This is a genomic window from Reyranella sp., assembly GCF_004297265.1.
GTDB lineage: Bacteria > Pseudomonadota > Alphaproteobacteria > Reyranellales > Reyranellaceae > Reyranella.
The window spans coordinates 1-56,524 of the sequence record NZ_SCUT01000048.1 but is presented as its reverse complement, the minus strand read 5'-3'; the positions used below and the strand labels follow the sequence as shown (position 1 = coordinate 56,524).

At 66.6% G+C, this 56,524-nt stretch carries 52 protein-coding genes, 1 tRNA gene and 1 pseudogene (1 of these 54 cut by a window edge); 36 read left to right on the top strand and 18 right to left on the bottom strand.

The window, feature by feature from the left end; translation table 11 throughout:
- The 7 genes from EPO41_RS20825 to EPO41_RS20795 form a co-directional block, all read left to right on the top strand.
- Positions 1-438: the 3' portion of a VWA domain-containing protein gene (locus EPO41_RS20825; protein ID WP_296329094.1), read on the top strand. The gene continues 825 nt to the left of window position 1, outside the view; the window shows 438 of its 1,263 coding nt (coding positions 826-1,263); its start codon lies off the left edge, out of view; the stop codon is at positions 436-438.
- 3 nt (positions 439-441) lie between these two features.
- Positions 442-762: an XdhC family protein gene (locus EPO41_RS20820; RefSeq protein ID WP_230548836.1), complete on the top strand. Its 321-nt coding sequence runs from the start codon at positions 442-444 to the stop codon at positions 760-762.
- 4 nt (positions 763-766) lie between these two features.
- Positions 767-1,495, top strand: coding sequence for an XdhC family protein (locus tag EPO41_RS20815; protein WP_296329087.1), 729 nt, complete (start codon positions 767-769; stop codon positions 1,493-1,495).
- The gene (locus EPO41_RS20810; protein ID WP_296329084.1) at positions 1,492-3,144 is read left to right on the top strand and encodes a molybdopterin-binding/glycosyltransferase family 2 protein; all 1,653 of its coding nucleotides are present in this window, start codon (positions 1,492-1,494) and stop codon (positions 3,142-3,144) included. The genes EPO41_RS20815 and EPO41_RS20810 overlap by 4 nt, the downstream gene beginning before the upstream one ends.
- A gap of 10 nt (positions 3,145-3,154) precedes the next feature.
- A complete protein-coding gene (locus EPO41_RS20805) occupies positions 3,155-4,375 on the top strand; it encodes a SufS family cysteine desulfurase (protein WP_296329081.1) in 1,221 nt (406 codons plus the stop codon).
- The gene (locus tag EPO41_RS20800; protein ID WP_296329078.1) at positions 4,372-4,779 is read left to right on the top strand and encodes an iron-sulfur cluster assembly scaffold protein; all 408 of its coding nucleotides are present in this window, start codon (positions 4,372-4,374) and stop codon (positions 4,777-4,779) included. The genes EPO41_RS20805 and EPO41_RS20800 overlap by 4 nt, the downstream gene beginning before the upstream one ends.
- 91 nt (positions 4,780-4,870) lie before the next feature.
- Positions 4,871-6,907 carry a DUF4139 domain-containing protein gene (locus EPO41_RS20795; protein ID WP_296329075.1) on the top strand — a complete coding sequence of 679 codons (2,037 nt, stop codon included), beginning with the start codon at positions 4,871-4,873 and terminating at the stop codon, positions 6,905-6,907.
- Here the strand turns inward: EPO41_RS20795 and recG are convergent, their stop codons facing one another.
- A complete protein-coding gene (recG, locus tag EPO41_RS20790) occupies positions 6,908-8,989 on the bottom strand; it encodes an ATP-dependent DNA helicase RecG (protein WP_296329073.1) in 2,082 nt (693 codons plus the stop codon).
- Here recG and EPO41_RS20785 point away from each other — a divergent pair.
- Together EPO41_RS20785 and mfd are read left to right on the top strand one after the other, a co-directional pair.
- Complete coding sequence (locus tag EPO41_RS20785) at positions 8,978-9,358, top strand: succinate dehydrogenase assembly factor 2 (protein WP_296329070.1); 381 nt, start codon at positions 8,978-8,980, stop codon at positions 9,356-9,358. The two genes, recG and EPO41_RS20785, sit on opposite strands and share 12 nt — an antisense overlap.
- Positions 9,358-12,855 (top strand): transcription-repair coupling factor, encoded by a 3,498-nt coding sequence (mfd, locus tag EPO41_RS20780; protein ID WP_296329067.1) that lies wholly within the window; start codon positions 9,358-9,360, stop codon positions 12,853-12,855. The genes EPO41_RS20785 and mfd overlap by 1 nt, the downstream gene beginning before the upstream one ends.
- 91 nt (positions 12,856-12,946) lie before the next feature.
- Here mfd and EPO41_RS20775 read toward each other — a convergent pair whose 3' ends face one another.
- From EPO41_RS20775 to EPO41_RS20765, 3 genes are read right to left on the bottom strand one after another with little or no spacing between them, the layout of a single operon-like run.
- On the bottom strand, positions 12,947-13,606 hold the full coding sequence (locus EPO41_RS20775; protein WP_296329064.1) for a DsbA family oxidoreductase: 660 nt from the start codon (positions 13,604-13,606) through the stop codon (positions 12,947-12,949).
- On the bottom strand, positions 13,603-14,748 hold the full coding sequence (locus EPO41_RS20770) for an MFS transporter (protein ID WP_296329062.1): 1,146 nt from the start codon (positions 14,746-14,748) through the stop codon (positions 13,603-13,605). Before EPO41_RS20770 ends, EPO41_RS20775 begins: the two co-directional genes overlap by 4 nt.
- Positions 14,749-14,798: 50 nt before the next feature.
- Positions 14,799-15,560, bottom strand: coding sequence for an SDR family oxidoreductase (locus tag EPO41_RS20765; protein WP_296329059.1), 762 nt, complete (start codon positions 15,558-15,560; stop codon positions 14,799-14,801).
- Between the two features lie 59 nt (positions 15,561-15,619).
- On the opposite strand from EPO41_RS20765, the gene EPO41_RS20760 reads away from it, so the two are divergent.
- Positions 15,620-16,387 carry a glucose 1-dehydrogenase gene (locus EPO41_RS20760; protein WP_296329058.1) on the top strand — a complete coding sequence of 256 codons (768 nt, stop codon included), beginning with the start codon at positions 15,620-15,622 and terminating at the stop codon, positions 16,385-16,387.
- 4 nt (positions 16,388-16,391) lie between these two features.
- Here the strand turns inward: EPO41_RS20760 and EPO41_RS20755 are convergent, their stop codons facing one another.
- On the bottom strand, positions 16,392-17,531 hold the full coding sequence (locus EPO41_RS20755) for an alanine racemase (RefSeq protein WP_296329057.1): 1,140 nt from the start codon (positions 17,529-17,531) through the stop codon (positions 16,392-16,394).
- Positions 17,532-17,546: 15 nt separating this feature from the next.
- Between EPO41_RS20755 and EPO41_RS20750 the strand changes: the two genes are divergently transcribed.
- Positions 17,547-18,089, top strand: coding sequence for a hypothetical protein (locus EPO41_RS20750; protein WP_296329054.1), 543 nt, complete (start codon positions 17,547-17,549; stop codon positions 18,087-18,089).
- A 76-nt stretch (positions 18,090-18,165) separates the two neighbouring features.
- Here the strand turns inward: EPO41_RS20750 and EPO41_RS20745 are convergent, their stop codons facing one another.
- Together EPO41_RS20745 and EPO41_RS20740 are read right to left on the bottom strand one after the other, a co-directional pair.
- Positions 18,166-19,803 carry a thiamine pyrophosphate-dependent enzyme gene (locus EPO41_RS20745; RefSeq protein WP_296329051.1) on the bottom strand — a complete coding sequence of 546 codons (1,638 nt, stop codon included), beginning with the start codon at positions 19,801-19,803 and terminating at the stop codon, positions 18,166-18,168.
- A 21-nt stretch (positions 19,804-19,824) separates the two neighbouring features.
- Positions 19,825-20,817, bottom strand: a complete 993-nt coding sequence (locus EPO41_RS20740) for a tripartite tricarboxylate transporter substrate binding protein (protein WP_296329048.1) — start codon at positions 20,815-20,817, stop codon at positions 19,825-19,827.
- 214 nt (positions 20,818-21,031) lie between these two features.
- Between EPO41_RS20740 and EPO41_RS20735 the strand changes: the two genes are divergently transcribed.
- The 4 genes from EPO41_RS20735 (at position 21,032) to EPO41_RS20720 (ending at position 25,693) form a co-directional block, all read left to right on the top strand.
- Entirely contained in the window at positions 21,032-23,596 is a 2,565-nt protein-coding gene (locus tag EPO41_RS20735) for a tetratricopeptide repeat protein (RefSeq protein ID WP_296329044.1), read from the top strand.
- 530 nt (positions 23,597-24,126) lie between these two features.
- Positions 24,127-24,669: a DUF2975 domain-containing protein gene (locus tag EPO41_RS20730; RefSeq protein ID WP_296329041.1), complete on the top strand. Its 543-nt coding sequence runs from the start codon at positions 24,127-24,129 to the stop codon at positions 24,667-24,669.
- Positions 24,669-24,887, top strand: coding sequence for a helix-turn-helix transcriptional regulator (locus EPO41_RS20725; protein ID WP_296329039.1), 219 nt, complete (start codon positions 24,669-24,671; stop codon positions 24,885-24,887). Before EPO41_RS20730 ends, EPO41_RS20725 begins: the two co-directional genes overlap by 1 nt.
- Positions 24,888-24,904: 17 nt before the next feature.
- Positions 24,905-25,693, top strand: a complete 789-nt coding sequence (locus tag EPO41_RS20720) for an alpha/beta fold hydrolase (RefSeq protein ID WP_296329036.1) — start codon at positions 24,905-24,907, stop codon at positions 25,691-25,693.
- Between the two features lie 92 nt (positions 25,694-25,785).
- Here EPO41_RS20720 and EPO41_RS20715 read toward each other — a convergent pair whose 3' ends face one another.
- Positions 25,786-26,718, bottom strand: coding sequence for a LysR family transcriptional regulator (locus EPO41_RS20715; RefSeq protein WP_296329033.1), 933 nt, complete (start codon positions 26,716-26,718; stop codon positions 25,786-25,788).
- Positions 26,719-26,849: 131 nt separating this feature from the next.
- Between EPO41_RS20715 and EPO41_RS20710 the strand changes: the two genes are divergently transcribed.
- Positions 26,850-27,389: a hypothetical protein gene (locus EPO41_RS20710; RefSeq protein WP_296329030.1), complete on the top strand. Its 540-nt coding sequence runs from the start codon at positions 26,850-26,852 to the stop codon at positions 27,387-27,389.
- Positions 27,390-27,533: 144 nt separating this feature from the next.
- Here EPO41_RS20710 and EPO41_RS20705 read toward each other — a convergent pair.
- Positions 27,534-27,623, bottom strand: a tRNA-Ser gene (locus EPO41_RS20705).
- Positions 27,624-27,846: 223 nt separating this feature from the next.
- Here EPO41_RS20705 and EPO41_RS20700 point away from each other — a divergent pair.
- From EPO41_RS20700 to EPO41_RS20690, 3 genes are all read left to right on the top strand, one after another.
- The gene (locus EPO41_RS20700; protein ID WP_296329357.1) at positions 27,847-27,984 is read left to right on the top strand and encodes a primase-helicase zinc-binding domain-containing protein; all 138 of its coding nucleotides are present in this window, start codon (positions 27,847-27,849) and stop codon (positions 27,982-27,984) included.
- Positions 27,985-28,313: 329 nt separating this feature from the next.
- Positions 28,314-29,342, top strand: coding sequence for a hypothetical protein (locus EPO41_RS20695; RefSeq protein WP_296329027.1), 1,029 nt, complete (start codon positions 28,314-28,316; stop codon positions 29,340-29,342).
- A gap of 356 nt (positions 29,343-29,698) precedes the next feature.
- Positions 29,699-30,514 (top strand): GDSL-type esterase/lipase family protein, encoded by an 816-nt coding sequence (locus EPO41_RS20690; protein ID WP_296329022.1) that lies wholly within the window; start codon positions 29,699-29,701, stop codon positions 30,512-30,514.
- A 15-nt stretch (positions 30,515-30,529) separates the two neighbouring features.
- Here the strand turns inward: EPO41_RS20690 and EPO41_RS20685 are convergent, their stop codons facing one another.
- Positions 30,530-31,066, bottom strand: coding sequence for a thermonuclease family protein (locus EPO41_RS20685; RefSeq protein WP_296329019.1), 537 nt, complete (start codon positions 31,064-31,066; stop codon positions 30,530-30,532).
- 38 nt (positions 31,067-31,104) lie between these two features.
- On the bottom strand, positions 31,105-33,444 hold the full coding sequence (locus EPO41_RS20680; RefSeq protein ID WP_296329354.1) for a Tex family protein: 2,340 nt from the start codon (positions 33,442-33,444) through the stop codon (positions 31,105-31,107).
- Between the two features lie 198 nt (positions 33,445-33,642).
- Between EPO41_RS20680 and EPO41_RS20675 the strand changes: the two genes are divergently transcribed.
- From EPO41_RS20675 to EPO41_RS20655, 5 genes are all read left to right on the top strand, one after another.
- The gene (locus tag EPO41_RS20675; protein ID WP_296329016.1) at positions 33,643-34,785 is read left to right on the top strand and encodes an acyl-CoA dehydrogenase family protein; all 1,143 of its coding nucleotides are present in this window, start codon (positions 33,643-33,645) and stop codon (positions 34,783-34,785) included.
- A 93-nt stretch (positions 34,786-34,878) separates the two neighbouring features.
- Positions 34,879-35,853, top strand: a complete 975-nt coding sequence (locus EPO41_RS20670; RefSeq protein ID WP_296329013.1) for a tripartite tricarboxylate transporter substrate binding protein — start codon at positions 34,879-34,881, stop codon at positions 35,851-35,853.
- A gap of 81 nt (positions 35,854-35,934) precedes the next feature.
- On the top strand, positions 35,935-37,377 hold the full coding sequence (locus tag EPO41_RS20665; protein WP_296329010.1) for an ATP-binding protein: 1,443 nt from the start codon (positions 35,935-35,937) through the stop codon (positions 37,375-37,377).
- Positions 37,374-38,027, top strand: a complete 654-nt coding sequence (locus EPO41_RS20660; protein WP_296329007.1) for a response regulator transcription factor — start codon at positions 37,374-37,376, stop codon at positions 38,025-38,027. The genes EPO41_RS20665 and EPO41_RS20660 overlap by 4 nt, the downstream gene beginning before the upstream one ends.
- A 73-nt stretch (positions 38,028-38,100) precedes the next feature.
- Entirely contained in the window at positions 38,101-38,502 is a 402-nt protein-coding gene (locus EPO41_RS20655) for a response regulator (protein WP_296329005.1), read from the top strand.
- 60 nt (positions 38,503-38,562) lie between these two features.
- On the opposite strand, the gene EPO41_RS20650 is transcribed toward EPO41_RS20655, so the two are convergent.
- Genes EPO41_RS20650 through EPO41_RS20635 form a run of 4 tightly spaced genes read right to left on the bottom strand, consistent with a single transcriptional unit; the run spans position 38,563 to position 42,038 of the window.
- A complete protein-coding gene (locus EPO41_RS20650; protein ID WP_296329002.1) occupies positions 38,563-39,078 on the bottom strand; it encodes a DNA starvation/stationary phase protection protein in 516 nt (171 codons plus the stop codon).
- Positions 39,075-39,230 carry a hypothetical protein gene (locus tag EPO41_RS20645; RefSeq protein ID WP_296328999.1) on the bottom strand — a complete coding sequence of 52 codons (156 nt, stop codon included), beginning with the start codon at positions 39,228-39,230 and terminating at the stop codon, positions 39,075-39,077. The genes EPO41_RS20650 and EPO41_RS20645 overlap by 4 nt, the downstream gene beginning before the upstream one ends.
- 7 nt (positions 39,231-39,237) lie before the next feature.
- Positions 39,238-40,824 (bottom strand): DHA2 family efflux MFS transporter permease subunit, encoded by a 1,587-nt coding sequence (locus tag EPO41_RS20640; RefSeq protein ID WP_296329351.1) that lies wholly within the window; start codon positions 40,822-40,824, stop codon positions 39,238-39,240.
- Positions 40,815-42,038 (bottom strand): HlyD family secretion protein, encoded by a 1,224-nt coding sequence (locus EPO41_RS20635; RefSeq protein ID WP_363247246.1) that lies wholly within the window; start codon positions 42,036-42,038, stop codon positions 40,815-40,817. Before EPO41_RS20635 ends, EPO41_RS20640 begins: the two co-directional genes overlap by 10 nt.
- A gap of 176 nt (positions 42,039-42,214) precedes the next feature.
- Here EPO41_RS20635 and EPO41_RS20630 point away from each other — a divergent pair, with 176 nt between their 5' ends.
- The 8 genes from EPO41_RS20630 (at position 42,215) to EPO41_RS20600 (ending at position 52,623) form a co-directional block, all read left to right on the top strand.
- On the top strand, positions 42,215-44,509 hold the full coding sequence (locus EPO41_RS20630; RefSeq protein WP_296328997.1) for an FdhF/YdeP family oxidoreductase: 2,295 nt from the start codon (positions 42,215-42,217) through the stop codon (positions 44,507-44,509).
- A gap of 13 nt (positions 44,510-44,522) precedes the next feature.
- Positions 44,523-46,136 carry a Na+/H+ antiporter gene (locus tag EPO41_RS20625; RefSeq protein ID WP_296328994.1) on the top strand — a complete coding sequence of 538 codons (1,614 nt, stop codon included), beginning with the start codon at positions 44,523-44,525 and terminating at the stop codon, positions 46,134-46,136.
- A gap of 74 nt (positions 46,137-46,210) precedes the next feature.
- Positions 46,211-47,263, top strand: a complete 1,053-nt coding sequence (locus tag EPO41_RS20620) for a catalase family peroxidase (RefSeq protein WP_296328989.1) — start codon at positions 46,211-46,213, stop codon at positions 47,261-47,263.
- Positions 47,260-47,823, top strand: coding sequence for a cytochrome b/b6 domain-containing protein (locus EPO41_RS20615; protein ID WP_296328988.1), 564 nt, complete (start codon positions 47,260-47,262; stop codon positions 47,821-47,823). Before EPO41_RS20620 ends, EPO41_RS20615 begins: the two co-directional genes overlap by 4 nt.
- A 280-nt stretch (positions 47,824-48,103) precedes the next feature.
- Positions 48,104-48,283, top strand: coding sequence for an ATP-binding protein (locus EPO41_RS29775; protein WP_363247242.1), 180 nt, complete (start codon positions 48,104-48,106; stop codon positions 48,281-48,283).
- Positions 48,284-48,437: 154 nt separating this feature from the next.
- Positions 48,438-48,950 carry an RNA polymerase sigma factor gene (locus EPO41_RS20610; RefSeq protein WP_296328985.1) on the top strand — a complete coding sequence of 171 codons (513 nt, stop codon included), beginning with the start codon at positions 48,438-48,440 and terminating at the stop codon, positions 48,948-48,950.
- A 41-nt stretch (positions 48,951-48,991) separates the two neighbouring features.
- Positions 48,992-49,990, top strand: a complete 999-nt coding sequence (locus tag EPO41_RS20605; protein ID WP_296328982.1) for a FecR domain-containing protein — start codon at positions 48,992-48,994, stop codon at positions 49,988-49,990.
- Positions 49,991-50,202: 212 nt separating this feature from the next.
- Positions 50,203-52,623 carry a TonB-dependent receptor gene (locus EPO41_RS20600; protein WP_296328980.1) on the top strand — a complete coding sequence of 807 codons (2,421 nt, stop codon included), beginning with the start codon at positions 50,203-50,205 and terminating at the stop codon, positions 52,621-52,623.
- 58 nt (positions 52,624-52,681) lie between these two features.
- Here the strand turns inward: EPO41_RS20600 and msrA are convergent, their stop codons facing one another.
- From msrA to EPO41_RS20585, 3 genes are all read right to left on the bottom strand, one after another.
- Complete coding sequence (gene msrA / locus EPO41_RS20595) at positions 52,682-53,200, bottom strand: peptide-methionine (S)-S-oxide reductase MsrA (protein ID WP_296328977.1); 519 nt, start codon at positions 53,198-53,200, stop codon at positions 52,682-52,684.
- Entirely contained in the window at positions 53,197-53,646 is a 450-nt protein-coding gene (gene msrB, locus EPO41_RS20590; RefSeq protein ID WP_295139376.1) for a peptide-methionine (R)-S-oxide reductase MsrB, read from the bottom strand. Before msrB ends, msrA begins: the two co-directional genes overlap by 4 nt.
- A 73-nt stretch (positions 53,647-53,719) precedes the next feature.
- Entirely contained in the window at positions 53,720-54,610 is an 891-nt protein-coding gene (locus EPO41_RS20585) for a LysR family transcriptional regulator (RefSeq protein WP_296328974.1), read from the bottom strand.
- Positions 54,611-54,719: 109 nt separating this feature from the next.
- Here EPO41_RS20585 and EPO41_RS20580 point away from each other — a divergent pair, with 109 nt between their 5' ends.
- The 4 genes and pseudogenes from EPO41_RS20580 to EPO41_RS20565 form a co-directional block, all read left to right on the top strand.
- The gene (locus EPO41_RS20580; protein WP_296328971.1) at positions 54,720-55,445 is read left to right on the top strand and encodes an SDR family oxidoreductase; all 726 of its coding nucleotides are present in this window, start codon (positions 54,720-54,722) and stop codon (positions 55,443-55,445) included.
- Positions 55,446-55,492: 47 nt separating this feature from the next.
- A complete protein-coding gene (locus tag EPO41_RS20575) occupies positions 55,493-55,921 on the top strand; it encodes a carboxymuconolactone decarboxylase family protein (protein ID WP_296329346.1) in 429 nt (142 codons plus the stop codon).
- A complete protein-coding gene (locus tag EPO41_RS20570) occupies positions 55,918-56,238 on the top strand; it encodes an Atu4866 domain-containing protein (RefSeq protein WP_296328968.1) in 321 nt (106 codons plus the stop codon). The genes EPO41_RS20575 and EPO41_RS20570 overlap by 4 nt, the downstream gene beginning before the upstream one ends.
- 77 nt (positions 56,239-56,315) lie before the next feature.
- Positions 56,316-56,524: pseudogene (locus EPO41_RS20565) on the top strand (lytic murein transglycosylase); the annotation flags it as partial.

The following is a 56,524-nucleotide window of genomic DNA, read 5'->3' as shown; positions in this document are numbered from 1 at the left end:
CGCGCCCTGCGCAACCGTGACGTCGACGTTGCTCTGCAGAAGGCGTCCTCGCAGGTCGAGGACTGGTCGGGCGGCACGCGCATCGGCCAGGCGCTGCACGAGTTCAACAACAAGTGGTCGCGCCGCGTTCTGGGGCAGGGCGCGGTCGTTCTCCTCATCACCGACGGGCTCGATCGTGAGGGCGCGAGCGGTTTGGATGAGGAAATGGAACGCTTGCATAAGTCCTGCTCACGCATGATCTGGCTCAACCCGCTCTTGCGGTACGGTGGCTACGAGCCCAAATCTCAGGGCAACAAGGCTATGCTGCCGCATGTCGACGAATTCAGGCCCGTCCACAATCTGGAGAGCCTGTCCGGCCTGATCGCGGCGCTGGGTTCCCGGACCGTCGGCGCCGACAAGCGCCTGTCCGGGTGGCAGACCGACCTTCGCAAGGAGTAGACCATGAGCGATGCGCTGGAAGTTCTCGATCAGGTCGGCAAGTGGAAGGCCGACGGCAAGGGCGTCGCCGTCGCCACCGTGATCGTCACCTGGGGATCCTCGCCGCGCCCCGTGGGCAGCCAGCTCGGCGTCGACGACGCCGGCAACATGGTGGGCTCGGTCTCCGGTGGCTGCATCGAAGGCGCGGTCGTCAAGGAGGCGCTCGACGCCATCAAGGACGGCAAGCCGCGGCTGCTCGATTTCGGCGTCACCGACGAGCAGGCCTGGGATGTGGGTCTCGCCTGCGGCGGCAAGGTCCAAGTCTTCGTCGAGAAGGTGAACTGATCCGATGAAAGCCGAAACCCTCGCCGCTCTCCAGGACGCACGCACCAAGCGGCGGGCCGTGACGCTCGCCACCCGCCTCAGCGATGCCGCCGAGGCGCTGGTCTATCGCGACGACGCCCGGGGCGAACTGGCCGGAAACGCTGAGATACTGGCGGCGGCCCGCCGCGCCATGGACACCGGCAAGAGCGAGACCGTCGATTTCGCCGGCGCGAAGGTATTCCTGAACGTCTACGTCCCGCCGCCGCGGCTGGTGATCGTCGGCGCCGTCCACATCGCGCAGTCGCTGGCGCCGATGGCCGCCATGCTTGAGTTCGACGTCACGGTCGTCGATCCGCGCGGCGCCTGGGCCACGACGCAGCGCTTCCCCGGCGTGAAGGTCATCCAGGACTGGGCCGACGAGGCCTTCCAGGCGATGGGCCTCGACGTGTCGACCGCGGTCGTCACCCTGACGCACGATCCCAAGCTCGACGATCCGGCGCTCGAGGCGGCGCTAAAGTCCGACGTCTTCTACATCGGCGCGCTGGGCAGCCGGCGCACCCACGCCAAGCGCAAGGAGCGCCTTGCCGAGGTCGGCGTCACCGAGGAGATGTTCGCCCGCGTCCACGGGCCGGTCGGCCTCAACATCGGCGCCAAGTCGCCGGCCGAGATCGCCGTATCGATCCTTGGCCAGATCATCGAGGTGCGCGCGCGCCGCCTCGAAGCGCTCTCGGCGCCGAAGGTCGCGGCAGCGTGAGATTCGGCGAGACACCGGTCGACGAGGCCGCCGGCGCCATCCTGGCGCACAGCCGCCGTGCCGACGGGATCAACTTCGCCAAGGGTCGCATCCTCTCCGACGAGGATATCGCGCGCCTCAAGCAAGCCGGTGTCTCGACGGTTGTGGCCGCGCGTCTCGATGCAGACGACATGCACGAGGACGAGGCGGCTGCGACGGTCGCGCGGGCGCTGGCGGGCGAGGGGATCGACGTCACCGCGGCCTTCACCGGCCGCTGCAACCATTTCGCCCGCGAGGCCGGGCTCGCCGTGCTCGACCAGGAGCGTATCGACGCGCTGAACGAGCTGGACGAATCGGTTACCGTGGCGACGCTGCCGCCGTTTGCGCGGGTCCAGCCGCGCCAGATGGTGGCGACGGTCAAGATCATTCCCTATGGCGCACCTCGCCCCGCCGTGGCGCGCGCCGTAGACGTCGCCAAGACCGCCAACCGCCCGGTGATCTCTGTGGCGCCCTTCCAGGCGATGCGCGCCGGCCTCGTCCAGACACGGTTGCCGGGCACGCGCGACAAGGTCCTCGACAAGGCCGTGAACACGACGACCAAGCGGCTCAGCTCGCTCGGCAGCACCCTAAACGGCGAGCGCCGCGTCGCTCACGATGCAAGAGCCATCGCAGAGGCGCTGGCGGAGCTGAAGTCCGAGGGTTGCGACCTGTTCCTCATTGCCGGCGCCTCGGCGATCGTCGATCGCCACGACGTGGTGCCGGCCGGGATCGAAGCGGCGGGCGGCAAGGTCATCCATTTCGGCATGCCGGTCGACCCCGGCAATCTGCTGCTCACCGCCGAACTGGACGGCAAGCCGGTGCTGGGCCTGCCGGGCTGTGCCAAGTCACCCAAATACAACGGCTTCGACATGGTGCTGGAGCGGCTCGCCGCGCGCCTGCCGGTCGGCCGCGCGGAGATCGTGCGCATGGGATCGGGCGGTTTGCTGGCGGAAATTCCCAGCCGTCCGCAGCCGAGGGACGAGACCGAGACGGAAGAGGCGGGTGCGCAGCAGGCACCTCGCGTCGCCGTGCTGGTGCTGGCCGCCGGTCGCTCGACACGCATGGGTGGCCCGAACAAGCTTCTGGCTGAGGTGGGCGGCGCGCCACTCGTGGTGCATGCGGTGAAGGCCGCACTCGCCTCGCAGGCGGTCGAGGTCGTCGTCGTGCTGGGTCACATGGCCGGCGAGATCCGACCCGCGATCGAGAAGGCGATTCCACCGAAGTCGCGCGTGCGTTTCGTCACCAATCCCGATTTCGCCGAGGGGCTGAGCACGTCGGTGCGCACCGGCATTGCGGCACTCGGATCGAATGTCGATGCCGCCATCGTCCAGCTGGGCGACATGCCCGGAGTGGGCGCGCCGCTGCTCGATCGGCTGATGGCCGCCTTCAGCCCTGTCGAGGGCCGCTCGATCTGCGTGCCGACCGTCGGCGGCAAGCGCGGCAATCCCGTCCTGTGGGCGCGCCGTTTCTTCGCCGAGATGGGCAGCCTCTCGGGAGACAGCGGCGCCAAGCACCTGATCGGCGAGCATGCCGATCTCGTCTGCGAGGTTGAAATGACGGGCGAGGCCGCGATCACCGACATCGACACGCCCGAGGCGCTGGCGGCGTGGCGGGCGAGGGCACCGGCGTGAGTATTCTGGCATGAGCTTCGACGTCGCCGCCGTCCGCGGCCAGTTCCCGATCCTGTCCGAGATTATCGACGGACTGCCGGTCCACTATCTCGACAACGGCGCTTCGGCGCAGACGCCGCTCGCCGTCATGGATGCGGTGCGCCACTACGAGACGACCAGCCGGGCCAACGTGCTGCGCGGTGTCCATCGCCTGGCCGAGCGGGCGACCGAGGCCTATGAGAACGCCCGCGCCCGGGTCGCGTCGTTCCTCGGCGTCCCGACCATGGAAGTGGTCTTCACCGGCGGCTGCACGGCGGCCATCAATCTAGTCGCCTTCTCCTACGGCTCTCTGCTGAAGCCCGGCGACCGCATCCTGCTGTCGGAGATCGAGCACCATTCCAACATCGTGCCCTGGCAATTGCTGCGGTCGCGGTCGGGCATCGAACTCGAGATGCTGCCGGTCACGACGGACGGTCGCATCGATCTCTCGGCCCTGCCGCGTTTTCTGACGCCGAAGACCAAGCTCGTGTCGCTGGCCCACGTCTCGAACGTCACCGGCGCGCTGCTCGACGTGCGGGCCGTCGTCGAGGCGGCCAAATCCGTCGGCGCCAAGGTCATGATCGATGGCGCCCAGCGCGCGCCGCACGGCCCGCTCGACCTGCCGTCGCTGGGCATCGATTTCTATGCCTTCGCCGGCCACAAGGCCTATGGGCCGAACGGCATCGGCGTCCTGTGGGGCCGGCCGGAGCTTATGGAGGCGATGCCACCCTTCATGGGCGGCGGCTCGATGATTGGTCGCGTGACCTTGGCCGAGACAACCTGGGCGCCGTCGCCGCGCCGCTTCGAGGCGGGGACGCCGGCGATCGGTCCGGCGATCGGCCTCGGCGCCGCGTGCGCCTGGATGCAGGCCCTCGACTGGGCGGGCGCGCACGACCACGAGATGGCGCTCGTGCAGCGCCTGATGGACGGCCTGCAGAAGATCGAAGGCACACGGCTCTTCGGCCCGGCCAGTTTGCAGAACCGCTACCCTGTCGTGTCGTTCATGCTGGACGGCGTCCATCCGCACGACGTGGCGCAGACGCTCGATTCGTTCGGCGTCGCCGTGCGCGCCGGCCATCACTGCGCGCAGCCGCTGATGGACCGGTTCGACCTCGACGGCACGACGCGCGTCTCGATGGCGCCGTACAACGACAACAGCGACATCGACGCGCTGCTGGCCGGCGTCGCCCACGCCGCGAAGACGCTGCGATGAGCGACCAGCTCTACCAGGAGCGCATCGTCGCTCTGGCCAAGGCCAAGACCGGTGCCGGCAAGCTCGAGAATCCGACAAGGACCGTGCGCCGCGACAATCCTCTGTGCGGCGATCGCGTGATCCTCGACATACGGCTGGACGGGCAGGGGCGCATTGCGGAGCTCGGCCATCAGGTGCGTGGCTGCCTCCTCTGCCAGGCCTCGGCCTCCGCGCTCTCCGCCGTCGCCGTCGGCCGCGACGCGGCGGGTGTCGCAGAGCTGCGCCATGATGCCGAGCGTGCGCTGGGCCGCGAACCCGGCGACACACACGAGCCGTTCGACGCATTCGCGCCCGTGGCGAGCCACAAGTCGCGGCAGGAGTGCGTGCTTCTGCCGTTGGAGGCTCTCAAGGATGCGCTTTCGTAGCGAGAAGCCGCGCCCGTAGTTTCGTCTCGCCGCTGCCGCGCTTGCGTCACAGTCGCTGTGCACGCTGCGCGGGCAACGGCCGGGAGAGACCATGCGCCTTTTGATGAACGTCGTGGCCCTGCTGGGCCTTGTCGCGTTTCCATCCTTCGCCTTCGCTCAGAACCTCGCGCTGAAGCGCGTGATGCTGTCGTCGGGCGGCCTCGGCTACTTCGAATACGAGGCGAGTGTCGACGGGGACGCGACCTTGACGCTAACCGTGTCGCTCGACCAGGTCGACGACGTGCTGAAGAGCCTCGTCGTCTATGACGACAGGGGCGGGGTGGGTGGCCTCAGCCTGCCGGGGCGTGAGCCGCTTGCCCAGGCGTTCAAGGACCTGCCGTTCGATCAGAATTCGCTGGGCTCACCCGCCGAGCTTCTGCAGACCCTGAAGGGCGCGCAGGTCACCGTGGGCGGCAGCCGCTCGATCTCCGGCCGCATCGTGTCGGTCGAGGAGGACAGCGTTGCGTTGCCCGACAACAAGGGCATGGTGAAGCGCACGCGGGTCACGCTCTATACTGACCGCGGCCTGCAGCAGTTCATCCTGGAAGATGCCGAAAACCTTCAATTTGCCGACGCGGCTCTTCGCGACAAGGTCGGACAGGCACTGATCGCCATCCAGGGTAACCGCGCCCGGGACGCACGCACCATCGATCTGACGATGCGCGGGCAGGGTAAGCGCACCGTGCGCGTGGCCTACATCGTCGAGGCGCCAGTGTGGAAGGCTTCCTACCGCCTAACCCTCGGCGCCGACCCGGCAGCCGCCCGCTCAGGCCTGCAGGGCTGGGCCGTCGTCGAGAATCTGAGCGGCCAGGACTGGAAGGATGTCGAACTGACGCTCGTGTCTGGCCGGCCGGTGGCGTTCCACCAGGCGCTCTACAATGCCTACTACGTGACGCGGCCCGAGGTGCCGGTCGAGATCGCCGGGCGCCTGATGCCGGGCGTCGACCGCGGTGGCGTCACAGCCGATCAGCGCGCCAAGTCCTTGCCGCCGATGCCGGCGCCGGCGCCCAGTCGCGCGCAGCAGGAGCGGTTCGGCGCTTCGCCCCAGATCGCAATGGCGCCGCCACCGCCACCACCCGCGCCGATGGCTGCGGCCGCCGAACAGTTCGAGGCGAGCGATGCCGCCACACAGGTGATCTTCAGGTTCCCGCGCGCCGTCAGCGTCGAGAACGGCCGAACCCTGTCGATTCCGATCGTCGACCGGCAGGTGCCGGCGCAGCGGCTCGCGCTCTATCAGACCGACACCGCCGCGCGCAATCCGCTGGCGGCGATCCGCCTGACTAACGACGGCGACACCGGATTGCCGCCGGGCATCATCACACTCTACGAACGCGACAAGGGCGGCTACGTCTCCTATGTCGGCGATGCACGCCTGTCGGCTTTTCCCGTCGGCGAGACGCGCTTGCTGGCCTATGCGCTGGACGAGAAGATCGTCATCGAACGCGACGTCGCGCAGACCGACCGGGTGACCTCGGGCACCATCGCCAACGGCGCACTGCGGCTTTCGCGGGTCGTGCGGCAGACGATGGTCTATCGCGTGCGCGGCCCGGCTCGGGAGCCGCGCCAGCTCGTCATCGTCCAGCGACGCCTGCCGGGGTGGACCTTGACCAAGCCCGAGTCGAAGGACGTTGAACTGAGCGAGGGCAACTATCGCATTCCGTTCCAGCTCCCCGGAGGCGACCAGACGCAGACCTTCGAGGTCGTTCAGGAGCAGACGCAGCAGCAGGAGATCCGCCTGGTCGAAAGCGCCGCCGAACAGATCCGGGTCTATGCCCAGGCCCGCGAGTTCGACGCGAAGACGCGGGAGGCACTGACCAAAGTGCTGCAGCTCCAGCAGGCGGCCGCAGAGGCCCAACGCAAGGTGGCGCAGGTCGATGCCGAACGCCAGGCGATCGTGCAGGAGCAAGCACGCCTGCGCGAGAACCTGGCGCGCGTGCCAGCCAACAGCGATCTCCAGCGCCGCTACCTTGCGACGCTCGACAAGCAGGAGACCGACCTCGAGGCCCTCGCCAACCGCCGCACGGAGGCCGAAAAGACAGCCGAAGCGGCGCGCGAGGCGCTGCGGACTTATGTGAATCAGCTGGGCTGATCACCCCGCCCTCAGCGTCCTGACCGCGTCGTCGCGGCGGAAGAGGTAAAGGAGAGCGCGTAGCGCTTGGCCGCGCTCGGTCTGCAGGTCGGGGTCGCGATCGATGATGAGCCGTGCATCGTCGCGGGCGGCTTCCAGCAGCTCGTTGTGGACAGCGAGATCGGCCAGCCGCATCTCGGGCAGGCCGCTCTGGCGGGTGCCCAGAAGCTCGCCGGCGCCGCGCAGCTTCAGATCTTCCTCGGCGATGCGGAACCCGTCCTCGGTCTCGCGCATGATCGCCAACCGCGATTTGGCGGTCTCACCGAGCGGCATCGCGTAGAGCAGCAGGCAGGTCGACTTGGCGCTGCCGCGTCCTACGCGACCGCGCAACTGGTGGAGCTGCGCCAGGCCAAAGCGCTCGGCATGCTCGATCACCATGACCGTCGCGGCCGGCACATCGACGCCGACCTCGATCACCGTCGTCGCCACGAGGATCAACAGGCGCCCGTCGGCAAAGGCGGCCATCGTGGCCTCGCGCTCTGCACTCTTGAGGCGGCCGTGCAATAGCCCGACCTTGCCGGGAAAGCGGTCGCTCAGGATCCGGAACCGCTCGGTGACGTTGGCGAGGTCGATCTCCTCGGATTCCTCGATCAGCGGACAGACCCAGTAGACGCGTGCGCCCATCGCGATCTGGCGGCCAATGCCCTGGGCAACCTCGCCGATGCGCTCGAGCGGGATGGTACGCGTGTCTATCGGCTGCCGGCCCTTCGGTTTCTCCGTGAGCTTCGAAACATCGAGGTCGCCATAGGCAGCCAGCATCAAGGTGCGCGGGATCGGCGTTGCCGTCATGACAAGGAGATCGACGGCATGTCCCTTGGACGACAGGGCCATGCGCTGATGCACGCCGAACCTGTGCTGTTCGTCGACCACCGCGAGCGCGAGGTCGGCGAATTCGACATCCTCCTGCACCAGCGCATGGGTGCCGACGACGAGCTGGATCGTGCCGTCAGCCAGGCCCTGCAAAGTCTGCTTCTTTTGGCGCTGACCGTCGCGGCCGGTCAACAGCGCAACCTTCACGCCGGCGGCTTCGGCGAGCGGGGCGATGGTCGCGAAATGCTGGCGGGCCAGCAGCTCGGTCGGCGCCATCATCGCCGCCTGCGCGCCGGCCTCGACGCAGATCAGCATGGCGAGCAGCGCCACCAGCGTCTTGCCGCTGCCGACATCGCCCTGCAGCAGGCGGACCATGCGTTCCTCTTTGCCAAGATCGTCGGCGATCTCGGCGATGGCCTGTGTCTGGCTGGCGGTCAGCTCGAAGCCCAGCGAGGCAAGGGCGGCCTTGCGCAGGCGGCCGTCGCCCTTCGTCGAATGCCCCGCGAGTGTGCGGTTGTGATGGCGCACCAGCGCAATGGCGAGCTGGCTGGCGAGAAGCTCGTCGAAGGCGAGGCGGGCGCGGGCAGAGTGCGCGGGCGACAGATCGCCCAGCTCCTCCGGCGCATGCGCGCGGGCAATGGCGGTCTTCCAGTCGCTCCAGCCCTGTTTCTTGTGGAAGGCCGCGTCCTGCCATTCGGTGAGGTTGGGCGCTCGCTCGACGGCGGCGGTGATGGCCTTCTGCACCGGCTTCTGCGTCAGGCCGGCGGTCAGGCCATAGACCGGCTCGACGCGCAGGATTGAGTCCCGCTCCTCGAGCGGCACGACATGGTCGGGATGCGTCATCTGCACCTCGCCCTGGTAGATCTCGACCTTGCCGCTCACCACGCGCGTCTCGCCGGGCGGCAGCAGCTTCTTGAGATAGTCCTCCCGGCCGTTGAAGTAGGTGAGGCAGAGCCGGCCGGTCTCGTCGCTGCACCAGACCTTGTAGGGCTGGCGCGGACTGTGCGGGACGATGTGCTCGTCGACGATCACGGTCAGCGTCGCGACCTCGCCGCCGCGCGCCTGGGCGACGTCTGGTGCATTCCGACGGTCGATCACGCCCAGAGGCAGGTGCCACAGCAAGTCGACGACCAGCGGGCCTGCAAGTTTCTCCACGAGCGTGCCCAGCCGCGGACCGATTCCGGGCAGGGAGGTGACCTGGGCGAAGAGGGGCGTGAGGGCTTGCGGACGCATGGTTGGCTTGATCAGGGGCTGCGTGACTTCGCCATCGCCGCCGCCTATATGCTACGCCCCTTTTTGTTCCGGTACTGGGGAAAACATGGCCGGGAAAACATGAGCGCCGACACGGATCTGGAAACGCGCCGGAAGCGTTTGCTGTACCGCAGCACCTATCGCGGCAACAAGGAGAACGACATCCTCCTTGGCCAGTTCGCGCGCGCCCATCTCGGTGAATTCGGTGCCGCCGAGCTCGACCAGTATGAGCGCCTGCTCGCCGTCGGCGACAATGACATCTACGACTGGGTCTCCGGCAAGGTCGAAGTCCCGGCCGACCAGGATTCGCCCGTGGTTCGCAAGCTGCTGGCGTTTCGCGTGAGGTTCTAGTGGCTCTGCCGTTCGCCAGCTCTTTGGCCGCGATTCCCCGCAAGGCCGCAAAGTGGACCATTGCCGGCCTTCCCGAGGGCGCCGACGCGCTGATCCTCGCCGAGCTGGCGCGCGCGACGGGTGGTGGGGACATCCTGCACGTGGCGCGCGACGGGCAGCGGCTGGAGCGCCTGCAGGACGGTCTGCGCTTTTTCAGCCCCGACCGCGAGGTGCTGGTCTTCCCGGCCTGGGACTGCCTGCCTTACGACCGCATGTCGCCGCATCCCGACATTGTGGCCGAGCGGCTGGAGACGCTGAGCCGGCTGGCGGCCCCCAAGGCCCCCGGGGCACCGGCGCGGATCATCCTGGCGTCCGTGGGCGCCGCCCTGCAGCGCGTGCCGCCGCGCAAGCTCTATGCCGAGGCGGCGACGATCCTGCGCAAGGGCCAGACGGTCGACGTCGACTGGCTCACGAAATTCCTGGGCGAGAACGGCTATGGCCGCGCCGAGACGGTGATGGAGCCGGGCGAGTTCGCCGTGCGTGGCGGCCTGTTCGATCTATTCCCGCCAGGCACCAAGGAGCCGCTGCGCCTCGACCTGTTCGGCGACACGCTGGAGTCCATCCGCTCCTTCGATCCGATGAGCCAGCGGTCGACCGGCAATCGCGACGAGGTCGTGCTTCTGCCGGTCAGCGAAGTCCTGCTGACGCCCGAGAGCATCGAGCGTTTCCGCGGCGGCTATCGCGAGCTGTTCGGCAATGTCTCGGGCGAGGACCTGCTCTACGAATCCGTCTCGGCAGGGCAGCGCCATGTCGGTGTCGAGCACTGGCTGCCGCTATTCCACGACCACATGGAAACGCTGCTCGACTATTGCCCCGGCGCGATCGTCACGGCCGACCATGAGGCCAGGGAAGCCTTTGCCGCACGCTACGAGCTGATCGCCGATTACTACGACGCGCGCCAGAAGACCGGCGCCAAGGGCGGCATGACCGGCGGCGTAGACTACAAGCCCATTCCGCCGGAGCGGCTCTATATGAAGCCGTCGGAGTGGGAGCGGCTGCTGGACGGCCGCACAGCCGTGCAATTCTCGACCTTCGATTCGGCGCCTGGCGCTGTGAACACGATCGATCTTGGTGGCCGCCGCCACGAGGGCTTCGCGCAGGCGCGCACGGCGCAGGGCGTGAACCTGTTCGACAAGGTGGCCGAGCATGTAAAGGTGGCCAACGCCGCCGGCCGCCGTATCGTCGTCGCGGGCTACACCGACGGCTCGACGACCCGCCTGCAGCATCTCCTGCAGGAGCATGGCGCCACCACACCGGCGCTCGCGGCCGACTATGCGATGGTGCAGGCACTCCCAGCCGGCGTGCTGGCCATCGCGATCTGGCCGCTGGAGCACGGCTTCGTCCTCGACGGACTGGAAGTGATCGGCGAGGAGGACATTCTCGGCGACCGCCTGTCGCGGCCGGCGAAGAAACGGCGCCCGTCGGAGCGCTTCATTGCCGAGGCGTCGGCGCTGAGCGACGGCGATCTCGTGGTGCATCGCGAGCATGGCGTCGGGCGCTACGAGGGGCTCGTGACGCTCGAGATCCATCACGCACGCCACGACTGCCTGCGGCTGACCTATGAAGGCGGCGACAAGCTCTTCGTCCCGGTCGAGAACATCGATGTGTTGAGCCGCTACGGTGCCGGCGAGGAGGGCGCCGTGCTCGACCGCCTGGGCGGCGTCGCCTGGCAGTCGCGCAAGGCCAAGCTCAAGCAGCGTATCGCCGACATGGCCGACCGCCTGATCCAGATCGCCGCCGAGCGCGCGGTCCGGCGCGGCGAGACGCTCAGCCCGCCCGAGGGCCTGTACGAGGAGTTCTGCGCGCGCTTCCCCTATGCCGAGACCGACGACCAGCTGCAGGCGATCTCCGAAGTCATGGACGATCTGTCCTCTGGCAAGCCGATGGACCGGCTGGTCTGCGGCGATGTCGGCTTCGGCAAGACCGAAGTCGCCCTGCGCGCGGCCTTCGTCGCCGCGATGTCGGGCAAGCAGGTGGCGGTGATCGGCCCGACCACCCTGCTGGCCCGCCAGCATCACCGCACCTTCGTCGAACGCTTCCAGGGCATGCCGCTCAACATCGGCCGCCTGTCACGCCTCGTGCCGCCCAAGGAAGCCAAGGCCACCAAGGAAGGGCTGAAGGACGGCACGATCAACATCGTCTGCGGCACGCATGCGCTGCTGGCCAAGGGCATCGAGTTCAAGGATCTGGGCCTGCTGATCGTCGACGAGGAGCAGCATTTCGGGGTCGCCCACAAGGAGCGGCTGAAGGAGCTGCGCGCCGACGTCCACGTGCTGACGCTGACTGCGACGCCGATTCCGCGCACCCTGCAGCTCGCGCTGACCGGGGTGCGGGACATGAGCCTGATCGCCACGCCACCGGTCGATCGGCTGGCCGTGCGCACCTTCATCACGCCGTTCGACGGCGTCACCATCCGCGAGGCGTTGCTGCGCGAGCAGTACCGCGGCGGCCAGACCTTCTATGTCTGCCCCAGGGTCGAGGACCTGGCATCGGTCGCGGCGGAAATCCGCGAGCTGGTACCGGAGATCCGGCTCGGCATGGCGCACGGCAAGCTCGCGCCGACCACGATCGAGAACACGATGCAGGATTTCGTCGAGGGCAAGTTCGACGTGCTGCTCTCGACCAACATCGTGGAAAGCGGCCTCGATATCCGCAACGCCAACACGATGATCATCCATCGCGCCGACATGTTCGGCCTGGCCCAGCTGTACCAGCTGCGTGGCCGGGTCGGTCGCGGCAAGACGCGCGCCTACGCCTATCTCACCGTGCCGCCGGGCCGGGCGCTGAACGAGGCGGCGGCCAAGCGGCTGGAAGTCATGCAGACGCTCGACACGCTGGGCGCGGGCTTCCAACTCGCCAGCCATGACCTCGACATTCGCGGCGCTGGCAACCTGCTGGGCGACGAACAGTCGGGCCACATCCGCGAAGTTGGAATCGAGCTCTACCAGCAGCTCCTCGAGGAAGCCGTGGCGGCGGCGCGCGGCCGCTCGCAGGAGGCAGAAAGGTCGGAATGGTCGCCGCAGATCAATCTCGGTATTCCGGTGCTGATCCCCGAGGAATACGTGCCCGATCTCGCGCTTCGCATGGGCCTCTACCGCCGGCTGGGCGGGCTCACGAGCCAGGCCGAGATCGATTCCTTCGCGGCCGAGCTGGTCGACCGGTTCGGCCGCATGCCTGTCGAGGCCGAGTTCCTGCTGAACACCGTGGCGCTGAAGCTGCTGTGCCGTGCCGCCCAGGTCGAGAAGATCGATGCCGGCGAAAAGGCCGTCGTCTTCAGCTTCCACGACAACAAGTTCGAGCGGCCTGATCGCCTGATAGGCTGGATCCAGAAGAACGCGCCGCTGGTGAAGCTCAGGCCCGACCACCGCGTCATCGTGCAGCGGGTCTGGAAGGACGAGCGCCAGCGACTTTCCGGCGTGACGTCGATCGTTTCTTCCTTGGCGAAGCTCGCCGCTTAGGCGGTGGCGGTCCGTCCTTCTCTGTCTCTATCGAGATATTCATCCAGCACGGGACCGTGCTTCTCGGCCGCGCGCAGGACGGGACGAATGTCTAAGCGGTCGACTGCGCCGCGCTCGTCGCGGCGTCGCGTTCGGCGAGGTTGAAGACCTCGACGAAGGCGGGCGGCGGCTGGGCGCCGGAGACCGCGTATTTGCGGTTCACGATGAAGCACGGCACGCCGTTGATGCCGAGGCGGCGGGCGTAGACGTCGGATGCGACGACCTCCTGGCGGCCTTCGTCGCCCGAGAGGAAGTGGCGCGCACGGTCTTCCTCGATGCCGGCGCGGACCGCGACCTCGATCAGCGTGTCGAGGTCGCCGATGTCGAGGCCTTCCTCGAAATAGGCCTTGAACAGCTCGCCCACGACCTCGTCCTGGCGTTCGCTCCGGGCGCTCCAGTGGACCAGACGGTGCGACAGAACGGTGTTGGGCGTGCGCTTGATGCGCGAGAACTGGAACTCGATGCCGGCCTCGCGGCCGCTCTCGGCGATCGCCTGGTAGATCTGGCGTGGCCGGTCACCGCCGCCGAACTTGGCGCGGACATAGTCGTCGCGCGTCATGCCCTCGACCGGCATGTCCGGGTTGAGCTGGAACGGGCGCCACGCGACGGCGACGTCGGTGCGGCCGCTCTGCTCCAGAGCGCGCTCGAAGCGGCGCTTGCCGATGTAGCACCAGGGGCAGATCGTATCGGAGACGATGTCGACGTAGATCATGGCGTGAGCTTATGCCTTTCGCGCCAGTGCAGGAAGAGGCCCGCCGCAGCGGCGACGACCAGGGCGCCGGTGGTCAGCCATGCGGCGCTCGGCCAGCCGCCCCAGGCCACCAGGGCGCCGGTGATCGGGGGCCCCAGAAGCCCGCCGATGTTGGAACCCTGCATCAGCAGGCCGGTCGACGCGCCGGCCAGCTCCCTTCGCGGGGCGTGAATGGGAATGGCGGTGAACAAGGCGCCCGGCACGACGCCAATGCCGGCCGAGTAGACTCCGGCCAGCATGAGGCGCGCCAGGTCGGGCACGCCGCTCACGAAGATGCCGGCGGCGCACAGGCTCATCGACAGGGTAGCGCCGACGATCACCGTGACCCGCCGCACACGGCGATGCAGCAGCCAGCCTGCGCCGAGATTGCCGGTCACATTCAGGATGGCGACGAACGCCGTGATAACCGCGGCGGTCGAGGTCGAATAGCCCAGCCGCTCGATCAGCATGGTCGGCAGGAAGCCGATGATGGCGAACCAGCAGCAGGCATAGGCACCGAAGCACACGCCGATGGCCAGGGGGCCGCCGCTGGTACCGACCTCCTTCATTTCCGACAGGCCAGAACGGCGCGCCACCGGCAGCGGATCGAGCTCGCGCCGCGGCACGGCGCGCAACAGGAGCGCTATAGCCATCAGCGTGGCAGCGGCGGCGGCGACGAGCCACACCACGCGCCAGGAGGTGGCGGGCAGCACGATGGCCGCGATCACCATCATCGTGCCTGAGCCGGCCGGCATGTAGGTGCTCCAGATCGCCATCGCGAGGCGCTGGTCGCCGGGCCGGGTGAGGCGCAGCAGCAGGCTAGGGATGGCGACGACCACCGTGATGAAGCCCAGCCCCTCGAAGATGCGGCCGACCAGCAGCGACTCGACGTTGGGGGCAAAGGCGCCGGCAAAGCTCGCCGCCGCGGCAAGCAGCGTGCCGAAGATCGCGAGCCGCCGATGGCCGACGCGATCGGCCGTCAATGCGATCGCCATGCCGCCCAAGGCCGTCATCAGGTTGATGACCGACAGCAGCCAGCCCGCCTGTTCGAGGGTCGCGCCGAGATCCTCGCGGATCGACGGAAGGGCGGGTGGCGCCTTGCCGACCTGGAAGGCCGCGACCATACCGGCCGCGACCAGCAGCGCGGCCAGCGGCCACGGGGTGCGGGCTGGCGTCAGTACTGCACCCGCGCGGTGATGGCACCGTCGACCACCATGTTGATGCCGGTGATGAACGAGGCGGGCGCGCCGGCCAGGAACACGACGGCGGCCGCCACTTCCTGCGGCGTGCCCATGCGGCCCATGGGATTGCGCACCAGCGAGCGCTTGTAGCGCTCGGTCGCGGCGTCGCGCTGGCGGCCCCAGGTGTTGCCGTCCTCGATGATCGTGCCGGGCGAGACCATGTTGGCGCGCACGCCCTTGGGCGCCAGCTCGATCGCCATGGACTTGATCATGGGCACCAGCGCTGCCTTCACCGAACGGTAGGGCTGCGTCGGGCCCGCGACCTCGACCAGCGAGGTCGTGCCGATGATGGTGAGCGTGGCGCCCTGGCCGCGTGCCTCGAGGTGCGGGCGGACAGCCAGCACCGCGTTGACCGTGGCGACCAGGTCGATCTCGATCGCCTTGCGCCAGCCCTCGACCGTGTTGTCGGTGCCGAGCGCGCTCACATTGGCGACGAAGTGATCGATGCCGCCGTCGGCTGCGAAGCCGTCGATCCAGGCCTTGAGCGCGGCGTTGTCGGTGACGTCGAATGCCGTGCCGGTGGCGCGGCCCTGGCTGGAGCGCCATTCCGCCTCGCGTTCCTTCACCAGAGCCGCATCGCGGGCGCAAAATCCCACGATCGCGCCCTCGGCCAGGAAGGTGTCGACGATGGCGCGGCCGATGCTCCTGGTGCCGCCGGTCACCATCACGCGCTTGCCTTTGAGACCGAGGTCCATGTTTCCTCCGAACGGGTCGCTCGCCTATAAGGCCGGCATGAAACAGTGGAGCGTCCGGCATGTCCAAGCGATTCGACCTTAGCGGCAAAGTGGCCCTGGTGACCGGCGCTTCGTCGGGTCTCGGCGTGCACTTCGCGCGTACGCTCGCCGAGGCAGGCGCTTCGGTGGCGATCGCGGCGCGACGTGCCGACCGGCTCGCCTCCCTGCAGGCAGAACTGCAGCAGGGCGGAGCCAAGGCCGTCGCCGTCGATCTCGACGTGCAGTCGGCGGACTCGATCGCGGCGGCCTATGAAAAGGTCGAGGCGGCGCTGGGACCGCTCGACATCCTCGTGAACAATGCGGGCATCTCGATCGTGAAGCCGGCGCTCGACATGCCCGAAGCCGACTGGGACGCCGTCGTCGACACCAACCTGCGTGGCGCCTGGCTGATGACGCAGGCCGCCGGCAGGCGCTGGGTCGCAGCAAAGCGGCCGGGCTCGATCGTCAACATCGCCTCGATCCTGGGCCTGCGCACGATCGGCCAAGTGGCGCCCTACAATGCCTCGAAGGCCGGGCTGATCCATCTCACCCGCGCACTCGCCATGGAGTGGGCGCGCTACCAGATCCGGGTCAATGCGATCTGCCCGGGCTACATCGAGACCGAGATGAACAGCGACTTCTGGAAGACGCCGGGCGGGCAGCGCCTGATCGACCGCATCCCGCAGCGCCGCATCGGCCAGCCCGAACATCTCGATGGTGCGCTGCTCCTGCTCGCCTCGGAAGCGGGCGCGTTCATGACCGGCAGCGTCATCACCGTTGACGGCGGCCACACGGTGAGTTCGCTTTAGGCGCTCACCACCCGTTGATTCGGTCGTACACGTCCACGACCGACCGGCCGCCGTCGAGATCGCTGTCGACGACGTAGTAGCGGTCGTAGGCGGCGGCAGTGATGCAGGCGTGGTTGGGCAGGATGCGCACGCGCGCGCCGACCGGCAGGTTGCCGTAGGGCAGCGGATCGTCGGCCGCGACGAAGCCGTGCTCCTGAGAGCATTCGATCACCGCCATGCCGGCGGCGAGTGGATTGGCGATGGTGCCGTAGCCGACCTTGGGCTGGAATTCCTGCGCGCTGATGTCCTTGGATAGAGCGAGCGCGCCGGCATCGACCAGCATCTGGTTGCGATGAGGATAGTGGCCGATCACCGAGGCCAGCACCGAGAGCGCGATATCTCCGGCGTCGCACGCGCCGATGTATTCCTGGTCCAGATCGTTGAAGACATAGACGCCCGGCCGCATCTCGGTGATGCCGGTGAAGTCGCGGGAATGCATCGCCGTCGGAGTCGAGCCACCGGAGACGATGGGACAGGGAATGCCCGCCGCACGCAGCGTCTCGGCCGCGGTCACGATGGCGAGCCGCTCCTGCTCGGCGACGCCGGCGATCCCGTCGGGCGTGCTCTGGTGATAGGAGTGGCCGGCATGGGTCATGACGCCGGCCAGCTCGACGCCCGACGCCTCGTACAGGACGCGGGCGATGTCCAGAAGACCGGGCAGGGCGGGGTAGGGAAGACCGGCCCGGCCGCCGCCACTGTCGATCTCGATGAACACGGAGAATGTGTCGCCGTCCTTGGCCGCGGCCGCGATGGCCTTTGCCACGGCAAGATTGTCGGTGACGACGCGTAGGTTGACGCCGCGCCGGCGCAGCTCCGTCACGGCGCCCAGCTTGGACGGGATGATGCCGACGCCGTAGAGGATGTCCTTGAAGCCGCCGTCGGCGAAATACCGCGCCTCGGCCAGGGTCGAGACGGTGATCCGCCCGTCATGGCCCTCCACGGCCATGCGGCCGATCTCGACCGACTTCGCGGTCTTGAGGTGGGGCCGCAGCATGACACCTGCATGACGCAGGCGCTCGCTCATGCGCTTGAGGTTGCGGCGCAGGATCGCCCGGTCGAGAATGAGGGCGGGCGTCGGCAGGTCGTCGATTGTCTGTGTAGCCATGGCGACGATTCTAGCATGCCCATCGAGAACGAACGCAAATTTGTCCTGAACGAACAGGCCACGGAACTGGAAGCGGAGCTGGGCCGAATGCCGGGTGTGGCGCGCCATCTGCTGCGGCAGGCCTATCTCGACGCGCCTGGCCTGCGCATCCGCTCGCTCGAGGGCGACGGCAAGACCGACCACGTCTTCACCTACAAGCGCACGATCGACGGCCAGGTCGTCGAGATCGAGACCGGACTCAGCGCCGTCGACTTTGCGCGCCTGTGGACCCAGCGCAAGGAAACGCTGGTGAAGGTCCGCTATTCGTGGACCGGCGGCCGCTATCACTGGGACGTCGATTTCTTCAAGCGCGACGATGGCTCGACCTACTTCGCGATGGCCGAGGTCGAGATGCCGGAAGAGGACACCGAGCCGCCGCCGCTTCCGGATTTCCTGGCCTCGCATCTCCTGATGGTTGCGCCCGCGCTCGACCCGCGCTTCACCTCGAAGCGCATCGCCGACCAGGCACACGCCATACAGCTGCTCGCCGACATCCGGGCGAACGGCGGGGCCGTTTAGGTTCATGGGAGCGCGCCACTCCAGTGGCGCATCAAGTTCATGAGCGCCACTGGAGTGGCGCGCTCCATTGAGGCCTTCAGGCCTTTGGCGGCCTGATCGGCGGCAGCGTCACCAGCGGCCACGGGTCGGGGAACTGGCCGACGGGGCAGTCGATAAGGAGCGGCGCACCCTTGGCGATGCCGCGCGAGATCGCGTTGCCGAGTTCCTCGGGCGAGCCGACGCGCACGGCGTCGATGCCGAAGCTCTCGGCCAGCTTCACGAAATCGGGGTTGCGCAGCTCGGTGGCGATGGTCCGGTTGTTGAACGACTGCTGCTGGATACGCCGCACGTTGCCGAAAGCTCCGTCGCTGAACACGACGGCCACGACGCCGATCCCGTGCTGCGCCGCCGTGGCCATCTCCATCGCCGTGAACATGAAACCGCCATCGCCGCTGATCGACAGGACCGCGGCGTCCGGCCTCGCGATCTTGGCGCCGAGGGCGGTGGCGTAACCCCAGCCCAACGTGCCCTGGTAGCCGGGCGACAGGAAGGTGCGTGGCTTGTAGGTCGGCCAGGCGAAGCGCGCCGCATAACCCATCTGCGTCAGCTCATCGACCAGGATGCCGTCCTCGGGCAACGCCTTGCGCATCGCTTCGAGGTAGGCAATCTGCGGCGCGAGCAGGTCGTGGATCTTCTTGCTGGCGGCGGCCTTGATCCCGGCAACCTGTTCGGCGCGGCCGTCGCGCTTTCTGTTGTGCCCGGCCAGGCGATCGGCCAGCACCTTCAAGGTCGCGGCCGCATCGCCCACAATTCCGATCGCAGGCTTGCGATGACGGTCGAGCTCCTCGCTGTCGGCATCGATGCGGATGATCTTCAAGGTGTCGTCGAGGCCCCAGTTCTGCTGCGGCGGTTGCAAGCGCGTGCCGACCGCGAGCACGACATCGGCCTCGCCCCAGAAACGGTAGCCGGCGGGCGCGGTGATCGAGAGGCGATGCCTTCCGTCGATCACGCCCTGGCCCATGCGGCCGGTCATCACCGGCGCGTCGAGCAGTTCGGCGATGCGCTGGACGTATTCACCCGCGCCCTGGGCGCCGCCGCCAACCACGATCATCGGCCGTTCGGCGCCGCCCAGCAGCTTCGCCGCCCGTTCGACGGCCTCCTCGTCGACCGGACAGGGATCGGCGGCGGCAGGCGTGCCGATCAGCTCGACCGGCGCGCGCCTCGCCCAGGTGTCCATGGCGCATTCGAGTGCGACGGGGCGACGGCGGCCCGAGAGCAGGCGGCGGAACGCTTCGTTCACCAGGCCCGGCGCGGCGGCGGGCGCGGGAATGCGGTCGGCCCATTTGGTGAGGCCACGCATGATGCCGAGCTGGTCCGGCAGTTCGTGCAGCAGGCCGACGTTGCGTCCGATCATCGATTGCTGGATCTGGCCCGTCAGCGCTAGCACCGGCGCGTTGACGGCATAGGCGGTTGCCAGTGCGGCCGTCGTGTTGAGAAAGCCGGGGCCGGGTACGACCACGTAGGCCGAGGGCTTGCCGGTCGCCATCGCATGGCCCAGCGCCATGTAGGCGCAGGCCTGTTCGTGGCGCGCATGGATCGGCCGGATCGCATTGGTGCGATCGTAGAGCGCGTCGAAGAACGGATCGTTCTGGACGCCGGGGAGACAGTAGAGGGTGTCGATGCCGTTCACTTCCAGCATCGACACGACGGTTTGTGCAGTCGAGAGCGTTTTCATGCACTCCAGTCTACACGCGGATCAGTCGACACGCGCGCCCGAAGCCTTGATGATCGGCGCGAGACGGGCCTCCTCGGAATCGCGGTAGGCCGCCGTTTCGGCCGGCGAGCGCCAGATGGCGAGCGCGGCCTGGTCGAAGAACTTGGCCTTCAGGTCCTCGCTCTCCAGCGCCTTCTTCGACAGTTCCGACAGCCGCGCAACCACCTCGGGCGGCAGCTTCGCGGGACCGGTGAGCGTGGTCCACGAGTTGATGTCGAAGCCCGGCAGGGTCTCGGCGATGGCCGGCACGTCGGGCACGACGGGGCTGCGCTTGGCCGAAGTGACGCCGAGCGCCCGCACCTTGCCGGGTCGCGACTGGGCCAGCGCGCCGGGAATGTTGTCGAAGATCATGTGGATCTGCCCTGCCAGCAGATCCTGCATCGCCGGGGCCGCGCCACGATAGGGGACATGGACCATGTCGACCTTGGCCATGATCTTGAACAGCTCGCCGCAGAGATGGAGCGTCGTGCCGGATCCGGCGGAACCGTAGGAGTACTTTCCGGGGTTCTTGCGCAGCAACTCGATCAGCTCGGGCACGGTCTTGGCCGGCAGGTCGAGGTTGACCACCAGCATGTTCGGCAACTGCCACATTGTCGAAATGAACGTGAAGTCGGTCTTCGCGTTGAAGGGCAGCTTGGCGTAGAGGGTTGGCGAGATGGCGTGGCTGGCGATGCCGCCGAGGCCCAGCGTGTAGCCGTCGGGCGGCGACTGGGCGAGCGCGTCCATGCCGACATTGCCGCCGGACCCTCCCTTGTTCTCGACGATCCACTGCTGGCCGCTCAATTCGGACATCTTGGCGCAGAACATGCGCGACAGCGTGTCGGTCGCGCCGCCGGCAGGGTACGGGTTGATGTAGCGAACGGATTTGTTGGGGTAGGGACTCTGGGCGGCCACGATCGCCGGGGCGGCGAGGGTGGTGGCGGCAATTCCGCCCACGACCGTACGGCGTCCGATTGGACGCATCTTGTTCGTCATTCTTATGTTTCCTCCCTTTATTGACGCAGAGAGGGTGCCAAAAACGTCGTGCGCCGTCGACGGTGAAGCTCAAACCCGGGAAATCGTGTCGGCATTTGGGCGCGGCCGGCCTTGCCAGTGCCCTCCAAATGACTGAAAAGTCTCGCCATTGGGTACTTTCGCCTAGGGAGTGCAAATGGCTTTGGGGGCTGTCTGCACTGGCAAGAGGATGGTCATGTGGGGTTTTGAGCGTTGGGCCGCGGTGCGTCTCGTCGCGCGCGGTACGTCCTTGGGTGTCGCCTTGGGGGCACTGTGTTCCGTTGCCGCTACCGATGGGCTTGCCCAGCCGAAGGCGGCTTCACAGCCACCGTCCCAGCAGAAGAACCAGCAGCAGGCTGCGAAGAAGGGCGGTCATCCGCCGGAGGCGGACGTCTGTTACGGCGTCACCGGCGCCGATGCGCCGACGAAGGTCGCGGCCTGCACCGAGGTCATCGACAAGGGCCTTCTCTCGGGCGGCGCGCTGGCGCTGGCCTATCTCCACCGCGGGCTCTCGGAGAGCGGTCCGGACAGCGACAAGCGCTCCAAGGCCGACTTCCGGACGGCGGTCCGGATGTACAACGACGCCATCATGGCGCAGCCGCTCAACCCGCACCTCTACATCCAGCGTGGCGTGGTCCATCAGACGATCGGCGAGGCCGACCGGGCGATCATCGACTACAGCGACGCGATCCGGCTCGCGCCGCGCGATACGCTGCCCCTGATCAACCGCGGCGTCGTGCTCTACACGCGCAAGGACAACAACGAGGGCGCGATCGCCGACTTCAATGCGGCGCTCAAGATCAATTCGAAGGAGGTCAGCGCCTGGACCAATCGGGGCATCGTCTATCGCAAGAAGGGCGACGTGAACCAGGCGATCGCCGACTTCACGACGGCGATCAGGATCCTGCCCGACAAGATCGAGCCGGTGTCGCTCACCAACGTACCCGATTCGATCACCAGCCAGCTCGCCCGGACGCCGCAGCAGGAGGCCAACCGGATCGCGCTGCAGGCCGCCTTCGTCCATTTCCAGCGCGGTCTCGCCTGGTACGACAAGAGCGACTACGACAAGGCGATCGCTGACTTCACCGAGTCGATCCGCCTCAACCCGCGGGATGCATCGCCCTGGGTCGGCCGCGGCGCGGCATACATGTACAAGAACGACCTGAAGCAGGCGATCGCCGACTTCTCGGAGGGCATCAAGCTCAAGCCCGGCCAGGCATTCGCCCACATGCAGCGCGGCATCGCCTATCACCGCATCGGCGACGCCGACAACGCGCTCACGGACTACTCGATCGCCCATGAACTGACGCCCAAGGATCCGAACCCGCTGGTCAACCGCGGCATCGTCTACTACACGAAGAAGGGCAAATTCGAAGAGGCGGTCGCCGACTTCGACCAGGCCCTCAGGCTCAATCCGAAGGAAGTCAACGCGCTGATCAACCGCGGCGTGACGTGGCGGCAGCGGAACGATCCCGATCGCGCCATCGTCGACTTCACCGAGGCGGTGCGGCTCGGCCTGCAGACGTCGGACATCCTCAGGCTCACGCAGAAGGACAAGGACAGCAAGAAGGATCCTGCGGCGGCCCAGACAGCCGACCAGGTGGCCAACGCCTACTACCAGCGCGGCATGGCCCTGATCGACAAGCAGGAATACGAGGCCGCCGTGAAGGACTTCGAATCGGCGCTCGAGATCAACGAGAAGGAGCCCCGCGCCTATCTCGGCCGCGGCGCCGCCTACCTCAAGATGGACAGGACGCAGCAAGCCGTGGCCGATCTCGACCGCGCCATCAAGATTGCGCCGGGCATGGCCTTCGCCTACTTCGAGCGTGGCGCCGCGTACCATCGTATCGACAACTACGACAATGCCATCGCGGACTATACGTCGTCGATCGAGATCGACCCGAAGGAGCCGCTGGCCTACATCAACCGCGGCATGGCCTTGATCTTCAAGGACAGGATCGACGACGCGATCAACGATTTCGACGCGGCGCTGAAGATCAGCCCCGACGACATCAACGCGCTGATCCAGCGTGGCTTCGCCTACGGCCTGAAGAAGGACTATCCGCGGGCGCTGGCCGACATCGAAGATGCGTTGCGCCTGTCGCCCGGCAATCCCACCGCACTGTACTATCGCGCGCAGGTCATGGCCTTCCGCGGCGACGCGGGCCGGGCGATCGAGGATTACACGCAGGCGCTGCGCACCGATCAGAAGAATCCGCGCATCTATGCCAGCCGCGCCAATCTCTACAGCAGCCTTGGCGAATATGACGACGCGATCGACGACCTGAACAATGCGATCCGGCTGAGGCCGCGCGATGCGAACCTGTATCTCAGCCGCGGTATCGCCCATTTCAACAAGGGCGACTACGCCAAGGCGATCTCCGACTATGACGACGCGCTGAAGGTCGACCCGAAGATGACGCCGGCGCTGAACAACAGATGCCTGACGCGGGCCGTGACGGGAGCGAACCTCGACGCCGCGCTCGCCGACTGCAACGAAGTCCTCAAGCTGGTGCCCAACGATCCCTATGCCCACGACAATATCGGGCTGATCTATCTGAAGCGGAAGCAGTACGACCGGGCGATCGCCGAGTACAACGCCTCGCTCAAGGTCGATCCGGATCGCGCACGTGCCCTCTACGGCCGCGGCCTCGCGCGCGCGCGCAACGGCCAGGGCCCGGCCGGCATCGCCGACATGTCCGCCGCAAGCGGCATCCAGCCGAACATCTCGGGCGAGTTCGCCAAGTACGGCGTGAACTGAGAGAGGCCTCTGGCCCGGCGGACTGCCCGTCGGGTCGCGGAGCCCTCCACCCAGGCTTTCGGAAGTCCAGTGGTTCGATGCGGGCCGGCGCTGCGGTGCGGCTTTGCGCCGGTGTGCCGCTGTCACCCGCCGACCTCCAGGCACCGATCCCGGCAGCCCCCAAGGCCGAGATCCGACCGGGCCCTTCCAAGGCTAGGGCTATCGCATTTGTCCAAACTACCCGTCGTCCCGACCGGAGCGCAGCGGAGTGGAGGGACCTTTTTTCCTCCATTTGACGGCTATTGGTGGACGAAAGGTCTCTCCACTCCGCGCTGCGCGCTCCGGTCGAGACGACGGAATGTTTCACAGGCGATAGCCCTGCGGGGCGGGGAGGTTTTTTCGATTCGTTTGTTTCGTTTATGCCCTTGCTTCCGAAGCTGCCTCGGAAACCTATCGGGCTTGAATAAATTAATGTATTACGATAATAACATACCGTTCTACAGAGGTTACCGATGTCCAGCAGCGGCGTCTCCCGCCCTCCGAGCGAAGACATGACCAACCCGGGCGATCGGCGCAGGCTGCGGTTCATCACGCATACTGCAGAATGGCTGGCCGTCGCCGGCGTTGCGATGGGTCTGGGCTATATCGCCTATCTGGCCCTCGCACCGGACGCGCTCGCCATCGCGCTGCGCCGCGAAGTGCCGGGGGTCGTCGTCGACCCCGGCGGCCCCGCCCTGACGGCGGCAGGACTGGTCAGCCTCATTCCGGCCCTGATCTTCATCGCCGCGATGTGGTCGGCCCGGACGCTGTTCCGGCTGCTCGGCCGGGCCGCGACCGTATTTGATCCGGCGGCACCGTCGTTGTTGCGGCGCATCGGCCTTCTGGCGGTTGCAGCAGCCGTTGCGGGCGTCGTCGTCCGCATGACGGTGGGGCTGCTGATGACCAGCGCCAACCCGCCGGGTCAGCAGCAACTGGTCCTGTCCGTCAGTTCGGGCGACGTCACGGCGCTGCTCGTCGGTCTCCTGATGCTCGCTTTTGCGCTGGTGATGCGCGAGGGAATTCGCCTCGACGAGGACAATCGGAGCATCCTCTGATGGCGATCGTCGTCACTCTCGATGTGATGCTTGCCAGGCGCAAGATGCGTTCCAAGGAGCTTGCCGAACGGATCGGTCTCACCGAGCAGAACGTGTCCTTGCTGAAATCCGGCAAGGTGCGCGGCATACGCTTCGAGACACTGTCGAAGATCTGCTCGGTGCTGTCCTGCCAGCCGGGCGACATTCTCGAGTTCGTGCCGGACGCCGGCCCTCCGTGACTCGGGCGAACTTTCGAGTGGCCCTGGCGGCCGGCTTGATCCTCTCGGCGTCGCTGCTTGCCGGCTGCTCCACCTTGCCGGGTGCGGAAACTGCCCGTGGCATCGACGGGAATGTCGAGGTGTCGCATCTGCCCGGGCCGGCCCCAACGGTCGTGTTCGAAGCTGGCCTGGGAGCGCACAAGGAGAGTTGGACGGCCGTATTCCGGGAGATCGCGCGGACGAATGCTGTCTTCGCCTATGACCGCCCCGGTATTGGGCGCAGCACCTCGACCGGGCGGCCGCGGGATGGCACGGCCATCGTGGAGGAACTGCGCACGCTCCTTCGGGGACGGGGCCTGAAGCCGCCCTATGTGCTGGTCGGCCATTCCGCAGGCGGCCTCTACATGCAGCTCTACGCAAGGCTCCATCCCGAGGAGGTGGCGGGGCTGGTCCTTGTCGATTCGACCCATCCCACCCAGTTCGAGGGCGAGGGCTCGCTCGCGAATCGCGGCGCCCTTGCCTGGGGCATCATGGCGCTCGCCGGGGGGATCGGACCGATCCGCCCGGAGTTCGACGCCCTGCCGCAAACCGGCGCGGAGGTGCTGGCGGCACCGCCACTCTCCGCTCGCATCGCGACCGTCATCCTGCTGGCGCGCAACGACGGCGGCGGTCCAGCCGCGGCCTTCGACAAGGCCAAGCGGGCCGATTTCGCGCGGCTTTATCCGACGGCGCAAATCCGCTGGATCGATAGCAGTCACAACATTCCGGGTGAAAAGCCTGATGCGGTGGTGGAGGCAATCCGCTGGGTGCTGGCACAACCGCGATAGCACGAAATAGACGATCCTAACCACGAACGCCCCAAGGCGTGCGAACCTGGCCTAGCAGTTTGCTGAAAACCGACAGGTCTTTCAGAAAACTGCTAGGCCGGCTTTTCGGCGGCCCAAATAGGCGGCGAGCCAATGCTCTCGCGCAAAGCGCTTGTGACGACACGAAGACGAGCTGATGGCTGTTCGAGAGCGCGAAGAAGCCAGACCCCGGTGGGGGCAGCGTTCCAGTGCTCGCCTTCCAACTCCAGCCGAATCAAATCCCCCGTCAGGACATCGGTGCCTACCACCCAATCGGGCAAGAAGGCGATCCCCATGTTTCCCAGCGCAGCCAGTCTCATTGCCTCGAAATCGTCGCAGCGGAAGACGGCCCGCCCGATTGCTCCGGCGCCCCCCGGCATTGCCGTGACGTCACTCCAGCCCAGCAGATCAGCGCCATGGATCTTGTCGATCAACCGATGGCCGGCGAGTTTTGCCACCGATACCGGGCGTCCGGCGCGCGCGAGATAGTCGGGGCCTGCCACCAGCAGCCGGCACTGATCGGCGAGCTTCGACGCAATGAGCGTACTGTCGGCCAGGCGGCCGATCCGGATCACTGCGTCCAGGCGATCAAGAACCGGATCGGCCATGCGTTCCGTCAGGTCCAGTTCGACTGTCAGCTGCGGATGATCGCCCATCACCCGCTGCAGCGTGGGAATGACATAGCGTTTGCCGAAGGTCGGTAAGCAGGCCAGCCGGAGCACACCGGCAACAGTGCCATCGAACGCGGCGATCTCCGCATGCGTGTCCGCAATCTGGTCGAGCAACGGCTGTGCGCGCTCAAACAGGCGCTCACCCGCATCGGTCATGGTCAATGCGCGCGTAGAGCGGATCAGCAAGGGCACGCCGAGCGAGTGTTCGAGCGCGTCGATCTGCCGGACGATCGACGAGGGCGTCTGTCCTCGCCGCCGCGCCGCAGCCGAAAAGCTGCCCTGGCGCACGACTTCGGCGAACACCGCCAGATGCTCGGCAAAGCGGGAATCCTTCATGCGCTCCATCTTTGCGAAAGGCGCAAAGCCGTTTGTGGCATCGCCTACGTTATCATCGCGGCAATGTCGGGCCATCTCAAGGCCAACGGAAAGACGCTGTTTGTCTCGCCGAAAGGCCAAGGGAAAGACCCATGAAGATCCTCGAACAGATACTGTCTCAATCTGCCTACTCGCATGAAATCGACGTCCCGCTGGCGCAGGTCGATATTGCCGACTGGCTGTTCAATCTGCCGGAGGCCGAATATCAGCGCTGCTGCGTGCCCGATCACATTGCGGTGGGCGTGACGACCACGGACGATGGCCAGCGCATGTCGATCAATGTGGAGATGATTGGCACGACCCTGATGATCCAGCACTATGTCGCCGAAGAGGCCACGCCAAGCTACGTGCGGATGAACTCGATCTCGGACGCCTTCTCGTCCAATGGCCGCACTCAGGTCAATGTGCTCTGGGAGTTGATTGCGGAGGATGCCGGCAACGGACGCACCCGCTACACCAATCGCGTCACCGCCCGGCCCACCGACGCCTTCATGGCTTTCATCGACAAGCACGGCATTGCGTTCGCTGATGCTGCTGCTGCCCGCCAAGCAGCCGGCAGCGACCACAACCGCCGTGAGACGCCGCTGTTTGCCGAAAGCATCGCGCGTCGCGCGAAGGGGCAAGCGCTGTAAAGGCGACTAGCTGTGGATGCTCTGGCCCGGGAGGTGCTCCATCTGGCTGAGGGCCGGATGCCCGAAACGTGCACGCACGATCTTCTCGTCCCAGTCCGGGCTGCTGACGTGAATCGGACGGACACTTGACGGTGATCGGGGGGCTGGCGGATGGGGTGGGATTCGAACCCACGGTGGGCGTGAACCCACGCCGGTTTTCAAGACCGGTGCCTTAAACCGCTCGGCCACCCATCCAGCTACTGAAAACGTTGGGTTTTTGCCTCGCGTCGCACTGGCTTGCAGGCCGCTGCCACCGAGATTGCTACCCAACGCTGCCGGCCGTGGCCGGCGGCGGCTCTTATAGCACCTCGGGAAGACGGGTCGAGCGGTCTCGCCTAGCCCCGACAAGGCGGCATTGATCGCTGCCGCCGCCTTGTCATCGCGCTTCTGGAACAGGTGGGCATAGACCTGCAGGGTGATGTTCGGCGAGGCGTGTTCGATCTGCGGCGGCAAGGATCGCTTCCGCTTCGACGACAAGGGCGTGGAGGGCACATGGTTCTGCAACCAGTGTCGCGCGGGCACAGGCATCATCCTTGTCCGCAAGCTCAACGGCTAATCGCACAAGGACGCATGCGATGCGGTCGACGGAGGCCCAACGGCTACCGTACCCAGGGGATGGGTATGGTAACACCGCGACGCTTGAGAGCATGCGGGCCGCCAGTTCGGTCTATAGCCCGAACTACCTGGGCGCCGGAGCGTCGCTGCTGTCGGGCCTCGACATTGGCCGAACGGTGGCGTCGATTCCAGACGGAGCCGGGCTTCGATCCCGAGGCCAATGCGAGCGGCTTCCAAGAAAATGGGCGGCTGCGGCCGACGGGCCGGGCGTAATCTGATTCCCCTTGGAGGCGGCGGCGGATAACCTGCCGATGCTATTTGGGGGCAATCTTGATCAGGCATCCGACGACGTTTGTGGTCGGCGCTGGGGCCAGCGTCGACTATGGTTTCCCGCTGGGGCCAAGTCTCACAAAGCAGATCGACGAAGCGCTACACTTCAATAGCCACGCCGCAACGACCGAGTTGATGCGCACTGCCATATCTATGCTGCAATATCGGCCTGAGTTGCTACTTCACTCGGTACAGCTATTTGAGCAGGCGCGCGCAATGCGAGCAGCCCTGGCGACCCAAGTGTCGATCGACTACTTCCTGTACAGCAGGTCTGACCAGAAGCATTTCGAACTTCTCGGCAAAATCGCTATCGCGGCTTGCCTTATTACCGCCGAGAGCGGCAGCCTGTCGCTGCTGCCGCGACGCCCCGGAGAGTTGATTGATCTCTCTCTATCGGAGAGGTCCTGGCTTGCGCGATTATTTAAGAACGTCTTAGCGCCTGGCATTCGGAAGGCCGAGATGAAGACCATTTTCGACAATGTTTCGTTCATCGTCTTCAACTACGACCGCTGCATCGAGCATTATCTTACTCATGCGCTGGCAAGTCACTTCAGCGTCGACTTGTCGACGGCTGCGGCGATTGTCAGCGAGCGACTGAGAATCGTCCATCCATATGGAAGTCTCGGCCCGCTTTACGATGCGAAAGAAGCTGTGATGTTCGGCCACTATTATCGGCCGGAAACCCATGAAGCCGCGGACGGGCTTTATGCCATGTCACAACGCTTGCTGACATTCACGGAAAGTCAGAAGGCGAGAGCGGCTGAGGCCAAAGAGATGATGGAGCATGCCGTAAGGCTTGTTTTTCTGGGATTCGGCTTCGGCGACCAGAACATGGAGCTTCTTCGACCGAGCCGAACCAATATTCGAGAAATCCGCGGCACGGTGAAAGGTTTGTCGAAGAGCAATACAAGGGAGGTAGAGCAGCAGATCTACTCTCTCACGGGGCAAACCCTCGGGCCGGACGATCTGCAAGATTGTGACTGTTCTTTACTTATCACTGACGAACAGATGTTTTTGACGCGACGTTGAGAATACGAGGTCACAGCAAAACGGCCGACGATGAGGCCACCGAACTGGCAGAGACGACGCGGGACAGGGGACCGACGCGCGGGCATTCCCGCTGCCGAAAAGCCAAACAAAAAGGGCCCGCTTGGGACGGGCCGTGATTGCTCGACATGGTTCCGTCAAATTTTAATGATCGGCGCCTTAAACCGCTCGGACACCCATCCAGCTGAGTGGAATCAAAGGTGCCAGCGTGATTGCAACAAATGGTATCCTGTGTCTGTCTTGTCGTTATGGCAGACGATTTTTGCCTGACGCACGATGATCTGCTGGGCTACGCGCCGAAACCGGGCTTTCGGGGAGCGGGGGCCGGCGGGTGGCCGGTGACGATCGATGCCGACGGCTTCCGGCGCAGCGGCGGCGTCGCGGCTGCCGGGATCGATCGGACAATTCTCGCCGTGGGTGATTCCTACACGTTCGGGGAGGAGGTCAGCGACGGCGATACCTGGCCGGCACAGCTCGAGCGACTGAGCGGCCACAGGGTGCTGAACGGTGGGGTGTCGGGCTACGGTTTCGACCAGATCGTCCTTCGCGCCGAGCAGCTCGCCGAGCGACACAAGCCGTCGATGGTCATCGTCGGCTTCATCGCCGATGACATACGACGCACCGAGATGCGTCGCCTGTGGGGGCGGGACAAGCCCTGGTTCGCGATGGGGGGAGATGAACTCGTCCTCCGGGGCGTGCCGGTCCCCGAGCGAAGGCCGCTTGCGCCCGCGTGGCTCCGCCATCGTCAGCAGCGCATCCTGATCGAGCTTCCGCCACCCCTGCAGCAGCTCTTCGGCTACCATGTGCGAAAGCATCCCGCCGGCCACGGCAGCGGCATTGTTCTGCGACTCGTCGAACGGCTGGCAAAGCTTGAGGCGGCGCCCGGAAGCCGTGTCGTCCTGCTGGCCCAGTATCATCCCCGGGTCTGGCTCGACCGGATCTTCGCAGCCGAGGAACGCCGTGCGACCCGGGACGTGCTCGATCGCGCGTCGAGCCTGGGGCTGGCGACCGTCGACACCTATCCGAGATTCGCCGCCGAGCCGGCGGCAGCGTCGCTTTACGTCAACTCCCACGTGAACGCGCGCGGCAACGCGATGATCGCAAGCCTGCTGGCCGCCCGGCTGCCGGAGCTATCGCGAACGCCGGATCAATAACCGCGGTTCACCGGTTCAGCCGCCCTGTTCCCGTCTCAAGGCCTCGCGGCGGATCATTGCGCGCCACTCCGCGGGTGGCATGCATTTGTGGGCGTGGACGCCGAGTTTGCGCTGGATGGCCTCGCGCTCCTCGGGCAGGTAGCGGTCCTTGCTGCTGGCGGGCAGGGCCCAGGCCCAGCCGGCGGAGACCATCTTCTCCTGCAGGTCGTCGTCGCCGGCGAAGCACTGCGCCACCGGCGGGTTGCTCTTGCGCTCGGTATCGACCAGGCGGCAGTTCACCGGGCGCCCGGCAATGAACTCCTCGAGCGCCTTGCGAGCGAGCGCGCCGGCACGCCACTGACCGTCGTCGCAGGTCTGGCTGCGTTCGGGCGCGTCGATGCCGAACAGCCGCACGGTCTGCGGGCCGAACTTCACCGTGTCGCCGTCCACCACCGTGAAGCGCGGCTTCGGCACCGGCGGCAGCACGGTATCGTCATCGGAGGACTGGGCGGCGGCGCTGGCTGTCATCACCAGCGCGGCGAGGGCAACGATCGGCCAGGAGACAATTTTCAAAGGGTAACCTTGCGGCGGCGTTTCCGGGGCACTCTACGTTATTTGCTTCTCGTCCCAAAGCCGGCCCGCCGCAATGCGTCGGCCATCGCGTTACCGGGAGCGCTGGGCTTTGCGGCCTGCACGCGGGCCTGATCGCGCCGGGAAGCCCCGCCGCCGGCCTCGTTGCGGGCGGACCGGGCGGGCTGTTTGCCGGCCTCGTCGTCGAGCCGCAGGGTCAGGCTGATGCGCTTGCGCGGCTTGTCGACCTCCAGGACCTTCACCTTGACGATGTCGCCCGGCTTCACGACGGCGCGCGGGTCCTTCACGAAACTGTTCGACATGGCCGAGACGTGCACCAGCCCGTCCTGGTGGACGCCGACATCGACGAAAGCGCCGAAGGCGGCGACGTTGGTGACGACGCCCTCCAGCACCATGCCCGGCTCGAGGTCGTTCAGCGTCTCGACGCCGGCCTTGAACTCCGCCGTCTTGAAGGCCGGACGCGGATCGCGTCCCGGCTTCTCCAGCTCGCGCAGGATGTCCGTGACGGTGGGAAGGCCGAACTTCTCATCGACGAATTCCTTCGGCGACAGTGCGCGCAGGGCAGGGGCGTTGCCGATCAGGGCATCGATCTTGTTCTTGGTCGCGGCGATGATGCGGTGCACGACCGGGTAGGATTCGGGATGCACGGCCGAGGCGTCGAGTGGATCGTCGCCACCCTGGATGCGCAGGAATCCCGCGCACTGCTCGAACGCCTTGGGACCGAGCCGCGGCACGTCCTTCAAGGCCTTGCGGGACCTGAACGCACCGTGCGCGTCGCGATGGGAGACGATGCTCTGCGCCAGCCCCTGGCCGATGCCGGAGACGCGCGCCAGCAATGGCGCCGAGGCGGTATTGAGGTCCACGCCCACGCCGTTCACGCAATCCTCGACGACGGCGTCCAGCGACTTCGACAGCTTGAACTCGCTGAGATCGTGCTGGTACTGGCCGACACCGATCGATTTGGGATCGATCTTCACCAGCTCCGCCAGCGGGTCCTGCAGCCGCCGCGCGATCGACACGGCGCCGCGCAGGGTCACGTCGAGGCCCGGCAGTTCCTCCGAAGCATAGGCGGACGCCGAATAGACCGACGCGCCGGCTTCCGACACCACGATCTTCTGCAGCTTGATCTCCGACAGGCCCTTCAGCAGCTCCATCGCCAGCTTGTCGGTCTCGCGCGAGGCGGTGCCGTTGCCGATCGCGATGAGCTCGACCTTGTGCTCGCGCACCAGCCTCGACAGGACGGCAAGCGATTCGTCCCAGCGCCGCTGCGGCTCGTGCGGATAGATCGTGCTGGTCGCCACCACCTTGCCGGTGGCGTCGACGACCGCGACCTTCACGCCGGAGCGGTAGCCGGGGTCGAGCCCGAGAGTCGGCCGTGCACCGGCGGGGGCGGCGAGCAGCAGGTCGCGCAGATTGGAAGCGAACACCCGCACCGCTTCTTCCTCGGCGGCCGTCCATAGCCGCAGCCGGAGGTCGATCGACAGCATGATGGTGATCTTGGTGCGCCACGCCCAGCGCACCGTCTCGGCCAGCCATTTGTCGCCCGGCCGTCCCTGGTCGGAGATGCCGTAGGCCCGCATGATGCGCAGCTCGTAGGCGCTGGGGACCGCTTGCGACGCTGGAGGGCGCGTCGCGGGATCGTCCGGCTCGACAGTCAGGCCGAGGACCTCCTCGCGCTCGCCGCGGCACAGCGCCAGCACGCGATGTGACGGCATCTTGGCGAGGGCCTCGGAGAAATCGAAATAGTCGCTGAACTTGGCGCCGGCTTCCTGCTTGCCCTCACGCACCTTGGAAACGAGGCGTCCGTTCGTCCAGAACTCCTCGCGCAGGGCGCCGATCAGGTCGGCATTCTCGGCGAAGCGCTCCACCAGGATGGCGCGCGCGCCTTCGAGCGCCGCCGCCGCCGTGGCGACGTTCTTGTCCGCCGAGACGAATGGCTCCGCCCGGACTGCGGGCTCGACGCTCGGATCCTTGAGCAGGAGGTCGGCCAGTGCTTCAAGGCCCGCTTCCTTGGCGATCTCCGCCTTGGTGCGGCGCTTGGGCTTGTAGGGGAGGTAGATGTCCTCGAGGCGGCTCTTGCTGTCGGCCGCCAGGATCGCCGCTTCGAGCTTCGCGTCCAGCTTTCCCTGGTCGCGGACGGAGTCGAGGATGACCTTCCGTCGGGCTTCCAGCTCGCGCAGATAGCCCAGCCGCTCCTCGAGCGTACGCAACTGCGCATCGTCCAGCGATCCGGTGACCTCCTTGCGGTAGCGCGCGATGAAGGGGACGGTGGCTCCGCCGTCGAGCAGCTCGACCGCAGCCTGGACCTGCTGCTCCTTGACCCCGAGTTCTTCGGCAATGCGCGCCTGAATGGAGACCACCAAGAAAAACCTCATCGGTCGTTAGCGTGGGAGACCGTCTCCACGTCGGGCCGCGGATATGAACGGCGCGGCTGTGGGACTTCAAGCGGTTTGTGAAGTTCCGCCTGGAGCTGCCAGCCATCGTTTGACCAAAATTTCGTTCGTTGGCAGTGTTCCTTCGGCGAAAGAATCACTGATAACGAAGAAAAGCCGTCGATCATGGATTTCTCCTTTTCCGAACAGCACGAGGCCGTGCGCGAGACCGTCAGGCGCTTGTGTCAGACGGAACACCAGAAGCTGGTGGCGGCGGCGGAGGAGAACGAAGTCCTGCCGCGCGAAGTCTTCGCGCGCTGGGGCGAGCTCGGCCTGCTGGGCGTGCGCTATCCCGAAGCTGACGGCGGCAGCGGCCTCGACAAGGTGAGCGACTGCATCGTGCGCGAGGAACTGAGCTACATGAGCCAGGGATTCGCCTCGAGCTGGTCGGCCCACAGCCATCTCGGCATCTGGCCGATCTGGAAAGCCGGTACGGATGAGCAGCGCGAGCGCTTCTTCCGGCCCGCCGTGCAGGGGCAGAAGATCGCGGGCTTTGCCTTGAGCGAGCCCGACGGCGGCTCGAACATCCGCGCCCTCAAGACCCGCGCCGAGCGCGCCGACGGCGGCTGGAAGCTCAGGGGCAGCAAGCTCTACATCACCAATGCGCCGATCGCGGATTTCCTGCTGGTCGCGGCGCGGACGGCGCCTGAGCTCACCGGCGGCGCCATCAGCCTGTTCATCGTCGAGCTGCCGGCCGCGGGCATGACCATCGACAAGCTCAGGAAGGAGGGCATCCGTGCCTCCGAGACCGGCCTGATCCACATGGACGACGTGTTCGTTCCGGACGACCGCGTTCTCGGCGAGCGTCTCGGAACCTATCCGGTGATCCTGGAGTCACTCAGCGAGAACCGGGTTGGCGTGGCGGCGAATGCCCTGGGCATGGCGCGCGCCGCCTTCGACGCGGCAACGGCCTACGCGCGGGACCGGCTGGTCGCGAACAAGCGGATCGGCGACTACCAGGCGATCGGGCACAAGCTTGCGGAGATGTCGGCGCAGATCGAGGCGGCGAGGTGGCTCGTCTACTATGGCGCCTGGAGGGTCGACCAGGACACGCTCGACTCGGCGACCGCCGCGCGGGTGAAACTCGTCGCCAGCGAGACCGCCGTTTCCGTGAGCGAGCAGGCGATTCGCATCCATGGCGGCGCCGGGATCATGCGCGAGTATCCGGTGGGCCGCATCCATCGCGACGCGCTGGTCTATGTGATCGGCGAAGGCACCAGCGAGATCCAGAAGAACCTGATCGCCCGCGACCTCGGCTTCAGGTTCTGAACCGTACGGCACCTTCATCAACCGAAAGGAGCGGCAACCCTCGTCCTGAAACTGCACGAACAAGAAAATGCTGCGAAGCAAGGGAGGAAGCTCATGAATTTGGTTCACCGGCTTACCGCGTTCGCTACCGCCGTCGGAGTCATGCTTGCCGCGCCCGTGATGGCGCAATCCTATCCGAACAAGCCGATCCGCCTCATCGTCCCCTTCGGCGCCGGCTCGGGCAGCGACATTCTCGCCCGCATCATTGGCGAGCCGCTCGGCCAGGCGCTGGGCCAGCCGATCGTCATCGAAAACAAGCCGGGCAACAATACGACACTCGGCACGGAGTTCGTCGTGAGCTCACCGCCGGACGGATACACGCTCGGTCTCCTGACCAATTCCGGATTGGTCGCCAGTCCGGCCGGCCTGACCAGCGGCGTCCGATACGATCCGGCCAAGGACCTGAGCTACATCTCGATGGTGGCCTCGGTTTCCTACGTCTGGCTGGTCAACAACGACGTCAAGGCGACGAAGGCGCCCGAGCTGATCGAGCTGCTCAAGGCCAATCCCGGGAAGTTCAACTACGCGAGCGGCAATACCGGTGGCATCGCCTATGGCGGCTACATCAAGAACGCCTACCAGCTCGACGTGACGCATGTGCCCTACAAGTCGGTGCCCCCAGGCCTCGCTGACTTGATCAGCGGACACGTGCAGCTCATGGTCGCCGATATCCCGGCCTCGCTCGGCATGATCCGGGGCGGCAAGGTGCGGGCGGTCGGCATGACGACCGCCCAGCGCAATTCGCTGCTGCCCGACGTGGCGACCTTCTCCGAACAAGGGCTCGCCACGCCACCCGACATGAGCGGCTGGTGGTGCGCCGTGGCGCCGGCAGGGACGCCGGACGACATCCTCGACCGGCTGAACCGGGAACTGGTGAAGATCCTGGAAACGGAATCGGTGAGGGCCAAGCTGCTGCAGAACGGCATCGTGCCAACGCCGTCGACGCGGCAGCAGGCGGTGCAGTACCAGAAGGATCAGTTCCTGGTGTGGAAGGGCATCGTCAAGGACCTCAACCTCAGGGTCGACTAGGAAGTCAGGCGCACTTCGCCCGGTGGTTCGACGCGGCCGCCGGGGCTACGATGTGCGCCAACGCTCCGGAGACCTCCCCGAATGTCCCCTTACGTTTCGGCACCGGCCCGGACGAAGATCGTCGTGCCCGTGCTTACGGCCATCGTCGCCGTCGCGATCTTCGTCGTCGACACGCTGACGCCGCTCGATATCGCCGTTGCCGTGCTCTATGTGGCCGTCGTTCTGCTGGCGGTCGATTTTGCCGGATATACCGGCATTCTGGCGATTGCCGCGGGATGCGCCGCGCTGACGATCGCGAGCTTCCTTCTCACGCACGACCTCACGCCGGGGACGGGCGCAATGCTGCGCTGCTTCGTCAGCCTCGCGGCCATCGGCATCACCGCGTTGCTGGCCGCACGCAACCAGCTGGCCGTGGCGGCGCTGCGCGAGCAGGCCGATCTCCTCGACCTCACGCACGACACGGTGTTCGTCCGCGACCGCGACGACGTGATCAAGTACTGGAATAGCGCCGCGGAGAATCTCTATGGCTGGAGCAGCGACGAGGCGGTCGGCCAGCCGGCGGCAATGCTGTTGAAGAAGAAGTTTCCGGCTCCCTATCCGGCGATCCTTGAGGAACTCGAGCGGGAGGGCCGCTGGGAGGGCGAAATCGTCCACACCTGCCGCGACGGCCGGCAAGCCACGGTAAATTCACGCTGGGCGCTGCAGCGCGATTCGCACGGCCGGCCTGCCGCCGTGCTCGAAACCAACACCGATATCACCGCCCAGCGCGCGGTGGAGGACAGGCTCGACCGGACACGCAGCGAACTGGCTCACCTATCGCGCATCGCCACGATGGGCGAGCTCACCGCGTCGATTGCCCACGAGGTCAACCAGCCGCTCGCCGCCATCGTCGCCAACGGTGAGGCTGGTCTGCGCTGGCTGGGGCGTGACACGCCGGACCTGGGCGAGACGAAGAAGTCCATCGAGGCGATGCTGCGCAATGCGCACCGCGCCAGCGACGTCGTCCGCCGCCTGCGGGGCTTGTCAGCCAAGTCGACGCCCGCCCACGCGCTTCTCGACGTCGCGGCGGTGGCCGAGGAGACCGTCCAGCTCGTCGAGCGGGAGCTGCGCGTCCAGGGTGTCCGGTTGTCCGCAGACCTTCCGGCGGGCCTGCCGCCGGTCGACGGCGATCGGGTGCAGATCCAGCAGGTCCTGCTCAATCTCATGTTGAACGCCATCCAGGCTCTGGGCGCCGTGCCTCCCGAACGGCGCACGATTTCTGTTAGAGTGCAACGTGGTGCGAACGAGAGTCTGGGAGATGCCATCGTGGTGACAGTCGAGGATACCGGCGCGGGGATTGCCGAGGCCGACCTTGCCCATCTGTTCGACGCCTTCTTCACGACCCGGAGCGATGGCATGGGCATGGGCCTGTCGATCTCGCGTTCGATCGTTGAAGCTCATGGCGGCCGCATCGAAGCGTCCAACCGGCCGGAAGGAGGGGCATCGTTCCGTGTCTGCCTGCCGGTCGGCGGGAGGGCGGCATGAACCGCCGGCAACCCGCGCCCGCGCCGGCAGAGGCGACGCCCGTGGTGTTCGTCGTCGACGACGACGAGGAGCTGCGGCTGGCGCTCGACAATCTCTTCCGCTCCGTCGGCCTGCAGGCGCGGCTCTTCGGCTCGGCTGCGGAATTCCTGAAGGCGGGTCCGGCCGACGCGCCCGGCTGCCTCGTCCTCGACATCCGCCTGCCGGGCGTGAGCGGCCTCGAATTCCAGGGACAGCTCGTCCGTATGGGCATCGAGCTGCCTATCGTCTTCATGACGGGTCACGGCGACGTGCCGATGTCGGTGCGCGCCATGAAGGCCGGCGCCGTCGACTTCCTCACCAAGCCGTTCCGCGATCAGGACATGCTCGATGCCGTCGCCTCGGCGATCGAGGCGGACCGGCAGCGACGCGCCGCCGCCGAAGCGGGACGGGACGTGCGCGCGCGCTTCGAGAGCCTGTCGCCACGCGAGCGCGAGGTGATGACCCTGGTGACCCGCGGCCTCATGAACAAGCAGGTTGCCGGCGAGCTGGGCCTGAGCGAGATCACCGTGAAGCTCTATCGCGCCCAGGCGATGCGCAAGATGAACGCCGACACGCTCGCCGACCTCGTGCGCATGGCCGAGCAACTGGCGCTCCATGCCGGCCCTGGCTAGCACGCTCCCTGCAATTTCATAAACGTACGTATGGCTACCGGCGCGGCCGTGCCTGCCGCAAGGTGGCGCGGCCATGTCGTCCTCTGCAGGCTCCTCGAACGCCGTCTCTCCCCCGTGCATCGCAATCGTCGATGACGACGAGTCGGTGCGCGAGGCGCTCGGCAATCTGCTGCGATCGGTGGGTTACGAGGTGCGGGCATTCTGCTCGGCCGAAGAGTTCCTCGACCGGCCGGAGGGCGGAGCCTTTTCCTGCCTCGTGACCGACATCCAGATGCCCGGAATGGGCGGCCTCGAACTGCAGAAGCGCATCGTGGCGTCGGACACGCGGCTGCCGGTCATCCTGATGACCGCCTTTCCGCGCGATCACATGCGGCTACAGGCGGAGGAGCTGGGCGCTGCCGGCTTCCTCACCAAGCCGTTCGACGCCAGCCGCATGATCGAGTGCGTCGAGCGCGCCCTCCGGCCACCGGCGTAGGACCCCGTCGTCCCTCCCGTCGCAATGCACCGGTCGAGACGACGGGTTCGGGTACCCTGATTATCCGTGCGCGCGGGCGCTTTCGAACAGGAACCAGGTCCGGCGCTCGGTCTCGTCGATCCAGACCTCGACCAGGCTCGCCGTCGCGACGTCGCCATGCTCCTCGCAGAGCACATGGACCTCGCGCAGGATGGAGGTGAGCTGGCGATTGTCGTCGCGCAGCTCGGCCAGCATCGTGCCCGGCGGGACGAAGTCGGCATCGTTGTCGAGCAGGCGCTGCTGCCGGGCGATCTGGCCGATCGAGCGCAGCGTCGCGCCGCCGATCTTGCGGGCGCGCTCGGCGATCGGATCGGTCATCGCGAAGATCTGGTCGGCCTGTTCGTCGAGCATCAGGTGATGGTCGCGGAAGTGCGGCCCCGACATGTGCCAGTGGAAGTTCTTGGTCTTCAGGTAGAGCGCAAAACAGTCGGCCAGCAGGGCGGTGAGCGACGCGGCCAGATCCTTGACGGCGTTTTCCGAGAAGGTGCTGGGCGTTTGCAGGGCGGCGGTCCGGCGGTTCTGGATGGAGGTGGTCATTGGCTTGTCTCCTTCGTGGATGGGAACGGTTGGATTTGATGCACCTGGTGGGTTTCTCCCGACGCGGTGAAGACCACGACGACAGTCAGCGTCATCGCGATGCAGACGATGACAACCGCGAGGACGAGATCGGCTTTCAGCAGCTTGTGCATGATTTCCTCAGTGGGCCGCCGGCGCGTGGCCGCCCAGCTTGACCTTGCGCAGGGTGAGCGCGAGTGCCCCGGCGGAGAGCGAGATCGCCATGAGCGTCCAGAAGACGTCGATGAAGGCCAGGAACGAGGCCTGTGTCGCGACCTGCTGGCCGATCCAGGCGATGGCCTGCTTCTGGGCCTGCAGCGCCGAGCTGCCGTGGCTCGCGAAGTAGTCGATCGCCTGGCGCAGCGTCTCCTGGTAGGCGGTGTCCGACGGGATAGCGTGCTCGACCAACCGGCTCTGGTGGAACTGCCCGCGATGGGCCAGCACGTTGGACGACAGGGCGATGCCGAGCGAGCCGCCGATGTTGCGCGCGACGTTCACCAGCGCAGAGGCCTGATCGATATTGGCCGGCGATATGCCTTCGTAGGAGGCGGCCGTGATCGACAGGAAGATCAGCGGCAGGCCCACGCCCAGCAGCATGCGCGAGTGCGCGAGGAACCAGAAGCCGACATCGCCGTAGATCGACGTCAGATTGTACATCGAGAGCGCGATGATCGAGGCACCGGCGACGATCAGGTACTTGGGCTGGATCTTCGTCAGCAGGCGGCCGGTAATGAACATCATCGCCATGGTGACGAGCCCCCCGGGTGACAGGACGAGGCCGGCCCAGGTGGCGGTGTAGCCGAGATCCTGCTGCACGAGCTGCGGCAGGAACTGCGTCGTCGCGAGCAGGATGGCGCCGGTCGCCAGCATCACGAGGAAGCAAGCCCCGAACTGCCGCGTTGCCACCATGCGGATGTCGATCGCCGGATTTCGGCGCGTCAGCTCCCATGGGATCATGAGGATGAAGGCCAGTGCGCAGACGGAAGCCACGGCGACGATGAAGCCGGAGCCGAACCAGTCGTCCTCCAGGCCGCGATCGCACACGATCTCGAGCGCGCCGAGGAACGTGGCGACGAGCGCGAAGCCCACCAGATCGAAGCCGCCGTCGGTCCGCCGCAGCCGCTGCCGTTCCTCGACCTGCGCCCGCGTCTCGCGCAGCAGCAGGGCGATCGACACGATCGTCAGGAGGCCCACCGGCCCGTTGATCAGGAAGCACCAGTGCCAGGAGGCGTTGTCGGAAAGCCATCCGCCGAGCGTCGGCCCGACCACGGGCGCCACCACGACGGCGACACCGAACAGGGCGAAGGCCTGCCCGCGCTTGGCCGGGGGGAATGTATCGACGAGGATCGACTGCGAGACCGGCACCATGCCACCGCCGGCAATGCCCTGCAGGACGCGGAACAGCAGCAATGCCTGCAGATTCCAGGCGAAGGCGCACAGCACCGAGCTGACGGTGAACAGGGTGAGGCAGGCGATGAAGAAGCGTCGCCGGCCGACCCTGCGGACCAAGAAGCTGCTGGCCGTCAGGCTGATGGCATTGGAGACCAGGTAGGTGGTCACCACCCAGGAGGCTTCGTCCTCGCTGACGCCGAGGCCGCCCGCGATGTAGGGCAGGGCCACGTTCGCGATCGTGGTGTCGAGAACTTCCATGAAGGTGGCGATCGCCACCACCACGGCGATCAGCCAGGGGTTCGACACCCTGGCCGTGTCGGCGGCGCTCACAGCCAGCTCCGCAGCCGCTCGTAGAGGGACGGCGCCGGATCGGTCCGCACCGTGGGGACCACGGACATGCCCGGTCCCAGCGCGACGTCGGTCGGCGCATGATCGATGACGACCTTCACCGGCACGCGCTGCACGATCTTCACGTAGTTGCCCGTCGCGTTTTCGGCGGGCAGCAGCGAAAAGGCGGTGCCGGATCCCGGCTGCACGCTGGCGACATGGCCATGGATTTCGCGGCCGGGATAGGCGTCGATCCGAAAGCTCACCGGCTGACCCGGACGCATCGCGTCGAGCTGCGTCTCCTTGAAGTTGGCAACGACCCAGATCTCGTCGGGGACGAACATGGAGAGTGCCGTGCCGGCCTGCGCGAACTCGCCGACCGCGGCGCCGAGCTGGACGATCCGCCCCGGCTGCGCCGCCGTCACCGTCGTGTAGGACAGGTTGAGCGCCGCCTGGTCGTGCTTTGCCTGCACCTCCCGCAGGTTCGCCAATGCCGAGTTGCGTTGCGCCTCGAGCGCGTCCAGCTGGCGGTGGGCGACCGTGACGTTGGCCTGCGCGTTCGAGACCGCCGCTTGCTGCTGGTAGAGCTCGGACAGAGCCAGTTCGCCGGTCTGATGGCTCGACCAGCCTTCCTTCGTGAGCGTGCTGTAGCGTTCGGCCTGTTGCTGCGCATAGACCAGCCGCGCCTCGCTCAGCTTCACCTGGGTCTCGCTGGCAGCGATCTGCGCCTTCTGGACTTCGATCTGGGCAGCGATGTTGGCGATGCCCGCCTGCGCGGCCGCAATGGCCGCCTCGGCCTGGGCGAGCGCCACCTGGTAGTCGCGCTGGTCGATGCGGGCGATCACGTCGCCCGTGCCGACATGCTGGTTGTCGGTGACCGGGACCGACGTCAGGTAGCCCGGGACCTTGGGCGCGACCGCGAACTGTCGCGCCGCGATGAAGGCATCGTCGGTCGTCGCGAAGTGAGTGCTGTAGTCATAATAGAGCCCGGCCGCCGAGACCGCGCCGACCAGGGCCAGGAGGCCGACGCCGCCGAGCAGCATGCGGCGCCCCGTGAAGCCTCCGCGCGGCGTCTTCTTCGAAGGTGCCTCGTCCGTCGCGCCCGGCTCGTCGAGAAGCAGTTTCTCCTGAGGCGGCGCCTCGACCGGGGCCGGCGCGGGCGGCGGGGGACTGCTCTCCGTCGGACGGCGTAGCGGGATCAGGGTGCCGGGGCTGGGCGACATGACGTGGTCTCCTATCGCGGGCCACGCACCATTTGCGTGGCTGAGCGAGAGGATACGGAAGGGGGAAATTCCGCCAATTCAGATGGACGTCTGATGCGGGCAAACCTTGGTATAGGCAGTCAGGCGCCACTTTTTCCCGGAAGATCGTTCCATCGCATCCGATCGGGAGCAGGATCATGGCCGAGACCAGGCGCATTCGCCCCTACAAGCAGCCCGCCGGTGGATGGGGCGCCCTGAAGGCGCTGGGCGAGCATCTCGTCGAGCAGGGCATCACGATCAAGGGATCGAAGACGCTCCTGCGCATGAACCAGCCGATGGGCTTCGACTGCCCGGGCTGTGCCTGGCCCGATCCCAAGCATACGTCCTCGTTCGAGTTCTGCGAGAATGGCGGCAAGGCAGTCGCCTGGGAATCGACCGCGGAGCGCTGCACGCCGGAGTTCTTCGCGGAGCACACCGTTTCGGAACTCGAGGGATGGAGCGACTACCAGCTCGAGATGGCCGGCCGGCTGACGCACCCCATGGCCTATGACGCGGCGAGCGACCGCTATGTGCCAGTGAGCTGGGACGAAGCCTTCGCGACGGTCGGCCGGCACCTGGCGGCGCTGCCCGATCCGAACATGGCCGAGTTCTACACCTCGGGCCGCACCTCCAACGAGGCGGCCTTCCTCTACCAGCTCTTCGTGCGCGAATTCGGCACCAACAATTTCCCCGACTGCTCGAACATGTGCCACGAGGCGACCAGTGTCGGCCTGCCGCTGTCGATCGGTGTCGGCAAGGGGACGGTCCTGCTGGAGGATTTCGACAAGACCGACTGCATCTTCATCTTCGGCCAGAATCCCGGCACCAACAGCCCGCGCATGATGACCAGCCTGCGCAACGCCTCGCGGCGCGGCGCCACCATCATGTCGTTCAACCCGTTCCGTGAGCGGGCCCTCGAACGCTTCCAGGCGCCGCAGGATCCGGTCGAGATGGTGACGCTCGGCTCGACGCCGATCAGTTCGCGCCTCTACCAGGTGCGGGTCGGCGGCGACGTCGCGGTGATCAAGGGCCTGATGAAGGTCCTGGTCGAGGCCGACGAAAGCGCACGGGGCGCAGGCAGTGCCGCCGTACTCGACTGGGATTTCATCCACGAGCACACGGTGGGCATCGACGCGCTGATCGCCGACCTGAAGGCGGCGGACTGGGCGTCGCTCGAGCGGCAGTCCGGCCTCGTCCGTTCGGAGATCGAGGAAGCCGCGCGGGCCTACATGAAGGCCGGGCGCGCCATCGTCGTCTATGGCATGGGCATCACCCAGCATCGCCACGGCGCCAGGGCGGTGCAGCAGCTCGCCAACCTCTGCCTGCTGAGGGGCAACATGGGCCGGGAAGGGGCGGGTCTTTGCCCGGTGCGCGGCCATTCGAACGTGCAGGGCGACCGCACGGTCGGCATCACCGAGATCCCGGCGGCCGATTTCCTCGCGCGTCTCGGCGAGCGGTTCGGCTTCACGCCGCCATCGGCGCCGGGCCACAACGTCGTCACGGCGCTCCAGGCGATGGCGCGCGGCGAGGTGCGGGTCTTCTTCGGCATGGGCGGCAACATCGTGGCGGCGATGCCCGACTGGCAGGTGACGCGCGACGCCTTCCGCCAGCTCGATCTCAGTGTCCACGTCTCGACCAAGCTCAACCGCAGTCACCTGGTGCGCGGCCGCGAAGCGCTGATCCTGCCCTGCCTCGGGCGCACCGAGCTCGACGTCCAGGCGACCGGCCCGCAGTCCATCACCGTCGAGGATTCGATGTCGATGGTGCACGCCTCGCTCGGTCTGAACGCGCCCGCCTCGGACCATCTGAAGAGCGAGCCCGCCATCGTGGCCGGTATCGCCCGAGCGACGCTCGGTGCCCGCTCGGTCGTGCCGTGGGAGGAACTGGTCGGCGACTATGACCTCATTCGCGACGCGATCGAGAACGTGTTCCCGATCTTCAAGGACTACAACGCGCGCATCCGCGTGCCCGGCGGCTTCCATCTCGTGTCGACGGCCCGCGAGCGGATCTGGAACACCGCATCCGGCAAGGCGAACTTCCTGATCTACGACGGCATCCAGGAAGACCCGGTGCAGAAGTACAATGACGTGCTGTGGCTGACCAGCGTGCGCAGCCACGACCAGTACAATACGACGCTCTATTCGATGTCGGACCGCTATCGCGGCGTCTACGGCCAGCGCGACGTCGTCTTCCTCGGCGCGACCGAAATCGAAAGGCTCGGGTTCGAGCCCGGGGATCGCGTCGACATCGTCGCCGTGAACGGCGACGGCATCGAGCGGCGCGTGCGCGGCTACCAGCTCGTGGCCTACGCGTTCCCCGAGGGCAGCTGCGCGGCCTACTATCCGGAGACCAATCCGCTGGTGGCGCTGGATGCCCACGACCCGATGAGCTTCACGCCCTCCTACAAGGGCATCCCCGTGCGGCTGGTTCGCGCGGCGGCGGGCGCTGCCTGAGGGAGGCGAGCCAATGGCACCGCTCGAGATCGTCCTGATCCTGCTGTCGGCCGTGGTGGTGAGCGGCGCCTGCGCCCGCATGCTCCCGTTGCCGGTGCCGGTGCCGCTCGTCCAGATCGCCCTCGGCGTGTTCATCGCCGCGGTCGCCAATCTCGGCGTCAAGCTGGATCCGCAGGTCTTCTTCGTACTGTTCCTGCCGCCGCTTCTGTTCTTCGACGGCTGGCGGCTGCCCAAAGCCAGCCTGTTGCGGGACAAGGGAATGATCCTGGCGCTCGCGCTCGGTCTGGTCGTCTTCACCGTGCTCGGGCTGGGGCTGCTGATCCACTGGATGATTCCCGCCATGCCGCTCGCCGTGGCCTTCGCGCTCGCAGCGGTGATCTCGCCGACCGATCCGGTTGCGGTGAAGGCCATCGCCGCGCGTGTGCCCGTGCCGAAGCGGCTGATGCGGCTCCTGGAGGGCGAGGCGTTGCTCAACGATGCGTCGGGTCTTGTCTGCCTGCGCTTTGCAGTGGCCGCAACGCTGACCGGCACCTTCTCGTTGACCGACGCCGTCGGCAGCTTCGTATGGGTGTCGGCCGGCGGGTTGGCAGCCGGACTGGCGGTGACCATCGTGGCTGCGCAGGTGAAGAACTGGGTGTCGCGCCGCTACGGCGAGGATGTCGGCGCCCAGATCCTGATCAGCCTGCTGATCCCTTTCGGAGCCTATTTCCTCGCCGACATGGCAGGCGCCTCGGGCATCCTTGCCGCCGTAGCCGCCGGCATCACCATGAGCCATGTCGAACAGGGCGGCGGGGCGCTTGCGGAGACCCGCGTGCGGCGCAGCGCCGTGTGGGAGACCATCCAGTTCGGGGCCAGCGGCGTCATCTTCATCCTGTTGGGCGAGCAATTGCCCCGGATCGCCAGCGGCGCCGCCGAGGTGGTGCATGAGGCAGGCCATGCCCAAGTCTGCTGGCTGCTCTTCTACGTCGCCGCGATCACTTTCGGTGTGGCCGCGCTGCGTTTCGCCTGGGTGTGGGTGCTGGTCCGCGTGGCACTCGGCCGGCAAGCGAGCTGGCGGCTGGTCGCGGCGCTCACGGTCGCAGGCGTCCGCGGCACCGTCACCCTGGCCGGCGTGCTCTCCCTGCCGTTCATGCTGGCCGACGGCAGTTCGTTCCCGGCGCGCGATCTGGCGGTGTTTCTCGCGGCAGGAGTCATCATCGCTTCACTGGTCGCGGCGACACTCATCCTGCCCGGCCTGCTGCGTCGCCTCGACTTCGCGCCGGAGCCGGGCGAGGAAGCGGCGGAAGATGCCGCTCGCGTCGCCGCCGGCGAAGCCGCCCTGGCCGCCATCGCCCGTGCCCAAGGCGGATTGGCGACCAAGCCCGGCGACGCGGATCTGGGTGCGGAAGCGGCGGCGCGCGCCATGGCGCCCTATCGCCAGCGCATCGACGCGCTCTCGCGGTCGGGCGCCGAGGGAGACCTCGCGCGTCGCATCGAGGCCCTCGAGCGGGAGCTGGAGCTGATCGGCATGCGGGCGGAACGCGAGCGTCTGCTCCAGCTCACGCGCAGCGGCCACCTGTCCGACGAGGCGGCGCGCAAACTCGTGCGCGAGGTCGATCTCGTCGAGGCGCGCATCGCGGGCGCCTGAGGCTCACGCGCTCTTGAGAGGGCGGCGCCCGTTGCGCCGGCCATACTCCACTCCCACGATGGAAGGTGTTCTCCATGTCTCGATCATCCTCTCGCAGCCCCCTCGTACCGCTGGCCGTCATCGCCCTGGTCGCGGGGGGGAGTGCGGCTGCCTTCGCCTACACGGCGGGCTGGCTGTCGCCTGAGCGACTCACGCCCGCCCGGCTCGTGGCAGCGCTGGCGCCGCCGGGCGGTCCGGCGCTTGGGCATCGGCGCAACCATGCCAAGGGCATCTGCTTCACCGGCGAGTTCCAGTCCAACGGCAACGGTGTGGCGCTATCGAAGGCGAAGGTCTTCACGGCCGGCGCCTGGCCGGTGCTCGGCCGATTCAATCTCGCGACGCCCAATCCCAACGCCGCGGATGCGACCGTGCGCGTCCGCGGCATGGGACTTCAGATCACGACGCCGGATGGCGATGTCTGGCGCAGCGCGATGATCGACGCGCCGGTCTTCGCGGTCTCGACACCACAGGCATTCTACGACCTGCTCGAGTCGGCGCCCAAGGGACCGGAGGCCATGAAGGCTTTCATCGGCCGCCATCCGGAGTTCATGGCCTTCGCCGGCTGGGCCGGGAGCGCGCCCTGGACCTCGAGCTATGCGGAGGATCCGTTCAACAGCCTCAACTCCTTCCTGTTCACCGACGCGGCCGGAACGACCCGCGCTGTCCGCTGGTCGCTTCGGCCGGCGGCGACGCCGGTGCCGATCACGCCGGAGGAACTCACCAAGAAGGGGCCGAACTATCTCGAGCAGGAGATCGCACAGAGGGTCGCCGGCGCGCCGCAGCGCTGGACCATGACGGTGACCGTCGCGGAACCCGGTGACAACACCGCCGATCCCACCAAGGCCTGGCCGCAGGGACGGCGCACGATCGAGGTCGGTACGCTCGTGGTGAACAAGGTCATCGCCGAGCCGGACGGTCCCTGCCGAGACATCAACTTCGACCCCACCATCCTGCCCCGCGGCGTCAGCGTATCCGACGATCCGTTCCCCGCCGCACGCTCGTCCGCCTATGCCCGGTCCTACGACCTGCGCACCTCCGAGGCGAAGGATTATCCCCGCACGTCGGCCGCCAGGAGTGCCAAGCCATGAGCCGCGCCATGTTCCATGCTCGTTTCTCCGGCGCTCAGCGCCTGCTTCACTGGACGATGGCAGCCGGCATCGTGGCGATGCTGTTCATCGGCGTGGCCATGCTCTCGACCGTAGCGCCGGCCTATGTCCCGCTGGTCGCCACGCACAAGACCCTGGGCGTGGCGCTCTTCGCCCTCGTGCTCGTGCGCCTCATCCTGCGCCTCACGCTCGGTGCACCGCCTCTGCCGGCCGACCTGCCGCCCCTGATGCGGCTCGGCGCGGTCCTCTCGCACTGGGCGCTCTATGGGTTGATGATCGTCATGCCGCTGCTGGGCTGGGCGATGTTGTCGGCGGCTGCCTATCCGGTCGTTCTGTTCGGCAATGTCCGGCTCCCGCCGATCCTGCCGCAGTCCGACTCGCTGCACACGCTGCTGTGGGCCGCGCACCGCTGGCTGGCCTTCGCCTTCTTCGCGCTGATCCTGCTCCATGTCGCGGCGGCGCTGTTCCATGCGCTGGTCCGCCGCGACGGCGTGTTCGAGGCGATGTCGCCGCTGCCCGCCAAGCCGACGGCCGAACGGTAGGGCAAGTTCCCACTGAAGGTGCGGCCACACTTCGACGGCGCCGCGGTAGCACAGACGCATATGCCATGGAACGGTGCTTCACCGCCGACGCCTCCCACGAGCTGAGGACGCTACTTGCCATATTGAACCGCCGTCTGCAGAACGCGCGAAATCAGCAGGCCCCGGATTGGGACGCGATCTCGCGACACATGGAAGCGATGAGGCATGTCGTGGATCAACTGCTGGCCCTGGCCCTGGCCCTGGCCCTGGCGCGGGCGACGAAGGCGAGTCGGTTGCGCCGGTGACGGCAGAACGCCTCTTCGAGCGGTTCCACAAGAGGGTTCAAAGCAGCGCGGGCGCCGGTCTGGGCCTGGCGATCGTGAGGCGACTGCTCCGCAACCTCTGCGGCGACGCAAGGATCGCCAACGGCAATTGCTTTGCCGTTGAACTGAGCATCCCTCTGGTCGTGCCTCGAGCCTAACCGCAGCCTCCTGCGCGTTAGGTCTCTGCTGGTGCCCAGTGCGATTTTATCTCGCTCAGTAAAGATTCTTCAGCGCGAAGGGGGTCCACGGCGTCTTGCCATCCTCGAAAACGCTCTGTAGAGGGATCGCGAATGATTATCACTTGAGGTTCGTTTGACCCCGGCGGATCCTTCGCTTGCCCTCTACCTGGCGCATCGTGCCGACCTGCTGAAGTACGCCGACAGCATCGTGCGCGACCGTGCAAGCGCGGAGGATCTGGTTCAGGAGGCCTGGCTGCGGTTTTCCTCTCCGGCTACGCAGGCCACGCAAATCGCCCATCCGACGAGCTACCTCTATTCGATCGTCCGGAACCTGGCGCGGGACTGGCTTCGGCGGTCGTCGAGCAACCTGATCCACCCGGGCGAGACGGAGGTGATAGAGGCCTTTCCCAGCGATGCGCCCTCGGCCGAGCGGGTCCTCTACTATCGCGACGAGCTCCGTGCGTTCGATGCGGTCCTGTCCGAGCTGCCGGAACGTACCCAGCGGGCGTTGATCCTATATCGCTATGAAAAGCGAACCTTGCAGGAAATCGCCGATATCCTGGATGTCTCGGTGGCTCGGGTCCATACGCTGGTGAAGCAAGCCATGTTGTTCTGCGCGATGCGGATCAAAGGTCCCGAAGCGTGACTCCGGCCGTTGAAATACCCGGCGCGACAACGTCACTGTCCATGGCACCCGCCCGCACGCATGAGGAACCGGCATTGACCCTGGACCAGAACGAGGGGCAGCCCATCCGGGGACAGGCCGTCGAATGGCTGATGCAACTCCAGGAGTCACCCGGCGACGAGCGGTTGCACGCCGAGTTCGACGACTGGCTGGCCCGCGACGCCCGCCATCGGGGTGCCTACGAAGAGATGGCCTCTCTGTGGGGACAGGCCGAACGGGTCGGTGCGCTCAGGGTGAACCGGCAGCGGACCGAGACCGCCTCCGGCCGGGTTGCGGCGACGGGCAGGAAGCGCTGGGTGCTGGCGGCCGGGCTTGCGATCGCGGCCTCGCTCGCTTTCATCACGGTCCCGAGAGTGCAGCTTTGGTTGGCCGCCGATCATCAGACGGGCGTCGCGGAGCTGCGGGACATCGTGCTCGACGACGGGAGTCGCATCGCTCTCGATGCACAGACGGCGATCTCGGTGGAGTACACGGGGACCCAGAGGACGGTCACCCTGCTGTCGGGGCAGGGGTACTTCGAGGTGACGCCGTCGCGCGCGCGCCCGTTCGTCGTGAAGGCCGAGAACGTCTCCGTGCGTGTCACGGGCACGGCCTTCAGCGTTGGCCTGTCGGATGCGAACGTGGCGGTCGCCGTTCGTTCGGGTTCGGTGAATGTCAGCGAGCAGGCGAGGGGAACGATCGCCGACCTCACGGCAGGCCAGCAGGTGCGGCTGTCGCGCGCCGGCAGCATAGCCCTGGGCGATGTCGCGGCAGACGATGTCGCTGCCTGGCGCGAGCGTCGTCTGGTCGTCTACGACGTGCCCATCCGCCAGGTGGTTGAGCAGATCGCGCGTCACACGAAGGCCGTCGTCGTTTTTGCCGACAGCCGCATCGCCGAGCAGCTGGTGACGGCGACCGTCGACCTCCAGCATCCCGAGGAAGCGCTTCGGACGGTCGTGGGGCTTCGCTACGGCAAGGTGACCGAGATGTCGTCCTACCTCGCGGTGATTTCCGCGCGCTGACCGAAGCCCGTCGGCTCGACTCGATTTTCTTTGCTCCCGCCGTTGAAAACCGGAGGGGACGTGCGTCCCGTCTGTCGGTCGATCGAATCGAGATCGTCCGTGGAGGAACGACCCGTGATCCCGCCGGCACGGTTTGGGGGGGGGCGAGCGTGCCGACAAGCGTAGTGGTGTCATCGAGTCGCCGGAAGGTAGCGACCTGTCAACGTGCAAGCATGACCCTGGGCATTTGTGCCGCCTTGCTGGCGGGCGTGGGCAGCCCGGCGCGATCCCAGGAAGCGCCTGCGATCGACGAAGCCCAGGCGCCGCCCAGCGTTGCGTTCGACATTGCGTCCCAGCCACTGGCATCGGCTCTGATGACGTTCGGACGGCAGGCCGGACTGCAGGTCGCCGTCGATCCGGCCGCCGTCGCCGGTCGGACGAGCGCCGCCGTGCGCGGCTCGATGACCGTCGATCAGGCTCTCCAGCAGTTGCTCGCCGGCACCAGGCTCGCGTTTCAGTTCACTGGCAGTTCATCCATCCAGATCCGCTCGAGCGGCGCTGCATCCGGAGCAATTACGCTCGATCCCGTGCAGGTGCAGGGCGTGTTTGCGGTGCCGTCGCAGGCCATGATCGACAATCTACCGCCGGTCTATGCGGGCGGGCAGGTGGCAACCGGCGGCCAACTCGGGTTGCTGGGCAATCGCGACGTGATGAACACGCCGTTCAACCAGACGAACTACACGGCGAAGAAGGCGCAGGACCAGCAGGCGACGACCGTCCGGGATGTGCTGGTCGACGATCCGTCGGTGCGCGTTACGAATCCGGCCGGCGGGTTTGCTGCAGAGGGTGTCACGATCCGGGGGTTCGACGTGAACAACCAGGAGATCAGCTATGGCGGCCTCTATGGCATGCTTCCGCTTTCCTCGATCATGGCGGAGCTGGCCGAGCGGGTGGAGGTGCTGAAGGGGCCGAGCGTCATGTTGAATGGCATGCCACCGTTGGGCGGCATCGGTGGAACGATCAATGTCGTGCCCAAGCGTGCGCCAGCTGAACCGCTCACGCAGTTATCGGCCAGCTACAACTCTGCGACACAATTCGGCGGCCATGCCGATGTCGGCCGTCGCTTCGGTGCCGACAAGCAGTTCGGAATTCGGGTCAATGGCGTTTTCAGAGCCGGCCAAACCGCGATTGAGGAAACTACCGACAAGCGAGGGCTTGGAGTCCTCGGTCTGGATTTCCGCGGGGAGCGCGTCCGGCTCTCGGCCGATTTCGGCTACCAGTATCAATATATCGGCGGCGTGATTCCCCAGCTCGGTTTGGCGGACGGCATTCCGTTGCCCTGGGCGCCGAACGCTCGCACGAACCAAGGCCAACCCTGGAGTTACCAAGAACGCAACGATCTGTTCGGCGTCGTCCGGGGCGAAGTCGATCTGACGGAACGCATCACGGCTTACGCGGCCTTCGGCGCTCACGACTATCGCGCCACCGGACTTGACGACTACCGTGTGACCGTCACGAACTTCAACGGCGCTGCCGCAACCGGTGGAGTTGAAAGCTTCAGCGAACAGTGGACGGCGTTGACTGCCGAAGCGGGCATCCGGGCACTCTTCAACACCGGTCCCTTGAATCACGAACTGGCCGTCACTGCCACGACTCTCTCCAGGGAAACTTCATTCGGATGGGGCGGCGGCGCTCCGTTGGACACGAACATCTACAATCCGATTCGGTATGCGCGACCTGATTTGGCCATCCCCGCCGCGACCAAGAGTTCGACTCAAGGCAGATCCAGCCTGGGCTTCGCCGACACGGTGTCTGCCGCCGAAAAGCGCGTCCAGCTCACGGTCGGCGCCCGCTTGCAGAGAGTGACTGCAGCCAATTTCGATTCCACCACAGGGGCGCAGACATCGAGCTATGACCAGAGTGCGTTGAGCCCTTCGGTGGCGCTGGTGTTCAAACCTTGGGAGAATGTGTCCATCTACGGCAACTGGATCCAGGGCCTGCAGCAAGGATTCGTGGTGCCGGTCGGGTTCACCAATGCCGACGAGATATTCCCGCCCTTCAAGTCGACGCAGTACGAGGTCGGCATCAAGGTCGACTGGGGCAAGTTCACCACGACCGCAAGCATTTTCCAGATTTCGCGGCCTTTCGCGCTCGTGAATCTCGCAGCCAATACGATGTTCGTAGGCGGCGAACAGCGCAATCAGGGACTCGAACTGAATGTCTTCGGGGAGCCAATCAAGGGCGTCCGCATGCTGGGTGGAGCAATGTTTCTCAATCCGGTCCTGACCAAGACTCAGGACGGTTTGACCGACGGTTGGGTCGCGCCGTTGGTGCCGCAGGTCAATCTCAATCTCTCCGCCGAATGGGACCTCCCGTTCGCACCCGGTCTGACAGTAGACGGTCGGGTCATTTATACAGGCTCGCAATACGTCGACACGACCTGGCCGCGCCGCATTCTCCCGGCGTGGACCCGTTTTGATATCGGCGGGCGTTACACGTTCGAGAATCCGGGAGCCAAGGGCAAGCTGCTGGTCGCTCGTTTCAACGTCGAGAACCTGCTCGACGCGAATTACTGGCTGGGAGGGACCAGCGTCGTTGGCCTCATGCTGGGTCAGCCGCGCACGTTCCGCCTATCGCTGACGGCGGACTTCTGAAGCTGAAAGAGCGGTCGCCTCGCGCTCCCTACGTGAATTGAGAGGCGAAGCCCGCTGTCTAAGCCGCCTGACCGGCCTTTGCGCGGACCGGCAGCTTCCAGCCGGGCCGGACGAAGTGGCAGGTATAGCCGTTGGGGATGCGCTCCAGGTAATCCTGGTGCTCGGGCTCGGCTTCCCAGAAGTCGGAGACGGGTGTGACCTCGGTGACGACCTTGCCGGGCCACAGACCGGAGGCGTCGACGTCGGCGATCGTGTCCTCGGCGACGCGGCGCTGCTCGTCGCTCGTGTAGAAGATCGCCGAGCGGTAGGAGGTGCCGCGGTCGTTGCCCTGGCGGTTCATCGTCGAGGGATCGTGGATCTGGAAGAAGAACTCCAGCAGGGAGCGGAAGCTCAACTTCGCCGGGTCGAAGATGATCTCGATCGCCTCGGCATGGCCATCATGGTTGCGATAGGTCGCATTCGACACGTGGCCGCCGGTGTAGCCGACCCGGGTCGACACGACACCGGGCATGCGACGGATCAGGTCCTGCATGCCCCAGAAGCAGCCACCGGCAAGAACAGCGCGTTCCTGGCTCATTTCACGTCCTCCACCTGGTCTAGATAGGCGCCATAGCCTGCCGCCTCCATGTCCTTGCGATGCACGAAGCGGAGCGAGGCCGAATTGATGCAGTAACGCAACCCGCCGCGGTCGCGCGGGCCGTCCGGAAACACATGACCGAGATGGCTGTCGCCATGCTTCGAGCGCACCTCGATGCGCATCATGCCGTGCGAGCCGTCCTGCAGTTCGGCGACATTGGCGGGCTCGATCGGCTTGGTGAAACTAGGCCAGCCGCACCCCGATTCGTACTTGTCGGACGAGGCGAAGAGCGGCTCGCCCGAGACGATGTCGACATAGATGCCAGGCTCCTTGTTGTGGAGCAGGGCGCCGGTGCCGGGGCGCTCGGTGCCGCTCTGCTGCGTCACGTAGAACTGCTCCGGAGAAAGGTTTGCGACGGCCTCGGGAGTCTTCTTGTACGTCTGCATATCTGCTCCTGGTCACACCTGTCGGAAGTCTGTGAATATAGGGAGCCGATGGTCTTGTGTCAGGGGGCGGGAATCACCTCCGCTGTTGCACGTAGTCGACCAGAACGCGCAGCTTCGGGGCGACGTTCCTGCGGCTTGGGTAGTAGAGGTAGAAGCCGGCGAAGCTGGGGCAGAAATCCTCGAGGATCGGCTCGAGTTCTCCGCGCGCGAACGACGCGCGAAAGCTCTCCTCCATGCCGAAGGTGATGCCGGCGCCGGCGACCGCGAGCTTGATCATCAGCGCCATGTCGTTGGTGGCAAACCGGGGGGCGACGGCGACACTGAACTCCTTGTCGCCCTCGGCAAATTCCCAGCGGTAGGGCGCGGCCTTGGGGGAAGGGCGCCAACCGATGCAGGTATGCGATGTGAGGTCGGCGGGATGTCGCGGCACGCCGAAGCGGCGGCGATAGGCGGGAGCGCAGACCGCCAGCTGACGTTCTTCGCCCGCCACCGGCACGGCGATCATGTCCTGCTCGATCACTTCGCCCAGGCGAACGCCAGCGTCGTAGCCTTCGGCCACGATGTCGACTGCGTCGTCGGTGACCGTGATGTCGAGATCGACCTCGGGATTGGCTTCGGCGAAGCCCGCCAGAAACGGTCCCGCGAGGAAGTGCTCGGCGATCGAGGAAACGGCGAGCCGCAGGCAGCCGCGCGGCCGGCCCTGCAGGGCGGCGGTCTTCTCCAGGGCGGCGCGCATCTCTGCCACCGCCGGCGCGATCTCCGCGTGCAGCCGGTCGCCGGCCTCCGTCAGGCTGACGCTCCGGGTCGTGCGCAGGACCAGCGCGATTCCGAGGCTGCCCTCGAGTCGCTGGATCGTCTGGCTGACGGCCGAGCGGGTCACGCCCAGCCGGTCGGCCGCCGCCCTGAAACTGCGCTCCTCGGCCACGAGGGCGAAAACGGATAACGCGTTGAGATCGAGGTCCATTGATTAATATTCCTTTCCACTGCGGTAAGGGATTGTCGTCTTATCATGACAATGGCCTGGGCCCATGTTCCGAGCGAGCGCACCGCTCGCAAACGAAAAGGACCCGATCATGTCTCTCGATAAAGTCGCACTCGTCACCGGCGCCTCCAGCGGCATTGGCGCCGGCATCGCCCGGGAGCTCGCGGCCGCAGGGGCCAAGGTCATGCTGGGCGCGCGGCGCGTTGGCCGTCTGGAGGCACTCGCCACCGAGTTGGTGGCGGCCGGCGGGACGGCGCGCGTCTGCCCGCTCGACGTCACCGACCGAAAGAGCGTCGACGCCTTCGCCGATGCCGCGCGTGCGGCCTGGGGAAGGGTGGATGTCATCGTCAACAACGCCGGCCTCATGCCGCTCTCCGCCATGGCCGCGATGAAGGTCGAGGAGTGGGAGCGCATGGTCGACGTGAACATCAAGGGTGTGCTCTACGGCATTGCCGCCGTGCTGCCGGAAATGACGGCGCGCGGCTCGGGACACGTGATCAACATCGCCTCGATCGGTGCACTGCAGGTTTTCCCGGCGGCCGCCGTTTATTGCGCGACCAAGTATGCGGTGCGCGCGATCTCGGACGGGCTGCGGATGGAGAACGACAAGATCCGCGTCACCTGCATCCATCCCGGCGTCGTCGAAAGCGAGCTGGCCAGCACCATCACCGATCCGGCCGCCGCCGAAGCGATGAAGATCTATCGCACGATTGCCCTCAAGCCGGACGCGATCGCCCGGGCTGTCCGCTTCGCCATCGACCAACCCGCCGATGTCGACGTGAACGAGATCGTCGTTCGTCCTGTAGCGGCCGCATGAGGAGCGGAACCATGACCCTGCATTCAACGCTCGGCCCCGTCGCGGCGATGTTCATTGCCGCGATGGGGGTGCCCGTCCTTGCCCAGACCGTCGATGATCGATTGAAGCGCGGCGACGCCGTGATCCGCGACCTCAACCGCGGCCAGCCGCAGCCGGCGCTGGAGCGCATGCGTCAGGAGTTCCCCTTCCTCGCGGAGGCAACCGAGGCCTATGCGCTGGGCGATGTCTGGTCGCGGCCGGGCCTCGACAGCCGCACGCGCCAGCTCGCAGCGGTGGCGGCCTTCGCGGCGACGGGGCAGCTGCCTTTCATGAAAGTCCACGCCGGCTACGCGCTCAACATCGGCGTTTCCGAGGAGGAGCTGAAGGAGGTCATCTACATGATCACCGTCCCCGCCGGCATCTCGCGCGCCATCGCGGCCTCACAGGTCCTCTCGGAGCTCTTCGCCGAGCGCCGGAATGCGAGGGGGCCGCAATGAGGGCCATACGCTTCCTGACGTTGGCGCTGGCCATCGGCAGCCCCTTCATCCTCGCGACCGGAGGCCATGCCGAAATGACGACCCATCCCTATGTCGGCCTGTGGGTGACGGCCGACGGATACGTCCGGCACAACCTGTTGCCCGGCAATCGCTATGACGAAGCGCGCGGCACCCGCGAGAGCGCCTATCGCGGGCGATACGAAGTCAGCGGAACCCGGATCGAATACTGGGACGACACCGGCTTCACGGCCGACGGCATCTTCGTGGACATCGATACGCTCCATCACGGCGGAATGATTCTTCATCGCCGCAAGTGAGCCGCCATAGTGTCTGCAAGATTGACCGGCACATGATATTGGCGCCCGTTAGAGGGCTCCAATAACCAGGGACGCTCATGATCACTCGCAGACTGCTCTGTGCCGGCGCCGCCCTCGCGCCTTTTCCGGTCCTCGCCCAGGAATCCGGCGCGAGATTTCCGGCGGCATGGCTGGACGGCATACGACAGGAAGCGCTGCGGGCCGGCGTCGATCGCGCGACGCTCGACGCTGCATTGGCCGACATCCGCGAAGTGCCGAAAGTGATGGAGCAGGCGCGCAACCAGCC

Excerpts from the sequence above, each read along its gene's own strand:
- EPO41_RS20820 (WP_230548836.1), top strand. The coding sequence starts at position 442 with ATGAGCGATGCGCTGGAAGTTCTCGATCAGGTCGGCAAGTGGAAGGCC.
- EPO41_RS20815 (WP_296329087.1), top strand. The coding sequence starts at position 767 with ATGAAAGCCGAAACCCTCGCCGCTCTCCAGGACGCACGCACCAAGCGG.
- EPO41_RS20805 (WP_296329081.1), top strand. The coding sequence starts at position 3,155 with ATGAGCTTCGACGTCGCCGCCGTCCGCGGCCAGTTCCCGATCCTGTCC.
- EPO41_RS20800 (WP_296329078.1), top strand. The coding sequence starts at position 4,372 with ATGAGCGACCAGCTCTACCAGGAGCGCATCGTCGCTCTGGCCAAGGCC.
- EPO41_RS20795 (WP_296329075.1), top strand. The coding sequence starts at position 4,871 with ATGCGCCTTTTGATGAACGTCGTGGCCCTGCTGGGCCTTGTCGCGTTT.
- recG (WP_296329073.1), bottom strand. The coding sequence starts at position 8,989 with ATGCGTCCGCAAGCCCTCACGCCCCTCTTCGCCCAGGTCACCTCCCTG.
- EPO41_RS20775 (WP_296329064.1), bottom strand. The coding sequence starts at position 13,606 with ATGATCTACGTCGACATCGTCTCCGATACGATCTGCCCCTGGTGCTAC.
- EPO41_RS20770 (WP_296329062.1), bottom strand. The coding sequence starts at position 14,748 with ATGGTCGCGGCCTTCCAGGTCGGCAAGGCGCCACCCGCCCTTCCGTCG.
- EPO41_RS20765 (WP_296329059.1), bottom strand. The coding sequence starts at position 15,560 with ATGGACCTCGGTCTCAAAGGCAAGCGCGTGATGGTGACCGGCGGCACC.
- EPO41_RS20760 (WP_296329058.1), top strand. The coding sequence starts at position 15,620 with ATGTCCAAGCGATTCGACCTTAGCGGCAAAGTGGCCCTGGTGACCGGC.
- EPO41_RS20755 (WP_296329057.1), bottom strand. The coding sequence starts at position 17,531 with ATGGCTACACAGACAATCGACGACCTGCCGACGCCCGCCCTCATTCTC.
- EPO41_RS20750 (WP_296329054.1), top strand. The coding sequence starts at position 17,547 with ATGCCCATCGAGAACGAACGCAAATTTGTCCTGAACGAACAGGCCACG.
- EPO41_RS20745 (WP_296329051.1), bottom strand. The coding sequence starts at position 19,803 with ATGAAAACGCTCTCGACTGCACAAACCGTCGTGTCGATGCTGGAAGTG.
- EPO41_RS20740 (WP_296329048.1), bottom strand. The coding sequence starts at position 20,817 with ATGACGAACAAGATGCGTCCAATCGGACGCCGTACGGTCGTGGGCGGA.
- EPO41_RS20735 (WP_296329044.1), top strand. The coding sequence starts at position 21,032 with ATGTGGGGTTTTGAGCGTTGGGCCGCGGTGCGTCTCGTCGCGCGCGGT.
- EPO41_RS20730 (WP_296329041.1), top strand. The coding sequence starts at position 24,127 with ATGACCAACCCGGGCGATCGGCGCAGGCTGCGGTTCATCACGCATACT.
- EPO41_RS20725 (WP_296329039.1), top strand. The coding sequence starts at position 24,669 with ATGGCGATCGTCGTCACTCTCGATGTGATGCTTGCCAGGCGCAAGATG.
- EPO41_RS20715 (WP_296329033.1), bottom strand. The coding sequence starts at position 26,718 with ATGAAGGATTCCCGCTTTGCCGAGCATCTGGCGGTGTTCGCCGAAGTC.
- EPO41_RS20710 (WP_296329030.1), top strand. The coding sequence starts at position 26,850 with ATGAAGATCCTCGAACAGATACTGTCTCAATCTGCCTACTCGCATGAA.
- EPO41_RS20700 (WP_296329357.1), top strand. The coding sequence starts at position 27,847 with ATGTTCGGCGAGGCGTGTTCGATCTGCGGCGGCAAGGATCGCTTCCGC.
- EPO41_RS20675 (WP_296329016.1), top strand. The coding sequence starts at position 33,643 with ATGGATTTCTCCTTTTCCGAACAGCACGAGGCCGTGCGCGAGACCGTC.
- EPO41_RS20670 (WP_296329013.1), top strand. The coding sequence starts at position 34,879 with ATGAATTTGGTTCACCGGCTTACCGCGTTCGCTACCGCCGTCGGAGTC.
- EPO41_RS20665 (WP_296329010.1), top strand. The coding sequence starts at position 35,935 with ATGTCCCCTTACGTTTCGGCACCGGCCCGGACGAAGATCGTCGTGCCC.
- EPO41_RS20660 (WP_296329007.1), top strand. The coding sequence starts at position 37,374 with ATGAACCGCCGGCAACCCGCGCCCGCGCCGGCAGAGGCGACGCCCGTG.
- EPO41_RS20655 (WP_296329005.1), top strand. The coding sequence starts at position 38,101 with ATGTCGTCCTCTGCAGGCTCCTCGAACGCCGTCTCTCCCCCGTGCATC.
- EPO41_RS20650 (WP_296329002.1), bottom strand. The coding sequence starts at position 39,078 with ATGACCACCTCCATCCAGAACCGCCGGACCGCCGCCCTGCAAACGCCC.
- EPO41_RS20645 (WP_296328999.1), bottom strand. The coding sequence starts at position 39,230 with ATGCACAAGCTGCTGAAAGCCGATCTCGTCCTCGCGGTTGTCATCGTC.
- EPO41_RS20635 (WP_363247246.1), bottom strand. The coding sequence starts at position 42,038 with ATGTCGCCCAGCCCCGGCACCCTGATCCCGCTACGCCGTCCGACGGAG.
- EPO41_RS20630 (WP_296328997.1), top strand. The coding sequence starts at position 42,215 with ATGGCCGAGACCAGGCGCATTCGCCCCTACAAGCAGCCCGCCGGTGGA.
- EPO41_RS20625 (WP_296328994.1), top strand. The coding sequence starts at position 44,523 with ATGGCACCGCTCGAGATCGTCCTGATCCTGCTGTCGGCCGTGGTGGTG.
- EPO41_RS20620 (WP_296328989.1), top strand. The coding sequence starts at position 46,211 with ATGTCTCGATCATCCTCTCGCAGCCCCCTCGTACCGCTGGCCGTCATC.
- EPO41_RS20615 (WP_296328988.1), top strand. The coding sequence starts at position 47,260 with ATGAGCCGCGCCATGTTCCATGCTCGTTTCTCCGGCGCTCAGCGCCTG.
- EPO41_RS20605 (WP_296328982.1), top strand. The coding sequence starts at position 48,992 with ATGGCACCCGCCCGCACGCATGAGGAACCGGCATTGACCCTGGACCAG.
- EPO41_RS20600 (WP_296328980.1), top strand. The coding sequence starts at position 50,203 with ATGACCCTGGGCATTTGTGCCGCCTTGCTGGCGGGCGTGGGCAGCCCG.
- msrA (WP_296328977.1), bottom strand. The coding sequence starts at position 53,200 with ATGAGCCAGGAACGCGCTGTTCTTGCCGGTGGCTGCTTCTGGGGCATG.
- msrB (WP_295139376.1), bottom strand. The coding sequence starts at position 53,646 with ATGCAGACGTACAAGAAGACTCCCGAGGCCGTCGCAAACCTTTCTCCG.
- EPO41_RS20585 (WP_296328974.1), bottom strand. The coding sequence starts at position 54,610 with ATGGACCTCGATCTCAACGCGTTATCCGTTTTCGCCCTCGTGGCCGAG.
- EPO41_RS20580 (WP_296328971.1), top strand. The coding sequence starts at position 54,720 with ATGTCTCTCGATAAAGTCGCACTCGTCACCGGCGCCTCCAGCGGCATT.
- EPO41_RS20575 (WP_296329346.1), top strand. The coding sequence starts at position 55,493 with ATGTTCATTGCCGCGATGGGGGTGCCCGTCCTTGCCCAGACCGTCGAT.
- EPO41_RS20570 (WP_296328968.1), top strand. The coding sequence starts at position 55,918 with ATGAGGGCCATACGCTTCCTGACGTTGGCGCTGGCCATCGGCAGCCCC.